We start from the raw sequence: 57,671 nt of genomic DNA, 5'->3' as shown, positions 1-57,671 counted from the left end.
TCGGTAGAGCGCGCTGCTTCTTCGGCCCCTGGAGGCCGGACGTCGGATCGAGCGCAATCAAGTCTTCGGCAAGTAGAAAACGATAGTACTGCTTGATCGCCGAGAGCCGTCGCGCGCGTGACGTCGGTGCTTGCCCCTCGCTCGCGAGAAATCCGAGATAGGCCTGCACATCGGTTGATTTGGCGTCCGCCGGCGCGATTCCTTTCTCCGACAGGAAGCCAAGAAAGTTTTCGAGGTCCGCCGTGTAGGCTTCGATGGTATTCGCCGAGGCGCCCCGCTCGGCCGAGAGCATCGCAAGAAAGTCCGTGAGGTGGCTATCGCGTTCCGCGACACGCGTCATCGAGCCCTCAATTCGTTTCCGTGCGCGGCCACGAAGGGAGCAGCGCTTCGAGGCCGAGCCTCCGCGCGTCGGCTTCGAGACCGGCGCGCTTCAACGCCCGAATGCTGTCGCCGAGCGCGATAAGATTTGCATCCTGCGCCCCGTTCGGCCCAAGCGCCTTCATGACGAGCAGAACGGTGTGCCCGAATTCCTGCTTTTTCGATGCCACCTGCAATTCTGTCAAAACGCCGGTTTCCGGCAGATATCCGGACGTCGGCTGCGGTGTCCTGTTCGCGGCATCCCAGAGCGGAATAGGCACCAGATAGTCGAGCGCTTCGAGGACCGTCGTCAGGCGATAGAGCGCGGCCGACGGAAAGCGGCCATTCGCGGCATAAGTTTCGAGCGCGGCAAAGCTTCGGCCCCGGTCAGGTTCCTTGGCGTCGGCGATATCGATCAAGGCGCGCCAATGTCCGAGGCCCGGACCGCCGCCTTGATCGGCAACGGCAATCCAATCGCGAGCCATGTTGAATTTTCCCGACGCCAAGCCGATCTCGACGCCTGTTTCGGCAAACCAGACGATTTCGGGAGCCGGCCGGAGCTGTGCAGTGGTTGGCGCAATCATCTGGGCGCCGATCATGCCGAGGCCTTCATGCTTGGCATCATCGAGGAAGGTCCGGATAAGTCGCGCCTTGCGCATCGGCGTGCGTTCGTCTTCGGCAGCCCTGAAGAGGGCCGCGCGGCGGCTAGCGCCTTGCGGTCCGCGGCCGGCCAGAAGATCATCCGCGGGCACCTGTTCGGCGTTGACGCGATAGATGCCCGCAAGTTGCTCCGGAGTGAGCGCATTCAATCGCGCGGCCGCCTCCGTCGATGGCATTCCGAGATCGGCCGGCGTCGAATGATCGCTCGCGAGCGAGACGAGCAACGCCGGTTCGCCCTTCTCCAAAACCGTTTTGTGAGGAAGCCCCCCTACCCGTTCGGCAATCCGGTAGTCGAGGAGGGTTATCTGTTTGACCGGCGAATAGCGAGGCTTGGAATTGATTGCGAGAGCATCCAGCGCCTCGAGGCCGGGAGACGTCTCGACGCCTTCCTCGCGCGCCAGATCTGCGGCAAGGCCCGCGGAGGATTTGTCATCCTGGATGGCCGAGCAATAACCCGCCATCAGGATCGACTGCCCCTTGAGCCGCGCTGGGATGTTGCCCTTGAGCGTCGCCGACTTGGCGACGAGTTCGCAGGCTTTGTCCGAGTGCCCGGAGGCAAGCTCGTTGCGAGCCTGAAGCGTAACGAGTAGCGGGCTGTCGTTGCCGCCTTGTTTCGCGATTTCGGCGGCGGCTTCCCGCGCCAATCCCGAGCGGTAAAGCGCTTCGAGCCGCAATGCTGCGAAATTCGCGTTCGTCGTGCCGGGCGACGGCGAAGTGATTAGCCGCTTCCAAAGGTCGTGCAGTACCGGCGATCTGGGCGGGATCTCGATCGTGCTGATGAGCTTCTCGAGTGCGGCGACGTCCATGCCGCCCCACAGTTCGTAAGGCAACCCGGAGCCGTCTTCAGACATGACGGGCGCAAGATCGTCCTTTTCGACGCCGGGCAGAATAGCCCCGCGGACAACGCCGTTCTGCTGACCGGATTGGCCGCCCCGACCGGGATCCGGCTGGACGCTATCCGGGTTCGGCTGCCCCCACGTACTGCCGCCGCCGCCGGGGCTTCCCGCTGGGGCGCCCAATGGCTGCAGATAGGTGCGCTGTTCAGCGGGTGGCGAATAAGCGTCGTTCCGATCAGCTTTCTTCTTTTTTGCGGGTGCGGCAGAAGGTGCGGCGGGCGCGTCCTGCGCGGAAGCTGAAACCGATGCGGCAGCGGCGCCGAGGGGAAGCAGCGGAAGCACCAGGAGGCACTTGGCTGCCGCTATCAGTCTTCGGTGCGTATACACCATCGTCATTCACCGCCGGATTTTGATATTTTGCACGGGCTTGCTGATCGTCTGCTGCTCCGGCTCAAACCGGGTCGCCAGCACGTAAAGGCCGCCCAGAACCAACGCTGTCAGCGCGCAAAGTACGAATAAAAGCCGGAAAAGGCTCGGCATTTTCTGTGTCCCGTCCCGGCCGTTAGGTGAACATCTTTGTGGGCGCGATTATGACTCAATATGGTATTTTGCCGAAGAGTCCCTCCGTGGATCGGCAAGAAGGTTTGGGTTCGCTGTGGCTTTCGAGTGAGTTTCCAATTTGCGAACGTTTTTGGTTCGTGGCATGACGGCGCCGAAATGACCATCCCGCCGCGCGAACCACCGCCAGAAACCAACCCAGAAACCAACCAACTGGCCGAACCCGTCGGTATTGAGCCTCGGATGATCGAAGCCGAAGCGATTGAGCGTGCGAAAAAGAACGTCGGTGGGCGACCGATCGTCGTGGTCGGCCTCATGGGCTGCGGCAAGTCGTCGGTCGGCAAACGGCTGGCCTTCAAACTCAATCTACCCTTCGTCGACGCCGACGACGAGATCGAGCGTGCCGCCGCCAAAACTATCAACGAGATTTTTGCAGATCATGGCGAGGCCCATTTTCGCGCCGGTGAGCGCAAGGTGATCGCCCGGCTGCTCGGCAACGGGCCACAGGTGCTCGCGACCGGAGGCGGCGCCTTCATAAACCCGGAAACGCGCCTGCGCATTAAAGACATCGCCGTTTCCGTTTGGCTCCGGGCGGACCTGCCGGTCCTCATGCGTCGTGTGTCGAAGCGCGATCACCGGCCTCTCCTGCGCAACGGCAATCCCGAAGCCACGATGCGAAAGCTGATTGAAGAACGGTACCCAATATATGCTGAAGCCGACATGACGATTGAAAGCCGCGACGAGCCCCATGACGTCATCGTCACCGAAATCATAAACCGCCTCGCGGCCGGGACGGAGTTCCCCGCGCCCTCCGCCGCGGATGCAAATCCATCTCGAACGGTGCACGTCGAACTCGGCGATCGCGCCTACGATGTTTTGATTGCGCGCGGGATTCTTCGCGAGACCGGCGCGCTTCTCAAGGCGCGTTTCGGTGAGGTCAAATGCGGTGTCGTGACCGACGAAAACGTCGCCCGTCACCATCTCGCGACGCTTGAGGAAAGCCTGAAAAGCCAGGGCATGTTTGCCGGCTCCGTGATCATGAAGCCCGGCGAAGCGACGAAGAACTTCCGCGATTTGGCTTCGCTTTCGGAACGGCTTTTGGAGATGGGCCTCGAACGCGGCGATCTCGTTCTGCCCTTCGGCGGCGGCGTCATCGGCGATCTCGCCGGTTTCGCGGCTGGCATTCTGCGCCGTGGCGTGCGCTTTGTTCAAATTCCGACGTCGCTGCTGGCCCAGGTCGATAGCTCCGTCGGCGGCAAGACGGGCATCAACACCCCGCAAGGCAAAAATCTCATCGGCGTGTTTCACCAGCCGAACCTCGTGCTCGCCGACACCGCCGTTTTGACGACGCTGCCCCCGCGCGAGATGCGCGCTGGGTATGCCGAAGTCGCCAAATACGGTCTGCTGGGCGACGCGGAATTTTTTACTTGGCTAGAGGCCAACTGGCAGAGCGTTTTCGGCAACAACGGACCGGCTCTGACGCAGGCCATCGAAACGAGCGTGGCGGCCAAAGCGGCAATCGTCGCGCGCGACGAGACGGAAACGGGCGACCGTGCGCTGCTCAATCTGGGCCACACGTTCGGCCACGCGCTCGAAGCGTGGACCGGCTATTCTGACCGCCTCTTGCATGGTGAAGGCGTCGCCATCGGGATGTGCCTGGCGATCCGCCTCTCCGAGGAGCTGGGGATCTGTCCGGCAGGCCGCGCCGAGCGGGCCGCGAAGCATCTGAGGGCCGTGGGCCTTCCGACGAAGATCAGCGACATTCCGGGCGGACGGGCCAGCCCCGAAGAGCTGCTGCGGCTGATGGGACAAGACAAGAAAGTTAAAGCCGGGAAGCTGGCGTTCATTCTCGTCCGCGACATCGGCCAAGCCTTCGTTTCCCGCGATGTCCCGCCGGAAACCGTGCTGGCATTCCTCGCCCGGGAAATTGATCGCTGAGCATATTAAGCGTCCGCAACCGATTGATGTGCTAGACTGCTGCTTCTCCTGATCAGGAACAGCGAACCCCGACCATGACCATCGTCATAAGCTTGGCAGCCATTTTTCTGCTGATTGTGTTGTCGGCATTCTTCAACGGCAGCGAGACATCGCTCACGGCCGCCTCCCGAGCGCGAATGCACTCCCTTGAGGAAGACGGCAACACGGCCGCCGCCCTCGTGAACAAGGTGCTGTCACGGCCGGAAAAGATGATCGGCACGGTTCTGCTCGGAAACACGCTTGTCGATGTTCTGGCGGCAGCCCTCGCCTCCAACATCGCGGTGCACCTCTATGGTGAGGTCGGCGTTGCTTACGCGACCGCCATCATAACGATCCTGATCGTGATCTTCGCCGCTGTCCTACCGAAGACCTACGCCCTCGCCTACGCCGACCGCGTGGCGCTCATCGTGGCGCCGGTCATGCAGATATTGATCTATGCGCTGACGCCGTTCACGAAAGCGATCGAGTTCGTCGTTCGCAGCATTCTGGCATGGACGCCCGGCAAGGCCGACGACGAGGCAAACATCCTCGCCGCGCACGAGGAAATTCGCGGCACCATCGATCTTCAGGCGAAAGAAGGCACGGTCGCCAAGGGCGATGCCGAAATGCTCGGCGGCGTGCTCGACCTGCGGGACTTGCAGGTGGCTGACATCATGGTCCACCGAACCAAGATGGAAACGATCGACGTCGACGATCCGCCGGCCAAGATCCTCGATCTGGTGCTACGCTCGCAGTATACCCGCGTACCGCTCTGGAAGGACGAGCCCGAGAATATCGTCGGCGTGCTGCATACGAAAAATCTGCTGCAGGCGTTGTCGCGCACCGACTGGCGGCCCGATAAGCTCGATATATTGAAGTCGGCGTCCGAGCCGTGGTTCGTCCCCGATACGACGACGCTCAAGGACCAGCTCAATCAGTTTCTGAAAAAGAAAATGCAGATGGCCCTCGTCGTCGATGAATACGGCGAGGTGCAAGGTCTCATCACGCTCGAAGACATTCTCGAAGAAATCGTCGGGCAGATCACCGACGAGCACGACATGCCCGACAGCCACATCCGCATGCAGTCGGATGGAACCGTCAACGTCGACGGCACCGTTGCAATCCGCGACCTCAATCGCCATTTGGATTGGGAGCTGCCCGACGATGAGGCGACGACCGTTGCAGGGCTCGTGATACACGAGGCTCAGACGATCCCGGAGCCCGGGCAGGTGTTCACCTTCCACGGCTTTAGATTTGAGATTTTGCGCAAAAGCCGCAATAAAATCACGGCTATCCGCATCAAGCCCGTGTCGAAATCAGACACCGTAAGCGTCGGATCGAACGCCGCGAGGGCTGCACGGTGACGAATTTTCAACCGTTGGACGCTTAGCCCTTCGGAAGAGGTTCACCGGGCGCGAGGGGCGACAGCGCCAAGGCGTGAATGCCGCCGGCCAGTTCGTCCTTCAAGATATCGTTGATGAGCCGATGGCGCTCGATACGAGACTTTCCCGAAAAAACTTCGGAGACGACGAGAATGCGAAAATGACTGTCGCCCGTTCCAGGCGAATTGCGGTGCCCGGCATGCAGCTCGGACTCATTGATGACGTCGAGCCGCGTCGGACGAAGCGCGATCATAAGCTTTTCTCGAACCCGACCCGTAACCGACATTTTTGTCTCTCAAAGAAAATCTTCTGAACAGCGGGACCGCCATGGGCACCGAAAGGGCCTATTAAGGGATTGACCGCACAGTCTGGACGGAAATCAAGAGTTTTCTTGCCGCCTTGTTTCGGGCCGCGCCAACCCTCATAATTCAAAGATGAAACTGGAATCGAAATACTTCGACAGCATCCGCGTCTCCTCGAAGCGCCAAGGCGCCAAGAAGGAAGAGCGGGCGCCCCTTTGCCAATGGAAGGGGTGCGATAAGCCCGGCGGCCACAAGGCGCCGAAGGGCCGCGGACGCGACGGCGAGTTTTTCAGCTTCTGCATCGACCACGTGCGCCAGTACAATCAGGAGTACAACTACTTCGAAGGTATGAGCGACACCGAGGTCAGCAATTTCCGCAAGGACGCGCTGACGGGTCACCGTCCCACCTGGAAGACGGGCGCCAACGCCTGGGCGCACGGCATACGCGACGAGGCGAGAACGGCCGACGCCGCAGCCCGCGTAAACGCTACACAGCGGACGAACCGGAAAGCCCGCTCGTCTCGTACAGCTACGGGGCCGACCGCATTTCGCCGCCAGCTGAAGCCATTGGAGCAGAAGTCGCTCCGCGTTCTGGATCTCGGCAACGAGGCCACACCTCAAGATATCAAGACGCGCTTTAAGGAATTGGTGAAGATGCACCATCCGGATGCCAACGGCGGAGATAGCCGGTCTGAGGAAAAGTTGCGCGAAATCCTCCAAGCCTATAATTACTTGAAGCAATCTGGCCTGGTCTAATCCTCTGACCCTTTGAACCGAGTGCACCTCACGGGAGTTGCACCTATTCAAGGCGTACGCGGCAGCTGGGCGGTTTGATCGGGAACTCCATGGAAATGCGCACGTCATCTAGCGCGGCCAGCGCGCCAGTCGCCAACCTTCCGGACATGAAACTGTCTGTCCGCCAAGTATTCAATATCGACAGCGATCTGGAAGTTCCGGCCTATTCGCAGGCTGACTCCCACGTGCCGGATGTCGATGCCGACTACCTCTTCAACCGGGATGTGACCCTCGCGATCCTCGCTGGCTTCAAGCATAACCGCCGCGTGATGATCCAGGGCTATCACGGCACCGGTAAGTCGACCCACATTGAACAGGTCGCGGCGCGCCTCAATTGGCCGTGCGTCCGCGTCAACCTTGATAGCCACGTCTCGCGCATCGATCTCGTCGGCAAGGACGCGATCGTGCTGAAGGAAGGCAAGCAGGTCACCGAGTTCCGGGAAGGCATTCTTCCGTGGGCCCTGCAGAACAACATCGCGCTCGTGTTCGACGAGTACGACGCCGGCCGCCCGGACGTCATGTTCGTCATTCAGCGTGTGCTCGAGGTCTCGGGCAAGCTGACGCTTCTCGATCAGTCGAAGGTCATTCGCCCGCATCCGGCGTTCCGGTTGTTTGCAACGACGAACACGATCGGTCTCGGCGATACGTCGGGGCTCTATCACGGCACGCAGCAAATCAACCAGGGCCAGATGGACCGCTGGTCGATCGTCGCTACGCTGAATTATCTGCCTCACGACGACGAAGCGAAAATCGTGCTGTCGAAGGTCAAGTCGTTCGGCAAGACGGAAGCCAAGCGCAAGCAGATCTCGCACATGGTCCGCGTCGCGGATCTCACGCGGTCCGCCTTCATCAACGGCGATCTCTCGACGGTGATGAGCCCGCGTACCGTGATCACGTGGGCCGAAAATGCCGAGATCTTCGGCGACATCGGCTTCGCTTTCCGCGTCACGTTCCTCAACAAATGCGATGATCTCGAAAAGCCGCTGGTCGCTGAATTCTATCAGCGTTGCTTCGGCGAAGAGCTGCCCGAGAGCACGGCAAACGTTGCGCTGAGCTGACCGATTGACCGAGGCCGTTAATCTGGGCCGTTCATGACACTTCCGACCAAACGCCGCGAAGCTCCGTCCGAACCGCTGAAGCGTGTTCTCGGTCCCGCTGTTCGTGCCATCGCCGGCGACAGCGAGGTCGAGGTCGACTTCGGCCCGGGTAAGGGCGACGTCGCCGGCAAGGCCGTGCACATTCCCGATCTGCCACGCGCGCCGTCCGCGAAAGACATCGCGCTGACGCGCGGCTGGGCCGATAGCTTGGCGCTGCGCATCGGCTGCCATGACGCCAAGCTTCACCGCCGCATCGCGCCATCGGCAGGTCCCGCACGCGCGGTGTTCGAAGCAGCCGAACGCGCGCGCGTCGAAGGGGTCGGATCGGCTCGCATGCCGGGAATGGCGGCGAACCTGACCGCCCGCCTCGAAGACCATTATAGCCACGGCCGTTTCCGTAGCGTCAGCACGCGTGCCGAAGCGCCGCTCGAAGACGCGCTTGCGCTCCTCATTCGCGAACGCATCACCGGCCAGGCGCCGCCGCCTTCGACGAAAGGTCTTGTCGACGTTTGGCGGCCGCTGATCGAATCCCGCGGCGGCAAGCTTCTGAGCAGGCTCGAAGCGCTCTCCGAAAATCAGGAGCAGTTCGGCCGCCAGATCCGCGATCTGCTGAAGATCCTCGAAATGGTAGATCAGAACGATCAGCCACAGTCCGAGGACGAAGAGCAGGAAAGCGACGAGGGCGCAGCCGAGGGCGGCGCCGAAGACTCGAGCGACAAGAGCGAGGACGCGTCCGAGGGCCAGGATCAGCAGAGCGAAGAGCAGCTGTCCGAAGGCGACCTCTCGGAGTCCGACGAAACGATGGAGTCGGGCGAGACCGAACCGCAAGACCTCGACGAAGGCGATCTGGACGACGACGAAACGCCCGCGCCGTGGCGTCCGAACATGACCGTTCTCGATAACCCGGAAGCGTTCGGCTACAAGGTTTTCACGCACGCCTACGACGAAGAGATCGGCGCCGATCACCTGTCGACGCCGGAAGAACTCGAACGGCTTCGCGCGTTTCTCGACAAGGAATTGAAAACGCTCTCGGCGGCTGTCGCAAAGCTCGCCAACAAGCTGCAGCGGCGTCTCTTGGCGCAGCAGAATCGCGGCTGGGATTTCGATCTCGAGGAAGGCCAGCTCGATGCCGCGCGCTTGACGCGTATCATCACCGATCCGACGGGCGCGCTGTCCTTCAAGCGCGAGCGCGATACCGATTTCCGCGATACGGTCGTGACGCTCCTGCTCGACAATTCAGGATCGATGCGCGGCCGGCCGATCATGGTCGCTGCATGCTGCGCCGATATTCTCGCGCGCACCCTCGAGCGTTGCGGCGTCAAAGTTGAAATTCTCGGCTTCACGACGAAGGCTTGGAAGGGCGGACAGTCGCGCGAGGAATGGCTCGCGGCAGGAAAGCCCTCATCGCCCGGACGTCTGAACGATCTCCGGCATATCATCTACAAGACGGCGGATGCGCCGTGGCGCCGCTCGAAGAACGCGCTCGCCCTGATGATGCGCGAAGGACTGCTCAAAGAAAACATCGACGGCGAAGCGCTGGCCTGGGCTCATTCCCGCATCGTCAATCGTCCCGAGCAGCGCCGCATCCTGATGATGATCTCCGACGGGGCGCCGGTCGACGATTCAACGCTTTCGGTGAACTCGGGAAGCTATCTCGAGCAGCATCTTCGCCAGGTCATCCACGAGATCGAAACGCATTCGCCGGTCGAACTCATCGCCATCGGCATCGGGCATGACGTGACGCGCTACTACCAGCGCGCCGTCACGATTACGGATGCTTCCGAGCTCGCTGGCGCGATGACCGAAAAGCTCGTCGAACTGTTCGAGGAAAAACCTGACGCCGACGAGCCGATCGCGGCGCGGCGCCGGTACGCACGCGCTCATTGAGGGTCGACGCTTGTCGCTGAACAGCTTTCGACGCATCGGCCTCGTCGTTGCGCTTTTTGGCATAACGGCCGGAGCCGCGGCAGCTGACGGCAAGCCGGACGTCGCAAAGCTGAAGCCCGGTCCGATCGTCGTCGAAAGTCAGCGCATCACGTCGTTCAAGCGCTTCGAAGCCGATAAGCCTCTCGCCAAGGTGACGTTCCGCGGCGGTTTGCAGTTGACCTCTCCCGCACCGCAATTCGGCGGCTGGTCCGCGCTCCTGATGGACGACGACGCGAAAGCGTTCGTTTCGATTTCCGACGCCGGTGAGTGGCTGACGGGAACACTCGATTACGACGGCATTCATCCGGCTGGAATAACGAACGCCCGCATCGGTCCGCTTCCGGATACGTCGGGCCGCCCCATCCGGCGGGACCGTGACCGCGACTCTGAATCGATCGCGCTTGAAAGCGGAACCTTGGAGCGCGGTTCGGTTCTCATCGGTTTCGAAGGAAGGCACCGCATCGAGCGCTACGACTTGACGTCAGCCGGTATTTCGACGGACCGCGGAAGCCTCAAGCTGCCGGCCGGCGCCAAAAAGATGCACTCCAATCAGGGCCTCGAAGCGCTGACTGTCATGAAGGGTGGCCCCTATAAGGGCGCTCCCGTCGCGTTCTCGGAACGGCTCTACGATTTGTCCCGCAACCACACCGGCTGGCTCTGGACGGCAAGCGGCCCGCGAACGATCCATCTGAAAAACATCGGCGACTACGACGTCACCGACATTTCGAGCCTCGATGACGGAACGCTTTTCGTCCTGGAACGCCGCTTTCGCTGGTTGGAAGGCGTCAAGATGCGGCTGAGGCGCATCGCGCCCGATGACCTCGGTCCCGATCACACCTCCGAGGGCGACGTGCTGATCGAAGCCGACATGAATGATCAGATCGATAATATGGAAGGTCTCGCCGTCACGCGCCTCAAGACGGGAGAAATCCTGATTACGATGATCTCGGACGATAACTTCAACAAGGTGCTGCAGCGCACGCTGCTTTTGCAGTTCGTTCTGAAGGACGAAGAGCAAGCGAAAGCCCGGCCGCCGGGTTAAGGGCGCCGGGCTGAATTTCGGCTAAAGGGCGAAGAGCCCGCCTTAGGCAGCCTTCGAAGCCTGTGCTTTCTGAATTTCGCGCTTCAGCTTGAGGCAGGTCGCCGACAGCTCGTCGTTGTCAGCCTTCAGAAGGAATGCATCGAGGCCGCCGCGGTGTTCGACGGTTTTCAAAGCCCGGGCCGAAACGCGCAAACGGACTTTCCGGCCGAGAACGTCGCTCAGCAAGGTCACGATATGCAGATTGGGACGAAACTTGCGCTTCGTCTTGTTTTCAGCGTGGCTCCTGAGTTGGCCTGAGAGGGGCAAAGTCCCCGTCAGCTCGCAGCGCCTGGTCATAACTCTCTCCTGTGCCGCTGCTTTTACGAGCGCGGTTGATGTAAAGCCTGCTTTTGCAGCAAAAAATTGTGCCCCGCAAGCAGAGCCTACGGGGGTTCGGCAGCTGTATAATGGACATGCCGGACGCACGTCAAGACTGCGTTCTCACGGTACCCGAAGTCCAACATTCGTCGCAAATCCGCCCTAACACCGGCTGGCGCAAGGGGATTTGCAGGGAAGAACGATGCCGAATTCGCGTGTTGGGGCCACGAGACATGGCGCCTATTGCTGTTTTCTGCTGGCCGCCGCGGCGGTTTTGCCGCTTCACGCCGCCAAGGCGGGCGACGCAACTTATCCGAGCGAGGTTGACGCAGTTTACCGGCTTTCGTTCAACGGCTTGAGCGTCGGAAAATATCGGTTCAACTCCCACTTCGACGGAAAATCTTACACGGCGAACGGCAAGACCGAGATTTCGGCCCTGTTCGGCGCCTTCAAATGGGCGGGAAATTTCCTTGGTAGCGGTTCTGTCGAGGTGAGCGGGAGCCCTCGGCCGGCAAGCTTCGAGATGAGCACCAAGACGAAGTCGAAAACGACTTCCGTTAAGCTCAGCTTCGACGGCAGCCGTGTCGCTTCGATTGCCCTGGTTCCCAACAAGTCCCCGTCGGCGGAAGCCGTCAAGTTGAAGCCGGAAAACCTCCAGAACGTTTTCGATCCGATGGGCGCGACGCTCGCGATCTCGAACGCCAATGCCGCAGATGCCTGCAATCGCACCATCCCCGTTTTCGACGGCAAGGCGCGCTACGATCTTCGCTTGTCCTTGAAGGGACGCGAACCGATCAAGGAGAAGCATCCCTCCGGGCAACCGCCTGAACTCGTGGTTTGCCAGGTGAAATATGTGCCGATCGCGGGTCATAAGCCCAAGGATTTCGTCAATCCCTGGATTGATTACGATCATATTGAGATTGCGCTGCGTGCTGTGCCTGCGGCCGGAATTTATGTGCCTTACCGGGTCACGGTCCCATCGACCATCGGCTCCGCCACTATGGCGATCGATACGATTAACATCACCGCCCCGAACAACCAGCAGATTGCGCTGAAGCAATAATCCGCCTAGGGCGCAGGGTTGCGCGACCCGATACCCTTCGCGGAGAGGCCGAATAACCCTTGATCTCTTGGCCCTCCTCTGCAATGCCAGGGCTCGATCGGAGTCAAGTACGACATGGCAAGTGATCTCGAGGCCCGCATCCGAAACGTGACCGCGGTGCTCGGACCAACGAATACCGGCAAGACGCACCTCGCAATTGAGCGGATGCTCGGCCACGAAAGCGGCATGATAGGCCTTCCGCTGCGACTACTCGCGCGCGAAGTCTATGACAAAATCAAGCAGCGCGTGGGGGCGGACAAGGTCGCGCTCATCACGGGCGAGGAAAAGATCAAGCCGGAGCGCGCGCGCTACTGGGTCTCGACCGTCGAGGCGATGCCGCGCGATATCGACGTCGACTTCCTCGCGATCGATGAAATCCAGCTTTGCGGCGACCCCGAGCGCGGCCACGTTTTCACAGACCGCCTGCTGCATGCCCGCGGCCGGTCCGAAACGCTGCTGCTCGGCGCGCAGACGATGCGCGAGGCGATCAGCGATCTCATCCCCGGCGCCAACTTCATTTCACGGCCGAGGCTTTCGAAGCTGACCTACAGCGGTGAGAAGAAGATCACACGTCTTCCCTCGCGCACCGCGATCGTCGCCTTTTCGGCGCAGGAAGTTTATGCGCTTGCGGAGTTGATCCGTCGCCAGCGCGGCGGAGCGGCCGTCGTTCTCGGCGCGCTATCCCCGCGCACGCGGAATGCGCAAGTCGCGCTCTATCAATCGGGCGACGTCGAATTCCTGATCGCGACCGACGCCATCGGCATGGGTCTGAACCTCGACGTCGATCACGTCGCGTTCTCTGCACTGCGCAAATTCGACGGCTACAACCATCGCAATCTGACGCCGGCGGAAATCGGCCAGATCGCCGGTCGCGCCGGCCGCCATATGAATGACGGCACCTTCGGTGTAACCGGCGCTGCCGATGGGCTCGACGCCGATATGGTCGAGCGCCTCGAGACCCATAGCTTCGACAGCGTCAAGACGCTGCAATGGCGTAACCGCGAGCTTAATTTCTCGTCGCTCGACGCTTTGCACACATCGCTTCGCGAACTGCCACGCGAGCAGCGCCTGACGCGGGCGCGCACGGCTGACGATGTCGCGGCGCTCGAAGCTTTGTCGGCAGATCGCGAAATCACCGATATCGCGACGAACCGCGACCGCGTGGCCTTGCTGTGGGACGTCTGTCAGGTTCCCGATTACAGGAAGATTTCCGGCCAGAGCCACGCCGAACTGGTCGGCAATATTTACCGGCATTTGACGAGCGGCAACAACCGTATCGACGAAGATTGGTTCTCCAAGCAGGTCTCGTTGGCCGATCGCACCGACGGCGACATCGATACGCTCGCGAACCGTATCGCGCACATCCGGACCTGGACATTCGTCGCCAATCGCCCCGATTGGCTGGGCGACCCACAACACTGGCAGGAACGGACAAGGGCCATCGAAGACAGCCTGTCCGACGCTCTGCATGAGTGTCTGACACAACGATTTGTAGATCGGCGGACGAGCGCTTTGATGAAGGGCATGCGAGACAAAGACGAGCTGACAGCCGACATCGCAGACGATGGCGCGATCACTGTCGAAAATCACTTCGTAGGACGCCTCAAAGGCTTCCGCTTCACTCTCGACGCGGCTGGCGACGGCATCCACGAGAAAGCGACGCGTCAGGCAGCAATGCAGGTCGTGACGCGTGAACTCGGCATGCGGGCGCGCCGGGTCGCTGCGGCTCAGAACGAAGCATTCAAGCTGACGCGCACCGGCAGCATCATCTGGCGCGAGGACGAGCTTGCAAAGCTCGAACGCAGCGAAGATCCGTTGCAGCCAGGCCTGACATTGCTCGCCGACGACGCCATGAGCGAAGCCGATCGCGAGAAGGTCCTGGCGCGTCTCAAGACGTGGCTCGACGATACAATCGCCGATAAGTTGAAGCCGCTCGTTGAGATGTCCCGCAGCACCGAGCTCCAGGGCTTGGCGCGCGGTATCGCCTTCCAGCTCAAGGAAGGTCTCGGCGCATTGAAGCGCGAGACGGTCGCGAATGAGATCAACGCACTTGATCAGGCGGCGCGAGCAGAACTTCGCAAATTCGGGCTGCGCTTCGGTGCCTTCAATATCTTCTTCCCGCTCATGCTGAAGCCGGCGCCGGCCGACCTCGCGGCGACGCTTTGGTTGCTGAAGAACCCGGTGCCCGCAGGGACGACGCCGCAACTTCCGCGCCCCGGTTTGACAAGCGTTGCGGTCGATCCCGCAACGCCCGAAGCGCTCTATCGCGCTCACGGATTCCACCTCTGCGGTCCGCGCGCCATTCGCCTCGATATCCTCGAGCGGCTCGCCGATCTGATCAGGCCGTTGCTCGCCTGGCGGTCAGGCCCGGGCAAAACCGAAGCTCCTCCCAAAGGATCGACAGGCGACGGCGGCTTCAAAGCGACCGACGACATGATGTCGATCCTCGGGTGTTCCGTCGACGAGCTGAGCGAAGTTTTGAAGGCGCTGGGCTTCCGGCTCGAGAGGCGTCCGATCGCAGCCGCTGCACCTGCGCCCGCAACGGAAACAATCGCATCGCCCGAAGCAACGGCCGACGGCGAAGCGAAGCCCGCCGAGACCGAGGCCGACGCTGCAGCTGCGGAAGTGCCTGCCGACGAGGCAGCAACGGCGGCGTCGCCCGCAGAGGAAGCTCAGCCCGCAGTCGCAACGCCATCGGAAACGACTCAAGCCGCCGCCCCCGCTCCGGAGGCGGAGAAATTCGAAGAGATCTGGCGGCCGCGCCGGCACCAGCGGCCTGAGCGCCGGGACGGACCTCGCCGCGAGGGCGGCCAGAACCGCCATCATCGCCCGCATTCGAACAGGCCCGCCGCAGGCGCGCCGCACGCGGCATCGTCCGCAACGGCGAATTCCGAAGCTCCGGCCTCGGAGACGCCGGCCGGCAACGATCGCTCCGACCATCAGCGTCACCGTCGACCCGAGCGCCAGGAAAATCGTGGCGAACGCCCGCGCTTCGAAGGCCGCAAAGGTGGTGGGGATCGGCGCCCCGACCAGGGCGCCAGGAAAGAGGATGCAAACCGTCCGCGCCGTGACGACAATCGAAATGGCCGCCGCGAAGAACGCCGGTCGCCGCAAGTGATCACTGCGGCGCCGCCGAAGTCGGCAGCGGCCGATTCATCGTCACCGTTCGCCGCGCTCGCCGCGCTGAAAGCTCAAATGGAGAAGCGGAGCGAAGGCTCCGGCTCGACGTGATCTCATGCCTGACGCGGCTCCAGGGTCCGTTCAGCGCATCGATCAATGGCTTTGGTTTGCACGGATCGCCAAGTCCCGGACATTGGCGCAGGCGCTAATTGAGCGTGGGAAAGTCCGCGTCAATCGTGAAAAGGTATATAAGACAGCTACGATCGTCCGGCCCGGTGATGTTCTGACGCTTTCACTCGGGCCACGCATTCTCAGCATCGAAATCATCGGTATTGGGACGCGGCGTGGCCCCGCATCCGAAGCAGTGACGCTCTACCGTGACCTTACACCCGCGCCGCAGCGCACCACGTCGACGACTGAAGGGGAAAACGAGCGGACCGAACCGGATCCGCAGCAGGCTTTGCGCCCCGAAGGGAGCGGGAGGCCGACAAAACAGGAGCGGCGCCAGTTGGACAGGCTGCGAGGCAGAAGGTGAACTGTGACGCCCCGTCCACCTAGGCAGCCGTAACGCCTATGCTAATAAAGGCGCCGCTAGATCGAGCCGCCGGGTTGGAGAGCGTCGTGCCCCAATCATCAATCGATCGTCTTCGATGGACCAGGATTCCGAATGACCTACGTCGTCAATGAAAAGTGCATTAAGTGCAAGTACACGGATTGCGTCGAGGTTTGTCCCGTAGACTGCTTCTATGAAGGCGAGAACATGCTCGTCATCCATCCCGACGAGTGTATCGACTGCGGAGTCTGTGAGCCCGAGTGCCCGGTCGACGCCATCAAGCCGGACACCGAGCCGAACCTGGAAAAATGGATGGAGCTCAACCGCCAGTATTCGGAAGTCTGGCCGAACATCACGGCCAAGAAACCGGCCCTTCCCGAGGCCGAAGCCGTCAAGGACGAGACCGGAAAATTCGAGAAATATTTTTCCCCAAATCCGGGCTCCGGCGACTAAAATTTGCTTTCACTCGGCGAATTAAACCCGTGCGGAGCAATTCCAAGATAAGACATTGGAATTGCGCGGTATTTTAAAGAAGGTCTTAATCTCGACCAGATTGTCTCAGAACGCCGCCCTTCATTTACCCCCGAAACTGTGTTAGGGTCAGTTGTGATGGCGTTAAGTCTGCACAAATCCGGAACGGCCGCGAACAAACAGGGGCTGCCTCGCTCTGATGGGCAGCTTCTTATAAGGCGTTATGGGGCGTCGCTGGGCCACTTCAGAGTCGGACAGGATTTGCAAAGCTAGGCCACAAATGAGCGCGCAGGGGAACGGCTTCCCGACAAAGGAGGCTCGGATCAATGCGCGCATGTTGTCCGGATGCAACAAGTATCCGCGACACTGATGCTCCGCCCCCACAGGGCGGACTGACGGCCGAGCCGACCCGTCCGGCGAGGCCCAGTATGCGAGAGTGAGAGATCGATATGGCTCAGAAGAAAAAAGCTCCGGTCGTCCCCAAGTCCGCAGCGAAAAATGCCGCGCGAAAAACCGTTCCTCTGAAGTCCGCCGCGAGCGCCACCAAGGTCGCCGCGAAGCATCCTGCTAAGCCGAAAACCGAAGCTCCCGTCAAGGCGAAGGTAGCTCAGCCTGCCGCTGCTGCTAAGCCGGTCAAGAAACCAGTTCCAGTAACCGCGGCGCCTGCAAAGGCGGCGCCTAAGATCGAGGCCACGTCCGTTTTGAAAAAACCGCTCCCGCATGCGCCTGCAACTGCCCATCTCGCTGCCAAGGCTGCACCTGCGCCGCAGCGCACTGTTGCCGTTCCGGCTAACGCGCACAAAGCGGCGAGCCAGAAGCTGACGGCGCCGGTCGCTCCGGCCCAGCAGCCCGTCTCGCCGAAGGCAATTGCTGAAAAGGCTGCAGCTGCCCGCCAGATTCTGGCCGTGCAGAAGAAGCCGGTTAGCCAGCGTCACGGTTTCAAGGCCAACGAATTCGTCGTTTATCCGGCCCACGGCGTTGGCCGTATCGTCGGCATCGAAGAGCAGGAAATCGCGGGCATGTCGCTCGAACTCTTTGTCATTACGTTCGACAAGGAGAAGCTGACGCTGCGCGTGCCGACCGGCAAGCTCGCTAGCGTCGGAATGCGCAAGCTGGCGGACGAAGCTCTCGTCAAGAAGGCCATGGAAACGCTGAAGGGCCGCGCCCGCATCAAACGCACGATGTGGAGCCGCAGGGCGCAGGAGTACGTCGCGAAGATCAACTCCGGTGATCTGATTGCGATCGCCGAAGTCGTACGCGATCTCTATCGCTCCGAAGCCCAGCCCGAGCAGTCGTATTCAGAACGCCAGCTCTACGAGGACGCGCTCGACCGCATGGCGCGCGAACTCGCGGCTGTCGAGAAGCTTGACGAGCGTGGCGCAGTTCAGAGGATCACCGAGATCCTTTCGAAAAGCGCCAAGGGCCGTCGATTGGCTGAAGGCGAGTCCGTCGGCGAAGCCGCCTAAGACTTAACGCTGACGCTTACGAATTACAGCGCTCGGTTCCGCACCTTCCGGCGGGGCCGGGCGCAACTCTTTTTGGCTACATCATCCATCAGATCGGATCGCCCGGCGCTCTCACTGAAAGGAGCGGGTTCAAAGGGCTTCGATCGCTGACAGTGGCGGGAGTGCCCGGCGGCTGCGGTATTTCAAGCTGCGATGGATCGGCAATGTCGATCATCGGACCATTCCGCCGTTCGATCCATCCGCGGACGACGACGGACTTGCTTGTCAGGCCATCGAGCGCACGGTCGAACGTGGGATTTGCGGCAAGAACTTTCTTGTCGACACGCGCGGTGAAATCCGTTTGCCAGTCGTTGCTGAAGTTGATGTACGTCGCGCTTTTCGTGCGGCCGATGGAAACGACGGAGCCGGTCACGCGAACGTACTTGCCGCGCTGCTTCATCACTTCGCCCGCGCGGTCGGCGGGCAAGGTGCGATAGACGCCGTTATTCCAAAGCCCTAACCGCTTCTCCCTAGCTTCCGCCTCATGGGCGAGAAGCTCAGCCGAGCACGCAAAGCTTTCGGGGAACCCGTAGGCGCGTGCAAAGCCGTTGGCGAGGAGCGCTCCCTGCACCCAGTTCTGTCGTCCGTGATCATCCACGAAAACGTGCGCGAGCGTCCGCCCGTAGCGGTCGATACGCCGGCCCGCGAACGCGAGTTTGATCTTCTTCGCGAGGACAAGATCCGATAGCGCCTTGATGGCGTCGGTCTCCGGAGGCCAAGCCCCCTGAGCGGCGTTGGCGTCGCGTGCCCTGGGCGCGAGTGCCCCTATCAGCCGGACGGCTTTCCCGTCATCGAGAATGATTGTTTCGCCATCGACGACCCGCGTAACCGTCCGGATGGGGCCGGCTTCGAGAGTGCAGGTCGGAGCCGGATTGTCGTCCGCAGCTGCCGCGCGAGGATGCACTCCGAGCAGCACCAGAACCCCAAATATCGCTGCCGAACCCCGCCAAGCCATAACGCAAGTCTGAGCATAGTCGCCCCACTTCGCCAAGGTACGAAAGAAGCCGACGCCGCCGTCGATCGGCTGCCGGGAACCGGGTCCAGCCGAAAAAAGCTCAAATGACAGGGTGTCATCTTGCCTGCGGCTGCAGAGCTAACCCCCCACGCTTGACCTGCGCCGATGCTCACCGCATAGCTTTCCGATGCGCCGCGAAAGCGGTCAGCGCCCGGCGGGCCACCGCCGGAAAGCGCGAGCAGGCCCCGTAGCTCAGCTGGATAGAGCAACGGTTTCCTAAACCGTAGGTCGCAGGTTCAAATCCTGCCGGGGTCGCCACGCTCGAACGTACACAGACGTTCTCCGCATAAGCGAGCATCGCTCAGGGCGCCTCTTCGGAACGGCCGACGACATCGACGCCGATCCAGATTTTTCATCTCTGTGCACGCCGTCGCCAGAAACGTTCCTTCTCACCGTAGAGCCAATTTTCAGTCCGCGTGAAAACACGCTCGGCGTTCCGCCTGCATCATTGCGCGAGGGAACGCCGTTCTTCGCCGCGCATCCTCGCGATGCCCGGTGAATACCGCACGGACACGAAAATTTCAAAAAATTAGGGCTCAAGGAGATTCGTATGGAATCGTTTCGAAGCACGAACGCGCGACCGAAGTCGCGTTGTGCCGGTCTGCTTGCGACGGCTTTGTTCGCAGCAGGCGCACTCACATCGATGCCCGCACTTGCACATGATCACGGTGACGACAGCGGCCCGACGGTCAGAACGGCCGAAGGCCCCGTTCGCGGATTTACAAAAAATGGCGTCAGCGTCTTTCTCGGTATCCCTTATGCCGCGCCACCTGTCGGCAATTTGCGCTGGCAGCCGCCGCAGCCGGTGAAGAAGTGGAAGGACACCTACGACGCGACGGAGTACAAGAGCACCTGCCCGCAGGTGACCGAACTCGGCGCCTTCGCAGGACCTTCGAGCGTGAATGAAGACTGCCTGTATCTCAGCGTCTTCACATCCAACAAGAGCAACGGAAAGAAGCCGGTTCTCGTCTGGATCCACGGCGGTGGCAACGTCGACGGAGAGTCGAACGACTATGATGCCACCAAGCTCGCAACGGGCGGTCCCTATGGCAAGGATACCGTCGTCGTCGTGATCAACTACCGCCTGGGCTTGTTCGGTTACTTCTCGCAGGCGGCGATCAACAATGAAGGCCATCTCTGGGGTAACTACGGCATTCTCGATATCCAGGCGGTGCTCCGCTGGGTTCAGAGAAACGCCGCTGCATTCGGTGGCGACCCGACGAAAGTCGCTCTCGGAGGCCAATCCGCCGGTGCGCAAGACACGGGCGCGAACCAGCTTTCGCCTCTAGCGACCGGACTGTTCAATCGGGCGATCTACGAAAGCGCGCCGCTTGCGAGCTTGCAGAACGCCACGAACGCGCTGACGAACGGCAACAATTTCGCGACGGCTGCGGGATGCACCGGTTCCAACGTTTCCCAGTGCCTGCGTAGCCTCTCGACGTCGCGCATCCTGCAGCTGCAGGGAACGCCGAATGCGAACGGCCCCTACATCACCGGCCCGTTCGTCGATGGGACCATTATCCCACGTCAGCCGGAAGCGGCTTGGACGTCCGGCAACTTCAACAAGATGCCGACGATGGGTGGCGCGGTGAAAGACGAAGGCGACTTCAGTATCGGCATCACCGAATACTTCTCTGGTCCGCCGCAGGTGCCGATGACGGTCGACCAATATAACGCCCGCGTTACCGGCGCGGTGGCAGCGCAGTACCCGCTCAGCAATTACGGCGGCAATACGCAGCTGGCATTTGATCGCGTCAGCACCGATCGCGGCAAATGCAGCGGTCTGCACGTTCTCAAATTGTGGGGACCGCAGATGGCGACGTATGGCTACGATTTTACCTATCAGAACGCGCCCTATTACTTCCCCAAAATGCCGGGCTTCCAACCCCTGGCGGCACACACGATCGACATCCAGTTTCTGTTCTCGAACTGGCATGGCGGTCCGTTGGGCGTGAATCTCGACCAGACGACCGGAGTACCGCGTGAAATTCAAGGTGCCGAAGTCGGCCTGTCCGATCAGCTTGTTGCAGCGTGGACGAACTTCGCAGCAACGGGCAACCCGAACGGAAACGGCAACTCGCCTTGGCCGAAGGTCAACGGCTCGTCGGTTGTATTCTTGAACGAGAACACGCCGCTCTCGACGGAATCGGAATCCGATTACAGAGCCGCATACAAGTGCGATTTCTGGGATACGCAGATTGTCTATCCGGTGATCTAGTCACTCGCGCGGACTGAGTTATCAGGGCGGCTGCATCTTCGAAGATGCAGCCGTTCTTTATTTGGCCCTAGGGAGAGAGGGCGCGGGCGCGTCCGGGCGTTATTCCGAATCGCTCCTTGAAGATGCGATTGAAAGCCGACGGATCACCGAAGCCCCGGCGTGCGGCGACGGCATAAATCGGTTCATGGCGAAACGCCGGAAGGCAAAGATCTTTCCGCACATGGTCAAGCCTCTGCGACGTCACATAACCGCAGAAGGTCATTCCCTTCTCGGCGCAAAGTTTGTGGACATAGCGGAGAGAAATTCCAAGCTCTGCCGCAGCCGACCTGGGTGAGAGATCAGGAGCATCGAGGTTTGCATTGATGTAGTCCAAGAGATCGCTCATCAACGATCGCTGGGCCACATTGCTTCGCGCCGATCGCTCATGATCCTTTGGAGCCGCCAATGCCGCCACAGGTAACAGCGAACCAAAGACATTGAAAAGCGACACGGCCTCAAAATCCGGAATGACGAGAAAGTTCTCGGAGAGATAGCCGAGACAGGCCGTCAGCGGCGCAATCATGCTGTCTGCGGAAATCAGCGCGCAGCTTAAATCTCCGTTCGCGCTTTCGAACGCCGCAAATTGGTTCCGGTCGAAGCGAAATGTCAGGCACTCGAACTGTCCGTCGCACGTTTCCGTCATCACGACAGGATACCGGCTCTCGTGAATGACAAGGTCTCCGCGCACGGCTGTAAAGTCATACCGGCCCTGTTGAACGTGCAGCTCGCCCGAAAGCACGTAATTCGCGTAAAGGCACTCGAACGGCGAACTGTCGAGTTCAGCCTTGTGACGCGCTGCTATGATCGGAGATGTCTTCATTTTGGCCACGGCACCCGTGGGCAGCAGCAGGCCTTCGGCTCGGCCGTGAAATGGATCGTCCACTTGCCGCTCTATTGACCACGGAAGAAATGCGCCACAGACGAATTTGCGAAAAGTGCTGAATGCAGCCGTAGAGGGCCCATAGTGGCTGTCCCACAGGCAGGTCTTCGGTGTGGCGCGCTCGTTGACGGCGTTGTTCAACGTATGCCCCCCTGCATGCCGTTATGGGTCGCTGCGCGTCCTGAACCTGCTGGGCGTGCAAGCGTACTTCGATTTAAAAGCCCGGTTGAATGTCGAAAGATCGCCGAAGCCCCACCGGTATGCCATGGCCGCAATCGGTGGTCGTTTGCTCGATGCAAGCAAGTCCCACTTGACCCTTTCGAGCCGCCGCCCGGTCACGTACGAACCAAAAGTCTCGGTGGTGTTTGCAAAGAGCTTATGAATGTATCGGACCGAAACGCCGAGTTGATTTGCAACGAGCGCCGGCGATAAATCCGGATTGGAGAGGTTGCGATCGATATAACGCAACACCTCGCGCAGTGTCCGCCCACTCTTTGCGACACCGATGCTCCGCTCGCCGGAGTCTGCGACCATCACTAAAGGTAATAACGTAATGCATGCTTCGAAGAGGCCGGAAAGTTCGGCCTCCGATGCCATCGCGAGTTCCTTGACCAGAAGGTTCAAGCATCCTCCGAGAGGACCGGCCAATCTGTCGGCCCCGACAACCACGTTGCGAAAGATGTCGTCGGCGTGGATTGCGGGAGAAAATATGGACCTCGGGATAATGAACGCAAGATTGTCGAACGGATGGCCGGATCTTTCCGTCAAGACGACGGGCTCATAGCTTTGATAAAGAACGAGCTCGCCGGGTTTCGCAAAATTCGTTCGACCGCCTTGCTCGACCTTGAGCTCGCCAGAGAGAATAAGGTTGCCGTGAATGCAGTCGACGGCGGATCTTGCGATATTCGATTTTGTCTTCGTGGCCGAGATCGAAGTCATTCGCACACGGCCGACGGTTCCGCTCTCGAAGCCCAGACTTTCAACGCGCGCGTGAAAATCGTCGTCGATCAGCTCAGGCGTCCAAGGCATGAATTCGTTGCAGATCGTTTCGCGAAAGTTGCTGAAGGCCTCAGCGGGCGGTCCTGACCGGCTATCCCAAACGGAAAGTCGAGCAGCGCATGCGGGCGCGCTCTCCACAATCGACATTTCGTTTCCTCCCACCTACGGTTCTACGCCGTTTCGATGAGTGCCCGCTTCACAGTTCATCGAACGCGCGCCGGGTGTAATTTGTTTGCTTCTAGAGTACTGAAAGTCGTGAAGAATATATTTTGTACGACCGTTTCCGGAGCGCTGTATAGAGCGCTCATGGGGCGCGCGCTTGGCGCTGAGGGAACATTTCTTACGAGCGGGTGCACAAAAGTTCATCTCTCGCTTTTGCCAGCCCGGATGGGTATGAGTGCGGAGTTCGCGTTCTCGATAAGGTAAAGATATCGATCCATCAGGGTTGGTTGGTAGGGAAAGACAGTTGCCGATCCGGATGAAATGAAGTCTCCGAGCACAAACTTAATCGCCATCGCCGCGGCTGCCGGCGTCGCATTGATGTCATTCGCTCTTTTCGAGCCACAGCGCGCAATCGTCTCCTGCATCCTCGGCTGGGTGATGATCGCCATCGCCGCTTACGATGCCGAGAACTTCATCATTCCTGACGTTCTATCGTTACCGATGATTCCAGCCGGTCTCATCGTCGTCTGGCTCTTGGATGACATCGAGGCCAGCCCGACGCTGGTGCTCGAACACTTCATCGCGGCAATTGCCGGAGGCGCTCTTTTGTATGCCGTTCGGTACGCCTACTACGTTTGGCGCAAGCGCGAAGGGCTTGGACTCGGAGACGTCAAGCTCGCAGCGGTTGCGGGAGCCTGGACGGGGCTTCAAGGCATGAGCAATGCCTTGCTTCTGGCCTGTGTGACGGCGATCTTCTTCGTGGCGCTTGTGCACGTTCGCGGCAAAACTTCGGTCACGTCTACGTCTGCGTTGCCATTCGGCGTCTTCTTCGGACCGGCGATCTGGGTGATCTGGTGCGTCAACGCGTTGGCCGCGCGAACGGAACTCGCCCAACTTACGGTTTGGTAATCGTGTTTTGGAATAAAGCGCCTCTCACTTTATCACCGACGCCCGGCCTCCCGCTCCCTTATCTTGAGCGTTGACATCCCAGGCCGTTGGCCTTGGCGCAAGCGATTGCATGCCGGCACGCAGAGCTTCCGCGGCATTGCTCGCATCTTCCGGATCATGAATGACCGTCGGCCGAATAAAGACGATGAGCTCAGTTCTCACCTTGGTGTTGTTGGTATCCCCGCCAAGAACGTCGCCGATGTAGGGGATCTTATTGAGCACGGGAATGCTGGATTTCGATCGGTTCACTTCCTCGCGAATGAGGCCGCCGAGAACCACCATCTGGCCGCTCTGGACGGCAATCGTGCTCGTCACGCGCCGCTGCGATATCGTTGGTGTCAGCGTCGTCGATGAAGATGAGCTCTGGCCCGCAGGGTTCTGAACCGCGCTCACTTCCTGCTGAATCTCCATCGTCACGAGACCGTTGCTGTTGATGCGCGGCGTTACATTCAGGATGACGCCAGTATTCTTGAACTCGATCTCGTTGACGGTGGGCGAGTCCGGATTGATCACGCTCTGCGCCTGACGTGTAGTGATCGGAACCTCGTCGCCGACTTCCAATGTTGCGGGCTGATTGTGAAGCACGACGACCGATGGCGATGAAACGACCCGGACGGCGGTCTCCTGCGCCAGCGCATCGAGGATCACGCGGGGATCTGATCCAACGGCTCCCGCAATGAGATTGAGACCGGGCGTCACTGGCGCGATCGCGAGTGCGTCGGCAGTGCTGAACCCGATCGCGCCGGCCTTGCCGTGGTTTTTCTGCAGATAGAACTGTACGCCGTAAGCCAAATTGTCGTTGAGCGTCACCTCGGCGAGCGTCGCATTGATGAGCACCTGCAACGGCGGTTGATCGATGCGCCGGAGGATCTGGAGGATCTTCCGGTAGTTGCGTTCGGATGCCTTGATCAGCAGCTTGTTGTTACGCTCATCCGGAGTGATCCGCACCTGATCGGACGAGGAGGAAGAGCCACCCGACGAAGCCGAGCTGTCATCTGTGGAGGTGTCATCCGTAGCGGCAATGGGGGGCGCGCTCTTCAACGGCCCGCTGCTGCTGCCGGAACTGCCCGGCGTATCGCCGCCAGCAAGGCCTGACCCTGTGCCGGCAGAGCTGTTGCCGCCGATGCTGCTGCCGAAGCTGCTTCCAAAGCTACTTCCTGTGCCCCCGCCGGAACCCATCCGCGAAGCTCCGGAAGTGGGTGCAACTTCTTTCTCTTCCGCGCCGCGAAGGGAGCCGCTCGATCCGGAAAACGCCGCCGTCAAGAGTTGCGCCAGATCTTTCGCCCGACCGTTTTCAACTCGATAGACGTAGAAATTGTTGTCGTCGGCGCCGCCGTGGTCGAGCCGCGAAATCCATTCCGCCGCCTTGTCGATCGATTGCGATTTCGGCGCGAGCACCAGGATGGCATTCAGGCGCGCGATCGGCTGAAACTTGACGAGGCCCCGGCCTTGCCGCTCCGTCTGGAAAACTTGCGCCAGTTCCCGGATGACGTCATCAGGCGCCGCGTTGTTGAGCTTGAAGAGCCCCGCCGACTGCCCCTTCATCCAATCGACGTCGAACATCGAAATGATGTCGATGACAGACTGCCGTGCCTGGTTGGAACCGCGAACGAAGAGAAGGTTGTTGTAAACGCTTGCGCGCAGATCCTCCTGCTTGACCAGCAGCCCGTCGAGCATGCGCATGATCGCATCCGTCGAGACGTACCGCAGCGGGAAGATCGAAACGCCGTAACCGGCGCCGACCTCGCGGCTTTCCTTGACGTAGTCGAATGCAGAGATGCCTTGCTGGCGTGCGTCAGCTTCCGGAACCACGCGATAGACGTTGTTTTCAATAAGAAGGGCCGCTTTGTAGGTCGCGAGCACGCTCTCCAAGATCGAGATGAGCTGGGTCCGCGACACCGGTCCGCCGGTCGATAGCGTGACGCGACCTTCGACGTGTGAATCGAAGACATACGTCATACCGAGCGTGTCTTTCAGAACGACTTTTACGAAATCGGAGAGTTCCGTATCGTTGAAATTCAGCTCATAGCCCGAACCGCTTTGACTCACGCCCGCATTCATTTGCCGCGTCGCCTGGGAGGTAACGCGATTATCGCCGGGGAATTTCTCGGACAGCGCCTGCGCACTACCGATCGAGTTATATTGCGGCCGGTCTACGGGCCTCGCGGGGGCAAGACTCGCATTTGAAAGTTTTGCCATCTCATCGGGCGGCTCAATGAGGGGCTTTTCGAGCGAAGAACACCCCGAGAAACTAACCGACGCAAAAAAACTTACGGCCAGACTCAACCAGCGACCCATAAACGGCTTCCTCTTGAAGTCCTACGCCACAATATTTTGTTTGGACTTCGCGACATGACTCCCAACAGAGTCCCCTGTGCTGTCGCCTTCATTTCCCGCTGTACCCCCACGCAATAGTCTGATGACGTAATCCGCAAGAAAATTTCGACTGAGCTCACGTTGTTGGATCTACGTCTGTTGCTGTGGCGTAACTTGTGCTCCGCGACATCCCATTAAAAACATGCTGTGAGTGAACTGAATTGGACGTCAGTGCACTCGCTGCATGTCATTCACCGTAATGGTTGATCTCCCTGCTAAAAATCCGCATAGGGCTGAGCCGCCTAAGGGAAAATGGGGATTTATAGGCCTCCACTTTGTTGATACGCTTCGAAGTTCCCCGGCACCATTAAGCGCATAAGACTGGGGGATGGGGCAGCGTTATGAGTGGTAGTTTCGAAGAGTACCTGCTCAGCGAGCGTATCGTTTCGCAAAGCGATCTCGATAGCGTCGGGAAGTTCCGCCAGGAGACGGGTGCTTCCATATTCTCCGCGTTGCGAAAGGCATCGGGTGTTCAGTCCCAAGCGCTCGTGCGCGCCGTCGCAGATTTTCATAAGGTCCCGAAAGTCGAAGAGACCGACTGGCAAAAATTTCAGCCGCCGCAAGTGAACATTTCCTACGCGTTTTTGCGCGAAAACAAGGTGTTTCCGTTCGGCGAAGTCGACGACGGCGTGCTTCTCGCGATGGAAGATCCATCGGATGTTCAGGCAATAAACGCAGTTCGCATTGCACTTCAGCGCGAAATCCTCCCGCGCGTTGCCTCCTCTGAAGACATCCTGTCGGCGATCGAGCGCACAGTGCGCGAACGCGGCAGTTCCGCGATGTGGCAGGACACAGCGAAGGCCGCACCAGGCGCCGACGACGTCGAGCACCTGCGCGATATGGCGCTCGGCGCGCCGGTCGTGCGCTTCGTTAACCAGATGATTCAGCACGCCGTGCATGCCCGGGCGACTGACATTCACATCGAGCCGTTCGACGGACGCGTGGCAATTCGCATGCGCGTCGATGGCATGCTCCGCGACGTCGCTCCGCCGCCCGCGCAGATGGCCAAGGCTGTCGTTTCGCGCGTTAAGATTCTGTCGGGGCTGAATATCGCCGAACGCCGCCTGCCCCAGGATGGCCGCTCACGCATCCGGATCAACGAGCATCGCCTCGATCTGCGCATCGCCACCATTCCGACGATCCACGGCGAGGCGGTCGCTATTCGCCTGCTCGATAACGTCAGGCGGATGCTCGACTTTGCTCCGCTCGGCTTCGGCGCGCGTGACGAGCGGGAAATCCGCAGCCATCTCTCGGCGCCCTACGGCTTGATGCTGGTGACGGGGCCGACCGGTTCGGGCAAAACGACGACGCTTGCGACCGCGCTTTCGCTGCTCAATCAGACACACCGGAAAATTCTGACGATTGAAGATCCGATCGAGTACGAGCTCGACGGCGTCAACCAGACCCAAGCCAAACCGGCGATCGGCCTCACCTTCGCCGACGCGTTGCGTTCGTTCCTCCGGCACGACCCTGACGTTTTGATGGTCGGCGAAATGCGCGACGGCGAAACCGCCAGCATCTCCATTCACGCGGCGTTGACGGGCCATCTCGTCCTTTCGACGCTGCACACCAACACCGCCGCTGGCGCCATTCCGCGATTGCTCGACATGGGGATCGACGCGTTTCTCCTCGCGTCCTCGCTAAGGTGCGTCGTCGGCCAGCGGCTGGTTCGAGTGCTCTGTCAGCACTGCAAGCAACCCTCGGACGAGGAGCTGACACTCGGCACCGTTGAGCAACGGCGGGCAATCGAAGGCGAAGGCCATTGGCGCGCCGTCGGATGCGAACGCTGCTTCGGCACCGGCTACAGCGGACGTATCGTGATCGCGGAAGTCATGACCGTCGATGACGAAATTCGCCATCTGATACAGCCCAACGCGAGAACGGCGGACATCGAGGCGGCCGCCCGTCGCAACGGCATGACGACGATGATTATGGACGGCCTTGCGAAATGCCGAGTCGGCATCACTACGCAAGAGGAGGTCCGCCGCGTCGCGCTCGACATTTAAAGGCGCTTAGAAAAAGCGCCGTCACACAAAAAAGAAGACTGGGAGGAAGTATCATGAAGGCGCACGTGAGCGCGCATTGGCCCGGCGATTCTATTCGGATCGCCTGACGATGCTCTACCGCTATAAAGCGCTCAGCCGCACGGGCGTCAGCTTGTCGGGTGAGATGGAAGCTGTCAGTCGCGCGACGGTCCTTGAGGACCTGCATCAGCTCGGCCATTTTCCGATCGAGGTGAAAGAACTCGCTCAGGCGACGGGCGGCAAGGCGCGCGCGGCTTCGTCGATCTTCTCTGGGCTGCCATCGTCCCGTCAAATCACGCACTTTACACGCGAGCTGGCGATGCTCCTCAAGGCGGGATTGCCGCTCGATCAGGCGTTGGGATTCCTCGAACGCGACGCCGGCTCGAAAGCGCTGGGGCGACTGGTCGGCCGCGTCGGCGACGCCGTCAGCAGCGGCAAAAGCCTGTGCGAAGCTTTGGAGATGCAAGGCGAGGCGTTCCCGCCGATTTACTCCCGAATGGTGCGCGTGGCTGAGGCGAGCGGCACGCTGGAGACGGTTCTCGAACGCATAGCGCACGGCCGCGAGAAGGCCCAAAAGCTCAAAAGCATGGCCATCTCTGAAGTGCTCTATCCATGCCTGCTGATCGTCATGGCGATCGCCGCCGTGACCATCATGCTGACGTTCGTCGTCCCGCGCTTCAAGGACATGATCGGCAACGCCGGCACCGAAATTCCCGAGCAGGCGCGCTTTGTGATCGGCGCCTCGGACTGGCTTCTCGCGAACTGGGAATATTTGCTCGCAGGCATCGGCGGCGTGGTGATTGTTGCGCTTGTTGCGTGGCCGAAGATCCGCGGTAGCGTCCAGACGCTGCTGATGCGCCTTCCGCTCATCGGCACCGTTCTGCAAATGAATTTGACGATCCGCTTCTGCCGCACGCTCGGCATGCTGCTCGAAAACGGCGTCGATCTTCCGGCGGCCATGAAGCTCGTGGGGGGCGTCATCGGCAATAAGCTCGCCGCCGAGGCGGTGGATCAATCCTACGACGCGCTGCGCAAGGGCCGCAGCTTTCTCGAACCGCTATCGCAGTCGGGGCTGTTCCCGCCGGTTCTGATCAACATGCTCCGCGTCGGTGAGGAGACGGGAAACTTGGCGTCGTCGCTGCTGCACATGTCCGAGGTCTTCGAAGAGAAGTTGGAGCGCACGGTCGAGCGTACGTTCACGATTTTCGAGCCGATGATCATTTTGGTCGTCAGCGGCGTCATCGCATTCATCATCGTCTCAATCTTGAGCGCGGTTATCAGCATCAACGACTTGGCCATGTAACTAGAAAGCGGACGATCGATGAGTGTCGAAGAAATCATACGAAACCTGCGCAACTTGAAACGCCGTCGTAAGGCGTCGCCCGATAATGCGCGCGCCGGCGAGGCCGGCTTCACGCTGATCGAACTTCTGGTCGTGATGGTGATCCTCGTTCTGCTGGCGAGCCTCGTCGCGCCGCGCGTCATCGGCTATCTCGGCAGCTCGCGGACGAAATCCGCGAAAGTGCAGATCGAAAGCCTGAGCACATCGCTCGAACTCTACAAGCTCGATACCGGGCGGTATCCCGACGGGCGCGAAGGACTGAACGCACTCGTCCAGCGGCCAGGCGATGTACCGGGCTGGAACGGCCCGTATCTGAAGAAAGACAAGGTGCCCCTCGATCCGTGGGGCCAGCCGTACATCTATCGCTATCCCGGGCAACACGGGCCATTCGATATTCTGACGCTCGGCGCCGACAAGAAAGAAGGCGGACAAGGAGAGGATCAGGACGTTGCGAGCTGGCAATAGGCAGAGAAGCGCAAACGGCAGCGCCGGCTTTACGCTGATGGAGGTCCTGGCGGTGATGCTGATCATCGCCATGACTGCTGCTGCGATCGCGACCTTGTATCGTTCCCCGTCCGGGAGCGCGCAAATCAAGACGGCCGCGCTGCTCGCGGCCTCGCGCCTTCGCGATCTACGCGCCAATGCAATGACGTCTGGCAACGAGAGGGTTGCAACCATCCACGTCGAAGAGCGCGCGATGGAGTTTAGCGATGGCAGCGCGCCGATTTCATTTTCGCGCGCGATGAAAATGGACGTGACGGCCGCCGACGGCGAGATCCGCTCTCCCACGGTTACGGGCGTTCGTTTTTACCCGAACGGCAGCTCGACCGGCGCAACGATAAATCTGGAAATGGAAGGGCGGGGTTATGAAATCCGCGTCAACTGGCTCACGGGCCGCGTGTCGACAGGCGCACTCAACTAGCACGCCTCAGGCCGCACCGGAGGCGGGCTTTACATTGTTTGAGACGCTGACGGCAATGTTGGTGATGTCGATTGGGCTCGTCAGCCTGTTCGAGGCCCATTCGCGCGCTTTACGAACGGCGGGTGTCGCGGCCGACTACGCGCGCGCAAGAATTTTCGCGCAAGGACTGCTCGCCGATACGGTCGCAGGCTGGAGCGGCCGAGTCGTTTCGAAATCCGGAAATGACAACGGATTTGCCTGGACGATCGATGTCGCGCCCGAAACCGCTTCCTGGGCCAGCATCGCCATGCACGACAATTGGAAACTCCGGCGCGTGCGTGTGGTCGTCAGTTGGGCCGGCGGCCGCCAATTCGAGCTCGACACACTGAAACTTGGGCGCAGCGATGGTTAGAAGCGCGACAGCGATGGCATCTCTGCGTCGGGACAGCGGCTTCACGCTCATCGAATTGCTCGTGAGCTTGACGATTTTGACTGCCGTCCTGGCGATTCTGAGTTCCACGCTGAGGACGCTATCCCAACATTGGAGTGCCAATGCGAACCGGCTCGAGCGGATCGAGATGGTCGCGCGCGCGTTCGATATTTTTCAACGCGATGTTTCCGGTCTTCGGCGCCTCATTGTGACATCTAACGAAAAGCAGCGGTTTCTTTTCACGGGAACGCAAAACCGCCTTTCGTTCGTAACGATCGAGCCGCCCTACCCGACCGTGCCCGGCCCTTATTTCATCGACTACTCGATCGACACCAATGGGCAGTCGGTCGACCTCGTCAGGGCCCGCGCTCCGTACGTGACGAATATGCAAGCCTTTCCGGGGGCGAGCCCCGCAAATCGCGTGCCGCTGCTGCAGGGCCCGTTCAAATATCAGTTCTCGTATGCCCAAAAGGACAAGCCGAATGCAGCGTGGACCCCGATCTGGCGCCAGCAGAATAAATTGCCTGGGGCCATCCGGCTCGAAATCATCGATCTCGCCAACGGAGGGTACGCGTCGCAACCATTTGTTGCCGCACTTCGAACCGACGCGGAGATCAGCTGCTTAGGGGAAGGTTCAAGTGAGTGCAGTCCGAAAACCGACGGCGAATTGACTCGGGTCGGCGAGCAGAATGCCGCTCTTGGAACAGCAGGGAAATAGACCGTGGAGCGCGGTGAAGCACAAAATTCGCCTGCTCGCGACGCCGCCCTGAACGGCGGCCGCGAAGCGGGCTTTGTGCTGCTCGTCGTCCTCTGGGTTCTCACTTCGGCGGTCATTCTCGTCGCATCCTTCAACGCCGCCGCGCGGAGTGGCGCCTCCTCAGCGATTTCCGAAATCGGGCTGACGAAATCGGAAGCCCTGCTCGATGCGGGATTGGAGTTTGCAGCAGCGCATTTGATCGACGAGGACGAAAAGCGCCGTTGGCCGGGGAACGGCGCGAGCCATTCAATCGCATTCGCTGGTGCTGAGCTGGAAATCACGGTGCAGGATGCCAGCAGTCTAATCGATCTTAATAAGAGCGACGAGAAGCTTCTGCGGTCATTCTTCACCAAGCTGACGAATTCTACAGAGAAAGCAGCGCTGTATACCAAGGTCATTCTGGGCGCGCGGGATGCGGCCTCCGGCGAGAAGAAGACGCATCGCGACAAGGCAGACGATGACAACGAGGATTCGTCCACATCGCACATTGCCTTCATAGACGTCGGGCAGTTGGGGCGTACACAAGGCATTCCCCGCGACGTCTTCGAACAAGCCGCGCCGTTCCTGACTGTCTTCAGCCGCGACGGCATGATCTACCCGCTGTCGGCGCCGATGACGGTCCTTGAAGCGATCCCCGATATCAGCCGGGCCGACATTGAGAAGATCAAGTATGCGGACAAATCCGCCTTTGCCGATCTGATGCAGAAGAGCCAGTCATACGTGACTGAAGAGAGCGGCCCGGCTTACGTCGTCACCGTTCGCGCGCATCGGCCGGATGATACGTATAGCGCCGTCAGGACTTTTGTGATTGCGACAGGGCTCGATCCACGAGCCCCCTACAGGCTATTGGCAAAGTTGCCGACGACAAGCATGGCTGCGGAGAAAACCCGGTGAAAATGGAAGCAGTCAAGAGAGGTCGAATTGGCGAGGCTTATTCGTGGTGGCTCCGCGAGCTGAGCAAGCTTCTGACGCCCAAGCGGTTGAGCGAGCGGCCGTGGCGCACGATGCTGTTCCATACGCCGTCGGGTTTGGAGATTTTTACGAAGGCCGGTGGCCAGATAACCAATCTCGGCGTTCTGAGGAGTGATGCCACCGCCGAAGAAATTGCAGCGATCAGGCGATCACTGTTGCAAAGGGCTGGGCAAGAATCGAAGCAGATCCTGCTTCGCCTATCACCAACCGATGTCGTCCGAAGAACCATCCAGGTGCCGAAAGCCGCTGCCGATCTGATGGATTCGGTCGTCGAGAACAAGATCGAAACGATTGTTGCCTGGCCGCAGGACGAAACGCGCTACAGCTACCGCGTCCTCGGCGCGGATCCGGCGTCTCCCACGCAGATAAATACCGAAATCATCGCGACGACGACGAAAATTGTCGACACAGCGCTCGACGCGGCGAGGACCGTCGGGCTGTCACCCGGCGCTGTCGACTTCGCTCCCGCACCGGACGCAGCATCGATCGTCGAACTGGCGCACCTCGAGGCCGACCCGGTCAGCAAGATGGCGGGCAGGCTTCACATGGGGTTCGGCGCGCTTGTCCTCTGCAGCGTGGCGATTTGCATGCTCGGCCTCTATCAACTCTGGGACCTCAACGATCAATATGCCGATGTGGACTCGAAAATAATGGGGGTGACGTCTCGTGTTGATGAAGTCAAACGCCTCAACGACGAAAATGCCAAACTGAAAGATCAGCGCGAGCGCCTCGCAAAGCAGAAAAGCGATTTTCCGGCGGTCATGACATTGATCGAAGCGCTCAGTCGCTCGCTTCCCGACACGGCCTATCTCGACGAGTTCGAGATCCACGACAACGAAGCCCGCATCGTCGGAAAATCGGCCGATCCAACGGGATTGATCGGCCTGCTCGAAAGCACGCCTGAATTCGAAGACGTGCGCTTTGCCGCGCCGACGACACGCGAGGACGGCCAAACCTTGGGGACATTTTCGATTGTCGCAAAGCTCCGGGGTGTGGCGCATTCGGAGAGCAGCCAATGACGATGCCATCGGGTCTTTCGCGCGTATCTCTAGCTCTCGCCGTTCTGGTAATGGTACTGACGGCGCTCGGAGCGCTCGCCGCCGCGCCATTTTTCCAGATCAGAAAGCTTGAGGCGGATATTGCGGAAAAGCAGCGGCTTCTCCCGGAATTGCGCGCGCAGATCGCTCACGAAAGCGAGTTGAAGAAGGAGCATGCCGATCTCGCCGCGCTCGGGCAGGACAAGAGTCTTCTGCTTGAAGGAGACAAGACGGGCGTCGCCGGCGCCAACTTGCAGAGCCTGGTCAACGGGCTTGTGACCGCGAATGGCGGCACGGCCTCGAGCATCCAGATTTTGCCGCCGAAAGAGGATGGCAATCTCATGCGGATTTCGGTGAGCCTGTCGATCAACGTCGGCACAGACGGGCTGCGCGATATCGTGCACAGTTTGGAGACGGGCACACCGCTGATATTTATCGACGACATCGTTGTCCGCGGGATCCACGAAGACTTCCGCCCGACGGAGCCGCACTATCTCGGCCCGCTCGAAGTTACGCTGCAAGTGAGCGGCTTCGCCGTTCAGAATGGGGCCTCCTGATATGATGGAAAAGTATCGTCCGGCTCTGCTGATTTTGGTCTCTCTTGTGCTCGGCGCCCTGACTTGGCTCGATAACCGCGCTGCTCTGGTCCCGGAAAAGACGGCGCCGGCCGTCACGGCTGAGAATGCCGAGCCAACGCAATCGCCTGAAGCGACGGCCGAGCCGGCGGATAGCGCCGAGCCGGAAGAGAACGTCGCATCCGAATCCGAAGAGCCCCCGGCGAGCGGGAATCCCCTCGCCTCGTTCGATAAGGCGTCGTTGGAAAATTGGGTGGACCGGCCGCTGTTTGCGCCAAGCCGCAAGCGCCCGCCGCCACAAGCTGTTGCGGCCGCCGGACCGAAGCTGCAGCCCCCACCGGACTACCGGCTGCTCGGGGTCGTGCTCAATCCGCATCGGACAATCGCGCTATTGCGCCGCGAGGGGACCACCGTCGACGTTCGCGTCGAGGTCGGCGACATGATTGGCGGATGGCGTGTTGCTTCCGTCGAGCGGGAAGCCGTAACGCTTCGGCGCGACGAAGACACGTCGCAGATCGTTCGCTTCAAAAAAGATTGCGCCAACGTGGCAGGGGTCGCCTGTCCGTGAGACTGTCTGACGGCTACTAAACGCGATGTCCTCACGGCATCGGCGGCGGCTCTTCCTTGGCAGGAGCCCCTTTCGGCGCCGCTGGCGAGCTGGCGGCAGAGATCAGAATTCGCCCCACGCCGGTGACGTTCTTTTGCGATCGCACGATCATGTAGTTCTGATTGCGGAGCAGTCTTTCGAGAATACTCGGTAGACTCCCGGACAGCGTCAACGACACCTGATCGCTCGCAAGGTCCGTGCTGTTGTCGATGACTTCGATGCCATATTTCTCGTGCAGCGCTTGAAGCACCGCGCTGATCGGCGCCTTGTCGATACTGATATCGAGGCTCTGCGCGGGACGATCACCGGCGATCGTCACGCCGTCCGCCAGCAGTGCGGATGAGCCGAACAGACATGTGACGGCAGTGGCCATCGGCAAACCCCGAAGCATTCGCCGCGGAAGGAGGTGAAGCGTATGTCTGGTTAGCCGGCTCATCGCGAGTGTCCATATTGGCCGGAGAGCCAGCGCCCTCCACCGCCCTTCGTTCAGTAGCAGCCTTCCTCGAGCATGCACCTGTCATAGCGCCAGTTGTCGAACCCCCACCGCTCATACGACCAAGCTTCCCAGCCCCGGCCCATGAGCAGATTGCAGCGATACATGACGCGAAGGCACCGGCGTTGATCCCGGCAAATGCCAGGATGTTTATGCAGGCGATAAACGCCAAAACGCGGGTCCCACCCGACCATCGGACGGCAATGAAACCCATGCGCCAATTGCACAGGAGAATCTCCCGCAGAACCGGGAGCCCGTGGGTCGAGCGCCAGCGGTCCGGCGAGCGCCGCCGAGGCTACGGTCCCGGCGAAGATGGCACAAATGAGGGCCCGAAGCCGCGGTCGTCCACACTGCTTTTGCAAATCATCCTCCCCCGTGAGCACATTTCAGCGCTCCGTCTCCCATGAGCATTACAGCATCCAAAGCCAATTTCGCATTGCATCTCTGGACCATCATGACGGATTTACCCTAACGTCGCCCGATTACCACGATTCCGATTTGATCAGCACGTTTACTTCGACAGAGAGATATCCCGCCAGGACAAATAATCCGGATAGAGATTATGCGTATAATTCCCAAATCGTATATCTAGGCGACCCAAATGAATTTTGGCGATGGCGAACCGATGTGCGTCTTCATTCGCTGCGCTGCAGCTCGAGTTCGCACACACAAGTATTCTGTTGTGAGACTGTCAAAATGGTCCGGCAAATTGAGCATTCAGCATAAGGAATGCTTTGACTGCGGAGACCTTTCGTCTAAGCTTTTTTTAAGAAGCGGGTGACAAATCTGAACAGGGGCGGGATCGCAAATGTAACCCCGTGGAGCGGAGACCTTAATGAGGGCGGTTGGTGGTGACTGGCGCTCATCGTTACTTGTCAATTCCGAATGGGATATCTGCGATACCCAATATTGCGCTCGAAGCGGCGGACTCTCTGCATTTCGCGATGCGATGTCGAGCGCCTTTATGCCATGGCAAATAGAGTATACTGACGAAGCTGAATTCGAAGCACGCATGGTCAGCGGGGTTTCGGAGTACGGAGCAATTGCTCGTGTGGCGATGTCGCCCGCAGTTTCAACTCGCAAAGGCGCAGAAATTGCGAAATCGGCCGAAGATTGTTGGTACGCTGATTACGTTATTACTGGAGAGCTGCGCGTAGAGCAGCGGGGACGGACGACGATCGCCAGAAGGGGCGATGTCGTACTTTATGACAGCGCTTTGCCGGTAAAACTCACCGAGTTGAGTGCCGGCCTATATGAGGATGTGGCGATTTGCATCCCCAAGGAAAAGTTGGCCCCGGTCCAAAATCAGGACGCCGTTTTGGGGAACGTCGTCATTTCGGCCGAGCAGATGATCGCTCCATTATCCAGCGCTCTTTCGTTTCTGGCGCAAAATATATCGGTCACGTCAGCACAAGAGCTGCGGGCTCTCCAGGCGACATGCGCTGCGCTTTTGCCCGTCGCGGCACTGCGGTCGCACACGAGACGCGAGCATGCGGACGAGGTGTCGGAGCCGCCCAACTACTATATGCGGGAGCTCGCGAGATTCATCGAAGCCAATATTGGCGACGCGACGCTGTCGCCGCGTTGCGCAGCGCAGCATCTCGGTATTTCGGTGCGATATGTGCATAAACAGTTCGCCGCGAAGGGCACGACCTTCGGCACATACGTTACCGACAAGCGCCTCGAACTCGTGCGGCAGGATCTGATTTGCGAAGCCTGTCGCCATCATCCAATCTTCGCAGTGGCATACCGATGGGGCTTCAACGACCTGTCGACGTTCATAAGAGCTTTCAAGAAAAAGTTTGGATACTCGCCGCGAGAATACCGGCTCACATTTTCATCAATGTGATTGAAGCCAAACGAGCGTTCGCCCGACGCCGAACTGGCGGCTCGCAAACGCGGGCGGCTCCTCGCGATTCGCGACCCTGTTCTTCATCATCGTTTTACCTGCAACACGCGCCTTCGCGGGTTATTAATGGCCGGGGAGCGCTCCAAGCTCAAAATGCCCGACATAAGACACTGATTTATCGCGATAATTTGCCTGCTTGGCGGACCTGGAAGAGTTCGATAGGTAAGTCGCTTGAAGTTCGAAACATTTTACTCGTCTAGGAGACCACTACCCGGATGACCGCCAAGATCGAGGTCACGATCGCCGATCAAAATCCGGTCGTGCGTGCAGGTCTCGACGCGCTGATCGCACGTGATGGACGCTTCACCGTCTGCGGAATTCACAGCACCGGCGAGGGACTGATCAACGCCCTGAAGACCAAGCCGGTCGAGATCGCCGTCGTCGGCTGGACACTGCCTGACATGACCGGCGGCGCTGTGCTTGCCCGCGTCAAACAGGAAAAGTGGCAGACGCGGGTCATCATTTACACGGGCGAGCGGTCGCACGACGTCCTGCGCAACTCAATCAAGGGCGGCGCTTGGGGCTTCGTTTCGAAGACGGAAGATCCGCAAGTCTTGCTTGAAGCGGTTGTTTCCGTCGCGCGTGGCCGCTTGTCGCTGCCCTACGTCGACATCGACCTGTTGAATCACGATCCTCTCGAAGGCCTGACGGCGCGCGAGCGGGAATTGCTTGCTGCACTTGCTAATGGCTGGACCAATCTGCAGATCGCGGCGCGAACGGGAATCTCGCGTAATACTGTGAAATACCATCTCAAAAATCTTTACGACAAACTTGGCGTATCGAACCGCGCGATGGCTGTTGCACTGCACGTATCCGTTAACCGTGATGGGCAGCAATAAAGGTGCCGGCGCACCTGCAACATAGTGCTGCGCTCCGCCGCGATGAGGTGGGTAGCAGCGGCTGCCCAACCGGGTGTTGATAGTTTTTCGTTCACACCATCACTGTCCCCCTGCTAGTTAAGACCGACGCCCGCATCTGCGATCGGGCGGAAGGATCAGCAAAAGAATGCCGGAACGTCTCCCCTGCTGCGTCGGGGACCGTCGGCTTGGCACAACGCAGCGCGGAGGAACGCTTCTATGACTGTTACGCCTCATCTTTTCATACCCGGCCCGACGAATGTTCCCGATGCCGTTCGCATGGCAATGAACGTCGCGATGGAAGACATGCGTTCGCCCGAATTTCCGAAGTTCACGTTGCCGGTATTTGAAGACCTGAAGAAGGTTTTCAAAATGAAGGATGGCCGCGTTTTCATTTTCCCGTCGTCGGGCACCGGCGCTTGGGAATCGGCAATCGAGAACACGCTCGCCGTCGGCGATAAGGTTCTGATGAGCCGTTTCGGCCAGTTCTCGCTGCTCTGGGTCGATATGGCCGAGCGGATGGGCCTCAAGGTCGAGCTTTGCGACGAAGAGTGGGGCACGGGCGTTCCGCTCGAGAAATACGCCGACATTCTCGCGAAGGACAAGAATCACGAGATTAAGGCTGTCTTCGCCACGCACAACGAAACCGCGACGGGCGTCAGCTCCGATATCGCAGGCGTCAGGAAAGCGCTCGATGCTGCCAAGCATCCGGCCCTCCTCTTCGTCGATGGCGTTTCGTCTGTCGGCTCGCTCGACATGCGCATGGGCGAATGGGGCGTCGACTGCTGCGTCTCGGGTTCGCAGAAGGGCTTCATGCTCCCGACGGGTCTCGGCATTCTCGCCGTGAGCCAGAAGGCGCTCGACGCCAACAAGACGCAGAACGGACGTATGAACCGCTGCTTCTTCTCCTGGGAAGACATGATCAAGACGAACGATCTTGGATATTTCCCCTACACGCCTGCAACGCAGCTCATCCGTGGTCTTCGCGCGTCGCTCGACATCATCTTCGCTGAAGGTCTCGACAACGTCATCGCTCGCCACCATCGCTTGGCGACCGGCGTCCGTCATGCTGTCGATGCGTGGGGCCTGAAGCTCTGCGCGAAGGAAGCGAAGTGGCACTCGGACACCGTCTCGGCGATCCTCGTTCCGGAAGGCTTTGACAGCAACGCCGTCGTGAAGACTGCGTACTACCGTTACAACACGTCGCTCGGAGTTGGCCTCAACAAGGTCGCCGGCAAGGTCTTCCGCATCGGCCACCTCGGTGCGCTCGATGAGTTCATGGTTGGCGGCGTTCTCTTCGCTGTCGAAATGGCGCTCAAGGATTCCGGCATCAACGTCAAGCTCGGTTCCGGCACCGGCGCGGCTGCGGAATACTTCAGCAAGACCGCAACGAAGTCGGCAACCGCCCCGACGCCGAAGCAGGCGAAAGCTGCCTAAGATAATAACGCCCGGCTTCTAACGAGGCCGGGCGTTCTGCATGTTGTGAATACCCTCATCCCCAAATAACAAACGCGAATCCTTAGGAAGGCACGCCCCAATGAGCTTCACGCTTTACCCGACCCGCAAGCAGAGACTGCAGCGCTCGTATCTCGCGGTTCCGGGTTCCAACCCGACCATGATCGATCGCGCGCTGAAGAGCGCCGCCGATTACGTCTTCCTCGATTGCGAAGACGCTGTTGCCCCGCCCGAAAAGGAGCAGGCGCGTAAGAACATCATCCAGGCGCTGAACGATCTGGACTGGAAGGCAGCTGGCAAGAGCGTCAGCGTCCGTATCAACGGCCTCGACACGCACTACATGTACCGCGACGTCGTCGACATCGTGGAGCAGGCCGGCTCGAAGCTCGACACCATTCTCATCCCGAAGGTCGGCGTACCGGCAGACGTCTATACCGTCGAATGCATCGTCAGCCAGATCGAAGTTGCCAAGGGCCTCAAGAACCAGATCGGCACCGAAGCCCTGATCGAAACGCCGCTCGGCATGGCCAACGTCGAAGCCATCGCATCCGCTAACAGCCGTCTCGAGTCGATGCACTTCGGCGTCGCCGACTACTCGGCCTTCAACAAGGCCCGCACCGTCGTCATCGGTGGCTTGAACCCCGACTATCCGGGCGACCAGTGGCACTTCCCGCTGTCGCGCATGACCGTCGCCTGCCGCGCCTTCGGCTTGCGTCCGATTGACGGTCCGTTCGGCGGCATCGACGATCCGGAAGGCTACAAGGCAGCCGCCCGTCGCGGCGCAGCGCTCGGCATGGAAGGCAAGTGGGCCATCCATCCCTCGCAGATCGAACTCGCCAACGAAGTGTATTCGCCGACCGCCAAGGAAGTCGAACGCGCAGAGCGCATCCTTGTCGCGCTGAAGGAAGCCGAAGCCCAGGGTAAGGGCGCAGCCTCCCTCGACGGCAAGATGATCGACGCAGCGTCCGAGAAGATGGCCCGCAACCTGCTCGTCACGGCCGCAGCCATCAAGGCGGCTGAAGCAGCGCGCGCTAAATAAGAACAAGCCCGGAAACTTCAAGAATTCCAAGGAGTCCAAGATGGACATTCATGAATACCAGGCGAAAGAGCTTCTTTCGAAGTTCGGCGTGCCGATCCCGCGCGGCGGTCTCGCCTACAGCCCTGAACAGGCAACCTATCGCGCAAGCGAACTCGGCGGCGCCGTTGTCGTAAAGGCCCAGATCCATTCTGGCGCCCGCGGCAAAGCCGGTGGCGTCAAGCTCTGCCGCAACGAGCGGGAAATCGAGGAAGCGGCCGAGTTCATGCTCGGCCGGAAACTCGTCACGCATCAGACCGGTCCTGCGGGCAAGCTCGTCTCGCGCCTCTACATCGAGGAAGCGACGAACATCGATCGCGAAATCTATCTCGGTTTCGTGATGGATCGCGCGTCCGAGCGTATCGTGGTGGTTGCCTCTGCGGCAGGCGGCATGGACATCGAAGAAATTTCGGCGTCCCAGCCCGACACCATCATTCGCGTAACGGTCGACCCGGCTGTCGGCATGCAGCAGTTCCAGGCGCGGGAACTCGCATTTGGCCTGGGAGTTGATCCCGACATCGTCAACAAGATCGTGCCTGCGATCATGGGATGCTACCGTGCGTTCCGCGATCTCGACGCGATGATGGTGGAGATCAATCCGCTCGTCATCACCAAGGAAAAGCAGGTCGTCGCGCTCGACGCCAAGATGTCGTTCGACGAGAACGCCCTGTTCCGCCGTCCCCACATCGCTGAGCTGCGCGACAAGAGCCAGGAAGACCCGCGCGAGACCTACGCGTCTGATCGCGGATTGTCCTACGTTGGTCTCGATGGCGACATCGGCTGCATCGTGAACGGCGCTGGCCTCGCGATGGCGACGCTCGACATGATCAAGCTTGCAGGTGGCGAACCGGCAAACTTCCTCGACATCGGCGGCGGCGCTTCTCCCGAGCGCGTGACGAAGTCGTTCAAGGCCGTGCTTCGCGACAAGAACGTTCGCGCGATCATGGTCAACGTCTTCGCCGGCATCAATCGCTGTGACTGGGTCGCCAAAGGCGTCGTCGATGCCATCAAGGAACTCAACATCACGATGCCGGTCGTTGTTCGTCTGGCCGGCACCAATGTCGAAGAGGGCCGCAAGATCATCGAGCAGAGCGGCCTGACCTTGATCAGCGCCGACACGCTCGCGGAAGCCGCTAAAAAGGCCGTCTCGGCTGCAAAACAAGCCGCGTAACCGGGAGGACGCATCACCATGGCTATTTTTATCAATGAAAAGACGCCGATCCTGATCCAGGGCTTCACCGGACGTATCGGCACGTTCCACGCGCAGGAAATGATCGACTACGGTTCGAACGTCGTCGGCGGCGTGACCCCCGGTAAGGGCGGCACGTCCCACCTCGGCCGGCCGGTGTTCAACACCGTCAAAGGCGCGGTCGACGAAACGGGCGCAGAAGCCTCGATCGTGTTCGTGCCGCCGCCGTTCGCGGCTGACGCGATCATGGAAGCTGCAGATGCAGGCATCAGATACTGCGTCTGCATCACCGACGGCATTCCTGCCCAGGACATGATCCGGGTGAAGCGCTACATGCGGCGCTACAAGAAGGAAAGCCGTATGGTCCTCACCGGACCGAACTGCGCCGGTACGATTTCGCCCGGTAAAGCGATGCTCGGCATCATGCCGGGACACATCTATCTTCCGGGCCGCGTCGGCATCGTCGGCCGGTCGGGCACGCTCGGCTACGAGGCTGCTTCCCAAATGATGGCCCTCGGCATCGGCGTTTCGACCTCTGTCGGCATCGGCGGCGACCCGATCAACGGATCTTCGCATCGCGACGTTCTCGAAGCTTTCGAGAATGATCCCGATACGGATGCCGTGCTGATGATCGGCGAAATCGGCGGACCGCAGGAAGCCGAAGCCGGCGTCTTTGCTCAGGAGCACATGAAAAAGCCTGTGATCGCTTACATCGCAGGTCTTTCCGCTCCGAAGGGCCGCCGCATGGGCCACGCGGGCGCCATCGTTTCGGCGTTCGGTGAATCGGCTGCCGAGAAGGTCGAGATCCTCAAAGGCTGCGGCGTGACGATCGCCCCGACGCCTTCGGAGATGGGCGCGACCGTCGCGCAAGTCCTCGGCCGGATGAAAAAAGTCGCCTAAGATTGGTGCTGGCCGGAGCAAAGTTTTTTGCCTCCGGCCGCCCTCTCCGGTAATCTAAAGATATACGCACGAATACTGTCCCCTCTTAGGGACGTGGAGCCTTGGTGATGCAGGATACGACGCCGTCGGTTGGCTCGACCAAACTCGATGAAACCGAGCTGATCAACGAGCTGAAGCGTCTCAGAACTCAGATCCCCGACAATCCTTCGCTCAATCCGATCTTGAACGTCGCGTTCGACATGTCGCGCCGGCTTGAATCGAATTTGGTGTCGTTTGAAGAGGTCAAGGGTCTAGCGGGACGATTGATGGATCGCGCCTGCGTTCGCCGGGCCCGCAGGCTTCGCGAAAAGATCGGCTATGTCGATCAGGCGACGACGCTCAAGGATTTCACGTCCTACGTCGAAAAGACGGTGAGCGAGTCCGGCAACTCCATTGAAGCCTTCGCCAAGCGCTGGTCTCGCGCCCGCACCGGCATCGTTCTGACGGCGCATCCGACCTTCGGCCTTTCCGACGCCCTCTATCGCCGTATGGTCGAGATCGCGATCTCCGATCCGGCGGCTGACGTCTCGCTTGGCCTGCCGCACCGCCCCGAACAGACGCTCACGCTGAAGCACGAGCACAAGTGCGCCCAAGACGCGATCCGCAATCTGCGCAACGCGTATGAGGAGCTTCTGCACGGCTTCTATAGCGTTGCCTCTCAGAAGTTCGGCGACGCGGCTTTCAAGCTGCGCCCGAAGATGACGACGTTCGCGTCCTGGGTCGGCTACGATCTCGACGGCCGAACCGACATCGCTTGGTCTTTCTCGTTCGAAGTCCGCCTCCGCGAAAAGCGCGCCGCGCTTGCCGACGTTCGCGAGCGTTTCGTCGTGCTGAAGCACAAGCTCGAAGGCGGCGACGCCGCTCAGCGCATAGCCCGCCAGATCGTCGGCAAGCTCGATCTCGGCATCGCGGCCGTCGACGAGCAGATTAAGGCGCTTGAGAGCTTTGCGAACGATGCCGATGGTCTCGCGAAAGCGGCGAACATCATCACCAAGACGGACGGCTACAACCTTCTGACAGTCGAGCCGCTTCAGACGTTGTTCGACAATCTGATCGACGCCGTGGAAGCGCCGCAGATGAAGCGTGCGACGGCGGCGCTCGCCGGCCTCGTCGAGGCGACCGGCCTCGGCATGTCCCACATCCACTTGCGCATCAACGCGCTGCAGCTTCACAACGCATTCCGCGCCTACGTGCACGAACCCTGGACCCGCGACCTGACCGAAAGCCAGTCGCTGGCCCGCATCGTCGAGATGATCAAGAACTGCTCGCCGGAGACGGTGAACTTCGCGACGCTCGATCTCGAGACTGCGACGGCGATCCGCCAGTTCGCGCTCACGGCTCAGATCAAGAAGCACGTCGATAAGGAAACGCCGATCCGCTTCCTCATCGCCGAATGCGAGTCGCCTGCAACCGTTTTGATCGCGGTCTTCTTCGCGAAGCTCTTCGGCGTCGACGACATCACCGATATCTCGCCGCTCTTCGAAACGCCTTCGGGCTTGGAGAACGGCTCTCGCATCATGGAGCGCCTCGTCGAAGAAGAGGCCTACCGCAAGTACGTCGAGGGACGGAAACGCCTGAGCATTCAGACGGGCTTCTCCGACGCGGGCCGTTTCATCGGCCAGGTCCCGGCGACGCTCGCGGTCGAGCGTTACTACCACGGCCTGGCCGCGCTGATCGACAAGGCGAAGCTTGAAAACGTCGAGACGCTCGTCTTCTCGACTCACGGCGAGTCGATGGGCCGTGGCGCTCATCCGGGCAATCTCTACCGCCGCCTCCATTACGTCATGACGAACGAGGCACGCCGCCGCTTCGGCGCCGCGAACCTCCCCGTCAAGCACGAGACGAGCTTCCAGGGCGGCGACGGCTACATGTTCTTCGGCAATCGCGGGCTGACGACGCGCGCGCTGGCGACGATCGTGATGGATGGCGATATTCCGCCCGCCGAGACGGATCCGTTCTATTCGGAGCAGAATTTCAGCCTCGACTTCTTCCTTCGCCTCCGCGCCTTCCAGCAGAAGCTTTTCGCGCACGATGGCTATCGCGCAGTGCTCGGAGCGTTCGGTCCCAACCTGCTGTTCAAGACGGGTTCGCGGCCGGTGAAGCGTCAAGGCGATCATGCGTCCGATCGCGGCAATCCCGCACGCATGCGCGCCATCCCGAACAACGCGATCCTTCAGCAGTTCGGCTATATCGCGAACGTCGTGGCGGGTCTCGGCACCGCGGTCGGCGACGATCGCGAGCGCTTCAAGAAGCTCGTGAAATCGTCGAAGCGTCTGCAATCGCTGCTGGCGATGATCGGCTACGGCAAGACGATTTCGAGCCTCAATGCGATGGACGCCAATTCGCAGGTCTTCAATGCGGGGCTCTGGGCAGCCCGTGCCTCGTGGGGCCGCGAGGAAGCGTTGAGCAGCGCCTTCCGGACGCTTGCAACGCACCTGCTGCCGGATGATCGGCACGGCGACATCTCCGAGCTCGTTCATCTCCTGCGCCTCGATGCAATCGATCTCCACGCGATCCTGTCCGATCAGAACATCGAGGATGGTCTCGTGCCGGACGAGAACCGGCTCGAGCTCGATCTGCTGCAAGCCATCAGGCTTGCGCTGATCATGCGCATCTTCATCCTCGCGGCGCAGCTACCCCGCTTCGCTCCGCAGGATGGTCTGTCTCATACGCAGGTTCTGGAAATGGCGCTGAGCCTCGAGATCCCCGAGGTCTTGAGCATTCTGCGCAGGGCCTTCCCGCACGATGCGAAAAATCTCGCCGGAAAAACCTTCGACGAACCCGCCAGCTATCGCCCGCGCGGTATCGACGACTATGCCCGTCTGGAAACGGAAATCCTGACGCCGATGGAGATTTCGTACGAGTTCGTGCGCGAAATCGGCACTGGCATTTCGCACCACTTCGGCGCGTTCGGCTGAGCGATCTCAACCCCTGTGCGGCCGCGCGGTTTCTCGCCGGCCGCTGCTACTTCAGATCGACCGCGTGGAGCGCGAAAACTTCGCCCTCGCTCGTCTCGCTGTCCAGCCACAAGAACGGCAAGTCGGGCCGCGACGCTTCGAGAGCTTCCTGGCCCATACCGATCTCGACGACGAGGCTTCCTTCGGGCGAAAGCCGGCTCGGTGCGCCGTCCAAAATGCGCCTCACAAGGTCCATTCCGTCGACGCCGCCAATATGCGCAAGCGTCGGCTCGGCCTGATATTCAGGCGGAAACGCTGCGACCGCCTCCGCCGTAACGTAGGGCGGATTTGAGATAATGAGATCGTAGGCCGCGGGCGGAAGGCCCTCGAACAAATCCGCCTTGAAGGTGCGGATGCGCGTCTCCAAGCCATAATCGGCAATGTTGCGTCGAGCGACGGCCAGCGCATCGTCGGAAATATCACTCGCGTCGATCTCGGCATTCGGAAATGCGAGCGCGGCGAGAATGGCAAGACAGCCGGAGCCGGTGCAGAGATCGAGCACGCGCCGTACCGCGAGCGGGGCGGGTACGATTGTCCCGAGATGATCCTGAACGAGGAGTTCCCCGATGAATGAGCGGGGCACGATCACCCGCTCATCCACGTAGAACTTATGTCCCTGGATGTAAGCGGCATTCGTTATGTAGGCGGCGGGCTTCCGCGTCTCGATGCGCTTTGAAATGACCGCATTGACGGCCTCGCGTTCGGCCAAGGTCAGGCGGCAATCGAGCCAAGGGTTGATGTCTTCGATCGGCAGATCGAGCGTCGCGAGAATGAGATAAGCTGCCTCGTCGACCGCATTCGTCGTGCCATGCCCGTAGACGAGCCCGGCGCGGTTCATCGAGGTTACGGCGTATCGCAGCCAATCGCGAATACGAACAAGTTCATCGACGGGCGTCTGGCCGGCTTTCGCTGTCATGACGATAGAATAGCAAATCGTCTCAAGCTGTCGCCGGAAGCTCGTCGAACCTGATCAAACGGCGTTGATCCTCGTCCCAAAGCTTGAGACGCGCACACCGGATGCTGTCGCGCAGCGTCAGCCGGTTGATCGACTTCAACTCGGGGCTCGCCTCGAGGCAAGCCGAAAGCCGGTAGTTCGGGATCGTGCTGTTGAGGTGGTGAATATGGTGCAGACCGATATTGCCGGTGAACCAGTTCAGGATCGCCGGCAATTTGTAATAGGAAGACCCGAGCAACGCTGCGACCTGGAAATCCCAGCCTTCAGCCTTGTCCCATGTCGTCTCTTCGAACTGATGCTGAATGAAGAACAGCCAGCCGCCCGTCGCCGATGCGAGATGCAAGACCGGCAGTCCGACCCACAACACGTTGGCGAAGCCGAAGAAGTAGCAAAGGGGAGCGTAGAGGACCACCAAACCGGCGTTGAGACCCATCACGCTCTTCCAGCTCTCGCGCGGCGTCAGTGCGTGAAACCACGGCAGCCGTTGCAGAATAAGGAAGTAGGCAGGCACGCCGATGCCGAACAGGAACAGCGGATTGCGGTAGAGTCTGTAGTGCAGCTTCCCGAACGTCGAGAGCTGCCGGTATTCTTTGACCGTCATAGTGTCGATGTCGCCCGCACCGCGACGATCAAGATTTCCCGATGACGCGTGATGGTGCGCATGCTCTCGCCGCCAGAGCCCATAAGGGGCGAGCGTGAACACGCTCATGCAGCGTCCGACGAAATCGTTGAGGGACCGCGAGGCGAAGAATGAGCCATGGCCGCAATCATGCTGGATGATGAAGGCGCGAACGATGAGTCCTGCAGCCGGGAGGGCAAGAAGCAGCGTCGCCCAGTAAGCATGTTCGACCGTCGCGAACATGACGCCGACGATAAGGACGAGCGGGACGAACGTCGTAAGCAATTGCTGCACTGCGACCCGTGGGATCGCCCCGCGGTATTTCTGGCAGTGGGCTGCGAGCCGGCGCACACGCTGCTTCTGCGTTTCCGGCATGGGAGCCTGCGGCGTGGCTGTTGGTCGCGCGTCGCCGATCCGAATGTCGGCGCGGCTCTCCGCCCGCAAAGGCTGCTTAAGGCTTAAATTCAAAGGTCTGGTCCCCCAGGAGTGGAATCGACAACCGTCCGCCCGACGGCGTCGCGTAGCATATTCGACGTGTTTCGCGAAACGCTGTTGACGTCATTTGCTTGAGGAATGCGTGCGCAGTGGCGCATTTCTGGCGCAAAACACTCATGATTTCGGGCCGAGGCCCATACGTGCGAAAAAAAGAGGGCCGGATTGTGCTCGGCCCTCTTGATTCGTTTTCGCAGCGTCCATTCGCGCAATTCTCTAGAAGTGCTGGCCCCAGATTTCGACGATCGCTGAGCCTTTACCTTTCGCGGAGGAGTCGAAGAACCGTGAACGGTACTTTGCCTCGATGTGATCGATGGATTGGCGGCGCTTGCCCCTGAGGTCGATGGGCCCGTAGGTGCCACCGGCATCCACACGCGTCCGGACCGGAACGATCTCTTCTTCGCCGTCGGTATAGACGACCTTCACCTCGTTAAGGGTGATTGCACGGTCCCGAACGGTAACCCTGATGCGCCGGAATCCGCCTTCATTGGAACCGACCGGGATGATGTCCTTGTCAAACCCGATGAACCCTGCGGTCTGCGCGCCGAGAAGCACCCAGCCCTGGTTATATTTGCGGCCTTCACCATTCGGCCCGAGCCAGCCAGGAGCATATTGTCCGAACACTTCTATCCGGGCCTGACCGTTGAAGCTCGGCCGCGAGCGATAGACCAGCTGGATTTCCTTAATGAAGCGATCGCCCCTCAGGTCGATCCAGTTGGTACGCGAGTTTTTCGGAATATCGGCATTGACGGCAAGGGTGTCGCTTTCGCCGTTCGCGTAAACGACTTTCATCTCGTTGATGTGAATATCGTTGTCGAGCACGCGCAGCCGGATTTTTGCAAATTTGCCGACTTCGTTGCCAACCCGGATGACGTCGCGATCCGTCAGGAAGCCAACATATTGAGCACCAAACAGGACATCGCCACCGGCCGTCGCCTGTCCGGGCTTGGCGGGTGTCGCAACGGGGACCGTCGGCCGAACAGCGATATCGCCGGAGGATGCGCTGCCACGGCGATCATCGTAGCGCACAGAACCGCCACGGCCGCTCCGATCCATCGACCGGCCGTCTCTGTCTTGAATGCCGATGATCTGGAGCCGCCCGCGGCCGTAGCCGGGAACCTGCTCGATTACTATCTGATCGATGAATTTGCTGTCGTACGTCTGATTGATGGGTCGGCTGCGTTCGCCCCAGTACATGTCGATCTGGCGGTCTTCATTCCAGACCGAGCCGTCGCTGTAGACGATCTGCACGTGGCGTACGTCGAAGAGCTTACCCATCGCGTTTTTGATGCGAATGCCTTTGTAAGCCCCTTTCGCCTGGCGCACGTCGATCGTGTAGCGATCAAGGGCCAAGTCAACGTCCGTTTCAGAAATCAGGATCAACTGATCGCCACGATTCTGATGATGGCGATGATGGTGTCGCGAGTGTCGGGCTTCAGCGGCGGCGGTTATTGCGCCCGTGGCCAAGACGACGCACAGCCCCAGTACCAGTCTGCGCAACATAAACATAATCCCTCTGATTTACTAACGCCCGTGCCCCTTGCGGGGGCACTTTAGCGACGGCAAATAGAAAAGGCAGCGGGCAGACCGTCGTTCGGCTGTTCAAAAGGCGGCATGATGTGAATCTGCAACACAGACTCCGGCTGCGACCCCGATAAACTGCGAGTTTTGAAGCCGGCCGCGATCGGCTGGGACGGATCAGAGCCACATACCCAAGACAAATTGAAAAGCGTGCGAGGGGTGCTCTTGCGACTCCTGCGACTGTAGGCTGTACTGCCGGTGCACGGATCTAGCGCCGACTTCCCGCTTCACGGCGCAAAGCCTCAACTTCCGGCCCGCAGTCTCCCCCGACTGCGGGTATTTTTTTGGGGATGAAGCCGCAAACCGGTCAGGACCGGTCTGAAGATGAAAATCCCGCGGCCTTCGCTTCATCCTCGCTGCAGAACCAGCGCTCGCCGCGCTCCGGCCGGACCTTGGCATTGGCGTAGGCATCCGACCACGGTAGCGCGTAGACCTTTGACGAGGCCCTGACCACGCCCTTGATCGGGCAACCGTCGGGCGCTTGGCGTTTGGCCGCTTCCCAGGTCTGGTCGCGCCACGCTTGCGGGCGGGCGACGTCGCCCTGCCAGATGCCGGATTTGGCATTGCGCGCGGCGGTCTCCTCGCTGGCGAGCGAGCTGAAATAGGAGCTGGCGGCAAAGACGTATCCGCTTCGGACGAGTTGGGTCGCGACGTCGTTGCCGTCGACCGCGCAACGCGCAAGCGTACGCCCGGCATCGTCTTGGCCCGAGTGCGTGCACGTCACCACGCGCCCGCGGATGATCTTGTTGAGGCCGGTCTTGGCCGATGCCGCGCAGTTCCACCGGCGGCCGTTGGCTCGCAAGCAGGGCTGTTGAGACGCGGGCGCTTCAATCCCTTCGATACGCACGAGGGCGCCATCGACCCGCATCACATCGCCAGTGATCGCCGTCGCCGGCCCCGAAATCTCGGAGGAAATCGTTACCTGCCGCGCCGCACTGGGGCCGAGTTCCACCACGGCAGCGGTTCCGGTCCCCACGCCGTCGGCGCTGCGAAGCATGGGGCCGCCGACATAAATCAGGCCGACTGCCAACGCCGCGCTGATGAGATGGTGGGCCTTGATCGGGAAATTACGGGCAACGTCCGGCACCATCTTGGCCCTGTCGCGCACCGCATCGATGGGAACGCGCAAAGCTCCGAGCACCGGGGCAAGAAGGCCGCCGAGGGAATCCTTGAGAACCCCCCAGAAGAACTTCGCCCAACGCGAGAGCTCGGAAAACACAGCTGCCGCAATATCGAGGAGCGCGTCACCGAGAAACGCGAGCAACCGCGAAAATTGCGAGCGCGCGGCGGAAACACTAGCGCGGCCCGCACCCACGCCGGCATCGGCGACGTTCTTGACTTTCTCGACGGCGGCGACGCGCACATCCTCGACCCGGCGCTGCCGGTCGGCACGGCGAACGAGAACGGTCGTGCGCACATATTCGCGCCATTCAAAGCCTTCGCTACGTCTACGCCACCCGAACATCGAGCGCTCCTCCCCGCATGATTCGGCTCAATTCAGTTTGGTGCGAATGATGGCGGCCCTTTGGCCCCAAAGTGCGCCCCACAGGCTTCTTCAATGTTCCCGTCGCGAATTTCAAAGCGGTTTAACGAAGGCGCTTTGCGCTCGCAAGCACAGGGCCGCGCCGCTCGGCGGCCAAGCTCAATTGCGCTGCGCGATCTGTGCTTCAGGCAGCGACCACATCCTGATGACGCCGTCCTGACCACCCGTCAGTAGAGTGCGGCCGTCGTTCGAGAAGGCCACGGCTTTGGCGCCCGAGCCCGTGCCGGTCAGCGGAATGTAGGTTCTGAGCCGCTTCAGGCTTCTGATCCGGACGACGCCGTCCTCGGACGCAGACGCCATCAAATCATCGGAACTCGAAAATGCCAGTGATGTGATGCGCGCACTGTGCCCCGTGAGGGTCCGCTGCATGCGATACGAAGACATCGATAAGAGCCTGATAGAGCCGTCGAGCCCACCCGCGACCAGCATGCTCCCGTCCGGTGAGAAACCGAGCTGAGAGATGAAATCGGAATTGTTGCGATAGATTCGCCGCGTCTCGCGCGTCTCGGCGTTCCATACCCTGATGGCGCGATCCGCGCCGCCGGACGCAATCCATTGGCCCGCAGCATCGGTGGCAAGAGCCTGGACGGCGTTTTCATGTCCTTGGAGGATTGCAGCGGGGGCGGCCTCAGACGCCGTCTCCCACATCGCGACGGTCCAGTCGTGGCTTGCCGCGGCGATGCGATCCTCCGAGCCCGCGAAAGCGACGGACCATATGGTCGCGTCGTTGCGCTTGAACCGGTAGAGACGCCGCCGCGTGTCTAGGTCGTACACGCCAATCGCGCCGTTCGAATGTCCGGTAACGACGCGATTGTTGCGCACCGCGAGTGCGGTCGCCGGCCCGTCTTCAAGCGGGATCGTACCCTGCTGATAATGAGAATCGTAGGACCATATCTTGAGCGTCGGTTCATCTGACGCCGTGACGATCAAACGTCCGTCGCCGCTGAGGGCAAGCTCGTCGATTGCACCGTCGTGGGCCTTGATCTGAGCCGTCTGCTTGAGCGACGGATCGGTATTCGCCGCAGGCTTGGTGATCGCCCCGGTCGTGATGGTATTGCCGCGAGCCGTAACCAGCTGCGGAATACGATCGTGGAATGCGAAGGCGACACCCACGATCGCCGCGGCGATGATGAGGCGCGTTTTGAGCCGACGCAGGAAAGGACGCCGCCCAACATCCGGTTTCGGACGGATCTTCGGCTTGGACTTGACCTTCTCGGCGACGACGCGGGGTGGCGGCGGCAATGGCGGCAGTTTCTCCGCCGGCTTCGCCTTCTCGGCCTTGACCTTCTCGACCTTCGCCTTTTCGGCGCGGGATGTTTTTTTCGCAGCCGCCGGGGTCGGCGCTGGCGGCGCCGCAGGTGCTGCCGCCTGCACGGCTTGCCGCTTCCCGGCAGACGGGTTCTTCAACGCGTCGACGAAGTCCAGCAGAACGCCTTTGGGACCTGGCGCATCGGGCGGCGGAGGAACCGGCGCTATGGTGGCGGATTCCGCGACGCGCTGCGCCTCGTCATTGCGGCGGCGGACTTCGGTCTTTTCCTTGAAACGCTGGAATATGCCGGGCTTCTCAGGCTCGGGCGCGAGGAGCGCACCCCGCCATTCCGCCACCGATTGGGGCCGTCCATCCGGCGTCAGCGAGAGAGCTTGTTGAATGGCGTCGAGAAACGTCGCGCGGTACCCGCCAAGCGCTGCCTCGCGAACGGGGATCATCTCGTCCTTGAGCATGCGCGACGGCGAGTCGGCCGGCCGCTTTCCGGTGACAGCATGATAGAGCGTCGCCGCGAACGCGTAGATGTCGGTCCAGGCGCCCTGCTGACGGCTCGTCTCGGCATACTGCTCGTAGGGGCTGTAGCCGGGTTTGACGAGCGCGGAGACCGTCTTGGTCTTCGAATGCGCGGCGATATCGCTCCGCGCGGCGCCGAAGTCGATAAGGACCGGATCGCCGTTGTTTCGGATGATGATGTTATCGGGCGCGATATCGCGATGCAGGAAGTCCGCCTTGTGGATGACCTCCAGCGCATCGAGCAGCGGTGCAACGATCTGATCGAGTTCTTTCTGGCGGGGCGCCCGCCCGAGGTCTTTCAACCAGGCTTTGAGATTCTTTCCTTCCTCGAACCGCAACACCATGTAGGCTGTGTTGTTCGCTCGGAAGATCCGGTGCACCTTGACGATATTGTGGTGGTCGAACTTCGCGAGTGTCTGAGCTTCTTCGATGAAGCGATCGAGACCCCAATTGTAGTCGCTCCTGCAACCCGATGAGCGCGGCGTGGCTTCGAGGCTGTCGGTTCTGAGCGCGAAATCGCTCGGGAAATATTCTTTGATGCTGACTTTGCGCGTCAGCTCGGGTTCGTCCGCGAGATACGTGACGCCGAAACCGCCTGCGCCGAGAACACGCACGATTCGGTAATCGCCCGCGAGTTCCGTGCCGTCCGGTAAAGCGACAAGCTGCGTCATGGTCCTCGTGCGCGGGCCGTCCGCGCGCTTGCAATGATGCGCCTCTGACGATCGTTCTGATTTAGGCTCAGAGTCAGTTCTACGTCTTGTCTCCGTTTTGTCCCAATGGCGCAAGAATGTGGCGTATCGACGGGCGATGAACCCGTGATGAATAAATCCACATGGTGTCGCCATTGAGCCATGTTGCCGCCGCCATCTCCGAACCTAAATCGCCTCACGCGATTGGGCGAATCATCATGCACGAGCAAATAACGACTCGATGCGCCGTAGCCGGTACGGCGATTCTGTCAGGCATGGCAGTCTTGACTTTCCCCGCGGATGTCAGCGGCGCGGAAAGTGTGGTCGATACGTCTCTCCACTTCGCGAGCGCGACGGAAGCGATGCTGTCCGAAGGCTATCGGGCCGCTCCCGCATTGATGCTCGGCCTTGTTCTCGCTGCTGTTTTGCCGGTTCTGACGATGCTCATGAAAATTTCTGAGCCGCTCCGGCGCTCGCGAGATGCAACGCGGCTTTATCGGCCGGGACAGGACGAGAAATTCGACGCGACGGTTGCGAATGTTGAAGGTGGCCGCCATCGGGCGCCCTTCGTTGAAATCGAAAGTACCGGCCGCAACCTGCGGTGCGCAATCCTGCGCGACATGCTCCGGATTGGCCGGGAACACGATAACGACATCCGCATCCCGAGTAAGGCTGTACACCGCTATCATGCAGCCATCCACCGTGATTCGGACGACTGGCACATCACCGACCTGACAGGTGTTGAAAGCAATGGTTTGATCGTCAACGGTCGGCGGTGCTGTGAAGCGCGGTTGAACGATGGCGATATTATTCAGCTGGGGCCGGGCAAGCTGCGTTTTCGTGCCGGCGTCGGATAATCGTCTCGAATAATACTCACGTTGTCGCCAAGGTTCTGTCCAGGTTCCAGTTCATTGCGTTCTACCAACGGTGTTCGACACTGCGGCAGTCTGTGCTTGTTTAAATCGGAGGGAGATTTTAATGGCCATCGAGCGCGGGGAAACGACCGCAGGAAACGAAGCGAAAGCCGTGAAGCCGCATAAATTTCTTGGCTCCTTGAGAGATGCGCTGCTCGCGGCCGGCCGCGATGATACGGCGCCCGCTGGGGCCGCCCGCGCCAGAAGCCCTGATCCCGCCGCCGCTGCACCGGCAAGCGCTCCCGCAGCGCCTGTGGCTGCGATCGCCGAAAAAGCACCGCCCGTTCCCGAGCCCGCGCCCCAGATACCCAGTGCCGAGGAAGCCGCGCGGTTGGCCAGAACGCCACCAGCACCCAAAGTGGCGGACATCGCCGCCGCTCCGAATGACGCGGACCAGCCGCCAACCACGCGCGTTATCCGCCCGGACCCGGCAAAGCCCCGAAAAGTCGAGCCGGAAGCGCCCGCGCGCACCGTCCTCGTCCGTGGCAAGCAGAAAATCCAGCACGGAGTCTTCGAGCGCGATCCGGTCGTCGGCTTCCTCATCGTGGTCGGCGGCCCGGGCCTCGGCTCGTACCGGCCGATCTTCGAAGGCAACAATACGGTCGGCAGGTCGGCCGATAATCGCATTCCGCTCGACTTTGGCGACGATACCATCTCCAACGAAGCGCAGGCGTACGTCCGCTACGATTCGAGCGATCGGTCTTTCCTCTTCGTGCCAAACCTTGCTAAGACGAATGTCGTCTCTGTGAATGACAAGCGACCGGCAGGCCCTGTGCCGCTGCAGCCGATGGACGTAATAACATTCGGACGCACGCAAGTCGCATTTCTTCCGTTCTGCGGAAGCGACTTCGACTGGTCCGAGATATCCGAAGCTTAAGGATCGAATGCCGCCGTTCGAGCACGCAATCGCCGCGACGCGCGGAGCCCGGGACTATCAGGAAGACACCGCTGCCTTCATGTCTGACGGCAGCGAGCCGGTAGCTATGTCGAGCGAAGGGCCGGGATTTGATCGGAGCGGTTTTGCCGTTCTGGCCGACGGCATGGGTGGCCATGCCGGAGGCGCTCTCGCGAGCAAGACCGTCTGCGAGAATTTTCTGGAATTCGTCGCATCTGCCAAGGGCGACGTGGGCGAGCGCCTCATCACAGGTCTCGGCGCGGCGAACGCCGCTGTCGCGAGCAAAATCTCCGAGAACCCTCTTCTTGCGGGAATGGGTTCGACGCTCATCGGCGCGGCCTTCGGACCGGCCGGCGTCGAATGGGTCAGCGTCGGCGACAGCCCGCTCTTTCTTTTCCGTCGCGGCGAGATGGCCCTTTTGAACGAGGATCACTCTCTCGCGCCCGAGCTTGATCGGATGGTCGCTGAAGGCAAATTGACTGCCGCCGAAGCACGCCACGATCCGCGCCGCCATATGTTGCGATCGGCAGTCACGGGTGAAGAAATCGATCTTCTCGATGTCTCGCAACAGCCGTTGAAATTGGAGCCGGGCGATTACGTCGTCCTGGCGAGCGATGGCATCGCGACGCTTGAAACCGGCGAAATCGCGCGCGTCATTCAGGGCTACGCGAAGGACGGCGCGTCCGCCGTAGCCAAAGCCATAATCCGCGCGATCGAAGCACTGCGTGAGCCTTATCAGGATAACGCGACCGTGCTCGTTGTCAGAGCCGTCGGCTAAACGATTTTTCCACGAGCTTTTATTGTGATCGCTTATCGGTCACCCGCTTAGGCGCGTGTGGAATTTTACCTGCAAGCGAAAAGAACTGATTGAAATCAATATCGGCGCGAAGAAAACGGCGCTGACTTTTTCATATTCTATGGCGAAGGCTTAGCCCCACCTTACGCAAATGTATACTGGCCGCCAGAAACTGGCAAAGAACCTTCCGTATTGCAGCGCCTGCCTGACGGCCGTTATGGCCGAAAGAAACGCGAAGGAGAGACAAATGATTTCGAAGGTTCTCAGCGGCGCCGTACTTGCAGGTCTTCTGCTGTCCGTTTCGGCTCCGATCGTCGCTTATGCTGACGATGCAGCGCCGAAGACCAAAGCCGACTGCAAGAAGGCAAAGGGCACGTGGGATAAGGCCACGAAGACCTGCACCGTGAAGAAGTAATTCCGAAAATTTCGGTTTTCAGAGAAAGCAGTGGGTTCTCGAACCCGCTGCTTTTTTTATTTCTCACGCGCATTGCACGTGCAGTCACGAAAGTCGCTCGCGAGATTGCGAATATGTGACGTGATAGCCGGCGGCTGCACGCGAGACGATAGAAGCGCTTCGATAAGGTGGTGACCGCGTCCCGATCATGCTCTCGTCAAAGAGAGCCGCAATGCCGAAAACGTCTTCCGCGCGAAACGTCCGCTTGTCGTCATTGGGCCGCGTGTAGATTTTGCCAGAAAGAGTGCCGGAAAAAGAGAAGGACGCGGGCTTCGCGGAGCGTGCGGGCACCCCGGCCTTTCGAAACGCCGTACCCCGCGACGCGGGAAGATCTTGCGCCATACCGCTAACTGAGGCATCAGCGGATCGCCTGCTGGGCATCACGTCGAATTCCGATTTTTCGGCGGCCGGTGCTTGGCTTACCACCCATGACAGTCCACTATCGGGGCCCGCCCACAAGATTTGTGCACTGCCAATAAAAAAAGATTTCTCGGAGGAAAGCCGTGTCTGTCAAGTCCGACATAGAGATTGCGCGCGAAGCGAAGATTAAGCCGATCGCCGAAGTTGCAGCCAAAATCGGCGTGCCGTCGAATGCGCTCATTCCTTATGGCTGGACGAAGGCGAAGGTCTCCACCGATTACATCAACCAGATACAGTCGAATAAGGACGGCAAGCTGATCCTCGTCACGGCGATCAGCCCGACACCGGCGGGCGAGGGCAAGACGACGACGACGGTCGGCCTCTCGGACGGCCTGAACCACATCGGCAAGAAGGCGAT

The 57,671-nt window shown here is 60.4% G+C and carries 49 protein-coding genes and 1 tRNA gene (1 of these 50 running past the window's edge); 36 read left to right on the top strand and 14 right to left on the bottom strand.

Going from position 1 to position 57,671, the window contains the following annotated elements; all coding sequences use genetic code 11:
- Positions 1-340, bottom strand: partial view of a site-specific tyrosine recombinase XerD gene (locus K2Q04_RS00250; RefSeq protein WP_291157695.1) — the 5' end (the start) only. It extends 593 nt beyond the left edge of the window; only the first 340 of its 933 coding nucleotides appear in the window; its start codon is at positions 338-340; its stop codon lies beyond the left edge, outside the window.
- A 7-nt stretch (positions 341-347) separates the two neighbouring features.
- On the bottom strand, positions 348-2,243 hold the full coding sequence (locus K2Q04_RS00245; RefSeq protein WP_291157693.1) for a hypothetical protein: 1,896 nt from the start codon (positions 2,241-2,243) through the stop codon (positions 348-350).
- A 327-nt stretch (positions 2,244-2,570) separates the two neighbouring features.
- Here K2Q04_RS00245 and aroB point away from each other — a divergent pair, with 327 nt between their 5' ends.
- Entirely contained in the window at positions 2,571-4,349 is a 1,779-nt protein-coding gene (gene aroB / locus K2Q04_RS00240; protein WP_291157690.1) for a 3-dehydroquinate synthase, read from the top strand.
- A 74-nt stretch (positions 4,350-4,423) separates the two neighbouring features.
- A complete protein-coding gene (locus K2Q04_RS00235; RefSeq protein WP_291157687.1) occupies positions 4,424-5,731 on the top strand; it encodes an HlyC/CorC family transporter in 1,308 nt (435 codons plus the stop codon).
- A gap of 22 nt (positions 5,732-5,753) precedes the next feature.
- Here K2Q04_RS00235 and K2Q04_RS00230 read toward each other — a convergent pair whose 3' ends face one another.
- Complete coding sequence (locus K2Q04_RS00230) at positions 5,754-6,035, bottom strand: BolA family transcriptional regulator (RefSeq protein ID WP_291157685.1); 282 nt, start codon at positions 6,033-6,035, stop codon at positions 5,754-5,756.
- A 148-nt stretch (positions 6,036-6,183) separates the two neighbouring features.
- On the opposite strand from K2Q04_RS00230, the gene K2Q04_RS00225 reads away from it, so the two are divergent.
- The 4 genes from K2Q04_RS00225 (at position 6,184) to K2Q04_RS00210 (ending at position 10,911) form a co-directional block, all read left to right on the top strand.
- Positions 6,184-6,807, top strand: coding sequence for a J domain-containing protein (locus tag K2Q04_RS00225; RefSeq protein ID WP_291157682.1), 624 nt, complete (start codon positions 6,184-6,186; stop codon positions 6,805-6,807).
- A gap of 89 nt (positions 6,808-6,896) precedes the next feature.
- Entirely contained in the window at positions 6,897-7,904 is a 1,008-nt protein-coding gene (gene cobS / locus K2Q04_RS00220; RefSeq protein WP_291157680.1) for a cobaltochelatase subunit CobS, read from the top strand.
- A gap of 33 nt (positions 7,905-7,937) precedes the next feature.
- On the top strand, positions 7,938-9,830 hold the full coding sequence (gene cobT, locus K2Q04_RS00215; protein ID WP_291157678.1) for a cobaltochelatase subunit CobT: 1,893 nt from the start codon (positions 7,938-7,940) through the stop codon (positions 9,828-9,830).
- Between the two features lie 10 nt (positions 9,831-9,840).
- On the top strand, positions 9,841-10,911 hold the full coding sequence (locus tag K2Q04_RS00210) for an esterase-like activity of phytase family protein (RefSeq protein ID WP_291157676.1): 1,071 nt from the start codon (positions 9,841-9,843) through the stop codon (positions 10,909-10,911).
- Positions 10,912-10,953: 42 nt separating this feature from the next.
- Here K2Q04_RS00210 and rpmB read toward each other — a convergent pair whose 3' ends face one another.
- On the bottom strand, positions 10,954-11,247 hold the full coding sequence (rpmB, locus tag K2Q04_RS00205; RefSeq protein ID WP_291157674.1) for a 50S ribosomal protein L28: 294 nt from the start codon (positions 11,245-11,247) through the stop codon (positions 10,954-10,956).
- 223 nt (positions 11,248-11,470) lie between these two features.
- On the opposite strand from rpmB, the gene K2Q04_RS00200 reads away from it, so the two are divergent.
- The 5 genes from K2Q04_RS00200 (at position 11,471) to K2Q04_RS00180 (ending at position 17,980) form a co-directional block, all read left to right on the top strand.
- On the top strand, positions 11,471-12,331 hold the full coding sequence (locus tag K2Q04_RS00200; protein ID WP_291157671.1) for a DUF3108 domain-containing protein: 861 nt from the start codon (positions 11,471-11,473) through the stop codon (positions 12,329-12,331).
- A gap of 114 nt (positions 12,332-12,445) precedes the next feature.
- Complete coding sequence (locus K2Q04_RS00195) at positions 12,446-15,601, top strand: helicase-related protein (protein ID WP_291157668.1); 3,156 nt, start codon at positions 12,446-12,448, stop codon at positions 15,599-15,601.
- Positions 15,602-15,605: 4 nt separating this feature from the next.
- Positions 15,606-16,025 (top strand): RNA-binding S4 domain-containing protein, encoded by a 420-nt coding sequence (locus K2Q04_RS00190; protein WP_291157666.1) that lies wholly within the window; start codon positions 15,606-15,608, stop codon positions 16,023-16,025.
- A gap of 132 nt (positions 16,026-16,157) precedes the next feature.
- On the top strand, positions 16,158-16,496 hold the full coding sequence (gene fdxA, locus K2Q04_RS00185) for a ferredoxin FdxA (protein ID WP_092868655.1): 339 nt from the start codon (positions 16,158-16,160) through the stop codon (positions 16,494-16,496).
- 467 nt (positions 16,497-16,963) lie between these two features.
- Complete coding sequence (locus K2Q04_RS00180) at positions 16,964-17,980, top strand: CarD family transcriptional regulator (RefSeq protein ID WP_291157662.1); 1,017 nt, start codon at positions 16,964-16,966, stop codon at positions 17,978-17,980.
- A gap of 88 nt (positions 17,981-18,068) precedes the next feature.
- Here K2Q04_RS00180 and K2Q04_RS00175 read toward each other — a convergent pair whose 3' ends face one another.
- Positions 18,069-18,974: a thermonuclease family protein gene (locus tag K2Q04_RS00175; protein ID WP_291157660.1), complete on the bottom strand. Its 906-nt coding sequence runs from the start codon at positions 18,972-18,974 to the stop codon at positions 18,069-18,071.
- 241 nt (positions 18,975-19,215) lie between these two features.
- On the opposite strand from K2Q04_RS00175, the gene K2Q04_RS00170 reads away from it, so the two are divergent.
- A tRNA-Arg gene (locus K2Q04_RS00170) sits at positions 19,216-19,292 on the top strand.
- Positions 19,293-19,584: 292 nt separating this feature from the next.
- The gene (locus tag K2Q04_RS00165) at positions 19,585-21,252 is read left to right on the top strand and encodes a carboxylesterase family protein (protein WP_291157658.1); all 1,668 of its coding nucleotides are present in this window, start codon (positions 19,585-19,587) and stop codon (positions 21,250-21,252) included.
- A gap of 67 nt (positions 21,253-21,319) precedes the next feature.
- On the opposite strand, the gene K2Q04_RS00160 is transcribed toward K2Q04_RS00165, so the two are convergent.
- Both K2Q04_RS00160 and K2Q04_RS00155 read right to left on the bottom strand, forming a co-directional pair.
- Positions 21,320-22,312, bottom strand: coding sequence for an AraC family transcriptional regulator (locus K2Q04_RS00160; protein WP_291157656.1), 993 nt, complete (start codon positions 22,310-22,312; stop codon positions 21,320-21,322).
- Between the two features lie 21 nt (positions 22,313-22,333).
- A complete protein-coding gene (locus K2Q04_RS00155) occupies positions 22,334-23,317 on the bottom strand; it encodes a helix-turn-helix domain-containing protein (protein ID WP_291157654.1) in 984 nt (327 codons plus the stop codon).
- Positions 23,318-23,710: 393 nt separating this feature from the next.
- On the opposite strand from K2Q04_RS00155, the gene K2Q04_RS00150 reads away from it, so the two are divergent.
- On the top strand, positions 23,711-24,241 hold the full coding sequence (locus K2Q04_RS00150) for an A24 family peptidase (RefSeq protein ID WP_291157652.1): 531 nt from the start codon (positions 23,711-23,713) through the stop codon (positions 24,239-24,241).
- 24 nt (positions 24,242-24,265) lie between these two features.
- On the opposite strand, the gene gspD is transcribed toward K2Q04_RS00150, so the two are convergent.
- Entirely contained in the window at positions 24,266-26,479 is a 2,214-nt protein-coding gene (gspD, locus tag K2Q04_RS00145) for a type II secretion system secretin GspD (protein WP_291157650.1), read from the bottom strand.
- A 518-nt stretch (positions 26,480-26,997) separates the two neighbouring features.
- Between gspD and K2Q04_RS00140 the strand changes: the two genes are divergently transcribed.
- The 10 genes from K2Q04_RS00140 to K2Q04_RS00095 all read left to right on the top strand — a co-directional run bounded on the left by K2Q04_RS00140 (position 26,998) and on the right by K2Q04_RS00095 (position 35,262).
- Complete coding sequence (locus K2Q04_RS00140; protein WP_291157647.1) at positions 26,998-28,662, top strand: GspE/PulE family protein; 1,665 nt, start codon at positions 26,998-27,000, stop codon at positions 28,660-28,662.
- A gap of 76 nt (positions 28,663-28,738) precedes the next feature.
- Positions 28,739-29,983, top strand: a complete 1,245-nt coding sequence (locus K2Q04_RS00135; protein WP_291157644.1) for a type II secretion system F family protein — start codon at positions 28,739-28,741, stop codon at positions 29,981-29,983.
- An 18-nt stretch (positions 29,984-30,001) separates the two neighbouring features.
- Positions 30,002-30,487: a type II secretion system major pseudopilin GspG gene (gene gspG / locus K2Q04_RS00130; RefSeq protein ID WP_291157641.1), complete on the top strand. Its 486-nt coding sequence runs from the start codon at positions 30,002-30,004 to the stop codon at positions 30,485-30,487.
- Positions 30,471-30,944 carry a prepilin-type N-terminal cleavage/methylation domain-containing protein gene (locus tag K2Q04_RS00125; RefSeq protein ID WP_291157638.1) on the top strand — a complete coding sequence of 158 codons (474 nt, stop codon included), beginning with the start codon at positions 30,471-30,473 and terminating at the stop codon, positions 30,942-30,944. The genes gspG and K2Q04_RS00125 overlap by 17 nt, the downstream gene beginning before the upstream one ends.
- A 34-nt stretch (positions 30,945-30,978) precedes the next feature.
- A complete protein-coding gene (locus K2Q04_RS00120) occupies positions 30,979-31,335 on the top strand; it encodes a hypothetical protein (RefSeq protein ID WP_291157636.1) in 357 nt (118 codons plus the stop codon).
- Between the two features lie 13 nt (positions 31,336-31,348).
- A complete protein-coding gene (locus K2Q04_RS00115) occupies positions 31,349-32,071 on the top strand; it encodes a prepilin-type N-terminal cleavage/methylation domain-containing protein (protein WP_291157634.1) in 723 nt (240 codons plus the stop codon).
- 3 nt (positions 32,072-32,074) lie between these two features.
- Positions 32,075-33,004, top strand: a complete 930-nt coding sequence (locus tag K2Q04_RS00110) for a type II secretion system protein GspK (protein WP_291157632.1) — start codon at positions 32,075-32,077, stop codon at positions 33,002-33,004.
- 2 nt (positions 33,005-33,006) lie between these two features.
- Entirely contained in the window at positions 33,007-34,101 is a 1,095-nt protein-coding gene (locus tag K2Q04_RS00105; RefSeq protein ID WP_291157854.1) for a PilN domain-containing protein, read from the top strand.
- On the top strand, positions 34,098-34,676 hold the full coding sequence (gspM, locus tag K2Q04_RS00100) for a type II secretion system protein GspM (RefSeq protein WP_291157629.1): 579 nt from the start codon (positions 34,098-34,100) through the stop codon (positions 34,674-34,676). The genes K2Q04_RS00105 and gspM overlap by 4 nt, the downstream gene beginning before the upstream one ends.
- Positions 34,677-34,680: 4 nt before the next feature.
- Positions 34,681-35,262 carry a hypothetical protein gene (locus K2Q04_RS00095; protein WP_291157626.1) on the top strand — a complete coding sequence of 194 codons (582 nt, stop codon included), beginning with the start codon at positions 34,681-34,683 and terminating at the stop codon, positions 35,260-35,262.
- 31 nt (positions 35,263-35,293) lie between these two features.
- Here K2Q04_RS00095 and K2Q04_RS00090 read toward each other — a convergent pair whose 3' ends face one another.
- Complete coding sequence (locus K2Q04_RS00090; protein ID WP_291157624.1) at positions 35,294-35,674, bottom strand: hypothetical protein; 381 nt, start codon at positions 35,672-35,674, stop codon at positions 35,294-35,296.
- Between the two features lie 955 nt (positions 35,675-36,629).
- Between K2Q04_RS00090 and K2Q04_RS00085 the strand changes: the two genes are divergently transcribed.
- From K2Q04_RS00085 to K2Q04_RS00055, 7 genes are all read left to right on the top strand, one after another.
- Entirely contained in the window at positions 36,630-37,643 is a 1,014-nt protein-coding gene (locus tag K2Q04_RS00085; RefSeq protein ID WP_366935724.1) for a helix-turn-helix domain-containing protein, read from the top strand.
- 275 nt (positions 37,644-37,918) lie between these two features.
- Positions 37,919-38,542 (top strand): response regulator transcription factor, encoded by a 624-nt coding sequence (locus K2Q04_RS00080; protein ID WP_291157621.1) that lies wholly within the window; start codon positions 37,919-37,921, stop codon positions 38,540-38,542.
- 237 nt (positions 38,543-38,779) lie between these two features.
- The gene (locus tag K2Q04_RS00075; protein ID WP_291157619.1) at positions 38,780-39,997 is read left to right on the top strand and encodes an aminotransferase class V-fold PLP-dependent enzyme; all 1,218 of its coding nucleotides are present in this window, start codon (positions 38,780-38,782) and stop codon (positions 39,995-39,997) included.
- Between the two features lie 100 nt (positions 39,998-40,097).
- Entirely contained in the window at positions 40,098-41,054 is a 957-nt protein-coding gene (locus K2Q04_RS00070; RefSeq protein ID WP_291157616.1) for a CoA ester lyase, read from the top strand.
- A 40-nt stretch (positions 41,055-41,094) separates the two neighbouring features.
- Entirely contained in the window at positions 41,095-42,261 is a 1,167-nt protein-coding gene (locus tag K2Q04_RS00065) for a malate--CoA ligase subunit beta (RefSeq protein WP_291157614.1), read from the top strand.
- 18 nt (positions 42,262-42,279) lie between these two features.
- The gene (gene sucD, locus K2Q04_RS00060) at positions 42,280-43,179 is read left to right on the top strand and encodes a succinate--CoA ligase subunit alpha (protein ID WP_092868633.1); all 900 of its coding nucleotides are present in this window, start codon (positions 42,280-42,282) and stop codon (positions 43,177-43,179) included.
- Between the two features lie 107 nt (positions 43,180-43,286).
- Positions 43,287-46,136: a phosphoenolpyruvate carboxylase gene (locus K2Q04_RS00055; RefSeq protein WP_291157608.1), complete on the top strand. Its 2,850-nt coding sequence runs from the start codon at positions 43,287-43,289 to the stop codon at positions 46,134-46,136.
- 46 nt (positions 46,137-46,182) lie between these two features.
- Here the strand turns inward: K2Q04_RS00055 and prmB are convergent, their stop codons facing one another.
- The 5 genes from prmB to K2Q04_RS00030 all read right to left on the bottom strand — a co-directional run bounded on the left by prmB (position 46,183) and on the right by K2Q04_RS00030 (position 53,816).
- Positions 46,183-47,091, bottom strand: coding sequence for a 50S ribosomal protein L3 N(5)-glutamine methyltransferase (gene prmB, locus K2Q04_RS00050; RefSeq protein WP_291157606.1), 909 nt, complete (start codon positions 47,089-47,091; stop codon positions 46,183-46,185).
- 22 nt (positions 47,092-47,113) lie between these two features.
- A complete protein-coding gene (locus tag K2Q04_RS00045) occupies positions 47,114-48,124 on the bottom strand; it encodes a fatty acid desaturase (RefSeq protein ID WP_291157603.1) in 1,011 nt (336 codons plus the stop codon).
- 333 nt (positions 48,125-48,457) lie between these two features.
- Positions 48,458-49,744, bottom strand: a complete 1,287-nt coding sequence (locus tag K2Q04_RS00040; protein ID WP_291157600.1) for a DUF2541 family protein — start codon at positions 49,742-49,744, stop codon at positions 48,458-48,460.
- A gap of 385 nt (positions 49,745-50,129) precedes the next feature.
- Positions 50,130-51,287 carry a thermonuclease family protein gene (locus K2Q04_RS00035; protein WP_291157597.1) on the bottom strand — a complete coding sequence of 386 codons (1,158 nt, stop codon included), beginning with the start codon at positions 51,285-51,287 and terminating at the stop codon, positions 50,130-50,132.
- 177 nt (positions 51,288-51,464) lie between these two features.
- Positions 51,465-53,816, bottom strand: coding sequence for a protein kinase (locus K2Q04_RS00030; RefSeq protein WP_291157594.1), 2,352 nt, complete (start codon positions 53,814-53,816; stop codon positions 51,465-51,467).
- Positions 53,817-54,109: 293 nt separating this feature from the next.
- On the opposite strand from K2Q04_RS00030, the gene K2Q04_RS00025 reads away from it, so the two are divergent.
- The 5 genes from K2Q04_RS00025 to K2Q04_RS00005 all read left to right on the top strand — a co-directional run.
- Entirely contained in the window at positions 54,110-54,691 is a 582-nt protein-coding gene (locus tag K2Q04_RS00025; RefSeq protein ID WP_291157590.1) for an FHA domain-containing protein, read from the top strand.
- A 121-nt stretch (positions 54,692-54,812) separates the two neighbouring features.
- Positions 54,813-55,625 (top strand): FHA domain-containing protein, encoded by an 813-nt coding sequence (locus K2Q04_RS00020; RefSeq protein WP_291157587.1) that lies wholly within the window; start codon positions 54,813-54,815, stop codon positions 55,623-55,625.
- A gap of 7 nt (positions 55,626-55,632) precedes the next feature.
- The gene (locus K2Q04_RS00015; protein ID WP_291157584.1) at positions 55,633-56,421 is read left to right on the top strand and encodes a protein phosphatase 2C domain-containing protein; all 789 of its coding nucleotides are present in this window, start codon (positions 55,633-55,635) and stop codon (positions 56,419-56,421) included.
- A 265-nt stretch (positions 56,422-56,686) separates the two neighbouring features.
- On the top strand, positions 56,687-56,854 hold the full coding sequence (locus tag K2Q04_RS00010) for a hypothetical protein (protein WP_291157581.1): 168 nt from the start codon (positions 56,687-56,689) through the stop codon (positions 56,852-56,854).
- 542 nt (positions 56,855-57,396) lie between these two features.
- Positions 57,397-57,671 (top strand): formate--tetrahydrofolate ligase (locus tag K2Q04_RS00005; protein ID WP_291157578.1); only part of this gene is annotated, 275 nt, incomplete at its 3' end.

Source organism: Hyphomicrobium sp. (assembly GCF_019753045.1).
GTDB lineage: Bacteria > Pseudomonadota > Alphaproteobacteria > Rhizobiales > Hyphomicrobiaceae > Hyphomicrobium_B.
This window is presented reverse-complemented; position numbering and strand designations above follow the sequence as displayed.

Coding starts and splice junctions, on each gene's coding strand:
- K2Q04_RS00245 (WP_291157693.1), bottom strand. CDS start 2,243: ATGGTGTATACGCACCGAAGACTGATAGCGGCAGCCAAGTGCCTCCTG.
- aroB (WP_291157690.1), top strand. CDS start 2,571: ATGACCATCCCGCCGCGCGAACCACCGCCAGAAACCAACCCAGAAACC.
- K2Q04_RS00235 (WP_291157687.1), top strand. CDS start 4,424: ATGACCATCGTCATAAGCTTGGCAGCCATTTTTCTGCTGATTGTGTTG.
- K2Q04_RS00230 (WP_291157685.1), bottom strand. CDS start 6,035: ATGTCGGTTACGGGTCGGGTTCGAGAAAAGCTTATGATCGCGCTTCGT.
- K2Q04_RS00225 (WP_291157682.1), top strand. CDS start 6,184: ATGAAACTGGAATCGAAATACTTCGACAGCATCCGCGTCTCCTCGAAG.
- cobS (WP_291157680.1), top strand. CDS start 6,897: ATGGAAATGCGCACGTCATCTAGCGCGGCCAGCGCGCCAGTCGCCAAC.
- cobT (WP_291157678.1), top strand. CDS start 7,938: ATGACACTTCCGACCAAACGCCGCGAAGCTCCGTCCGAACCGCTGAAG.
- rpmB (WP_291157674.1), bottom strand. CDS start 11,247: ATGACCAGGCGCTGCGAGCTGACGGGGACTTTGCCCCTCTCAGGCCAA.
- K2Q04_RS00200 (WP_291157671.1), top strand. CDS start 11,471: ATGCCGAATTCGCGTGTTGGGGCCACGAGACATGGCGCCTATTGCTGT.
- K2Q04_RS00195 (WP_291157668.1), top strand. CDS start 12,446: ATGGCAAGTGATCTCGAGGCCCGCATCCGAAACGTGACCGCGGTGCTC.
- K2Q04_RS00190 (WP_291157666.1), top strand. CDS start 15,606: ATGCCTGACGCGGCTCCAGGGTCCGTTCAGCGCATCGATCAATGGCTT.
- fdxA (WP_092868655.1), top strand. CDS start 16,158: ATGACCTACGTCGTCAATGAAAAGTGCATTAAGTGCAAGTACACGGAT.
- K2Q04_RS00180 (WP_291157662.1), top strand. CDS start 16,964: ATGGCTCAGAAGAAAAAAGCTCCGGTCGTCCCCAAGTCCGCAGCGAAA.
- K2Q04_RS00175 (WP_291157660.1), bottom strand. CDS start 18,974: ATGGCTTGGCGGGGTTCGGCAGCGATATTTGGGGTTCTGGTGCTGCTC.
- K2Q04_RS00165 (WP_291157658.1), top strand. CDS start 19,585: ATGGAATCGTTTCGAAGCACGAACGCGCGACCGAAGTCGCGTTGTGCC.
- K2Q04_RS00155 (WP_291157654.1), bottom strand. CDS start 23,317: ATGTCGATTGTGGAGAGCGCGCCCGCATGCGCTGCTCGACTTTCCGTT.
- K2Q04_RS00150 (WP_291157652.1), top strand. CDS start 23,711: ATGTCATTCGCTCTTTTCGAGCCACAGCGCGCAATCGTCTCCTGCATC.
- gspD (WP_291157650.1), bottom strand. CDS start 26,479: ATGGCAAAACTTTCAAATGCGAGTCTTGCCCCCGCGAGGCCCGTAGAC.
- K2Q04_RS00140 (WP_291157647.1), top strand. CDS start 26,998: ATGAGTGGTAGTTTCGAAGAGTACCTGCTCAGCGAGCGTATCGTTTCG.
- gspG (WP_291157641.1), top strand. CDS start 30,002: ATGAGTGTCGAAGAAATCATACGAAACCTGCGCAACTTGAAACGCCGT.
- K2Q04_RS00115 (WP_291157634.1), top strand. CDS start 31,349: ATGGCATCTCTGCGTCGGGACAGCGGCTTCACGCTCATCGAATTGCTC.
- K2Q04_RS00105 (WP_291157854.1), top strand. CDS start 33,007: ATGGAAGCAGTCAAGAGAGGTCGAATTGGCGAGGCTTATTCGTGGTGG.
- gspM (WP_291157629.1), top strand. CDS start 34,098: ATGACGATGCCATCGGGTCTTTCGCGCGTATCTCTAGCTCTCGCCGTT.
- K2Q04_RS00095 (WP_291157626.1), top strand. CDS start 34,681: ATGGAAAAGTATCGTCCGGCTCTGCTGATTTTGGTCTCTCTTGTGCTC.
- K2Q04_RS00090 (WP_291157624.1), bottom strand. CDS start 35,674: ATGGCCACTGCCGTCACATGTCTGTTCGGCTCATCCGCACTGCTGGCG.
- K2Q04_RS00085 (WP_366935724.1), top strand. CDS start 36,630: ATGAGGGCGGTTGGTGGTGACTGGCGCTCATCGTTACTTGTCAATTCC.
- K2Q04_RS00080 (WP_291157621.1), top strand. CDS start 37,919: ATGACCGCCAAGATCGAGGTCACGATCGCCGATCAAAATCCGGTCGTG.
- K2Q04_RS00075 (WP_291157619.1), top strand. CDS start 38,780: ATGACTGTTACGCCTCATCTTTTCATACCCGGCCCGACGAATGTTCCC.
- K2Q04_RS00070 (WP_291157616.1), top strand. CDS start 40,098: ATGAGCTTCACGCTTTACCCGACCCGCAAGCAGAGACTGCAGCGCTCG.
- K2Q04_RS00065 (WP_291157614.1), top strand. CDS start 41,095: ATGGACATTCATGAATACCAGGCGAAAGAGCTTCTTTCGAAGTTCGGC.
- sucD (WP_092868633.1), top strand. CDS start 42,280: ATGGCTATTTTTATCAATGAAAAGACGCCGATCCTGATCCAGGGCTTC.
- K2Q04_RS00055 (WP_291157608.1), top strand. CDS start 43,287: ATGCAGGATACGACGCCGTCGGTTGGCTCGACCAAACTCGATGAAACC.
- prmB (WP_291157606.1), bottom strand. CDS start 47,091: ATGACAGCGAAAGCCGGCCAGACGCCCGTCGATGAACTTGTTCGTATT.
- K2Q04_RS00045 (WP_291157603.1), bottom strand. CDS start 48,124: ATGCCGGAAACGCAGAAGCAGCGTGTGCGCCGGCTCGCAGCCCACTGC.
- K2Q04_RS00040 (WP_291157600.1), bottom strand. CDS start 49,744: ATGTTGCGCAGACTGGTACTGGGGCTGTGCGTCGTCTTGGCCACGGGC.
- K2Q04_RS00035 (WP_291157597.1), bottom strand. CDS start 51,287: ATGTTCGGGTGGCGTAGACGTAGCGAAGGCTTTGAATGGCGCGAATAT.
- K2Q04_RS00030 (WP_291157594.1), bottom strand. CDS start 53,816: ATGACGCAGCTTGTCGCTTTACCGGACGGCACGGAACTCGCGGGCGAT.
- K2Q04_RS00025 (WP_291157590.1), top strand. CDS start 54,110: ATGGCAGTCTTGACTTTCCCCGCGGATGTCAGCGGCGCGGAAAGTGTG.
- K2Q04_RS00020 (WP_291157587.1), top strand. CDS start 54,813: ATGGCCATCGAGCGCGGGGAAACGACCGCAGGAAACGAAGCGAAAGCC.
- K2Q04_RS00015 (WP_291157584.1), top strand. CDS start 55,633: ATGCCGCCGTTCGAGCACGCAATCGCCGCGACGCGCGGAGCCCGGGAC.
- K2Q04_RS00010 (WP_291157581.1), top strand. CDS start 56,687: ATGATTTCGAAGGTTCTCAGCGGCGCCGTACTTGCAGGTCTTCTGCTG.